This is a genomic window from Pseudomonas fluorescens, from assembly GCF_001648775.1.
GTDB classification, from domain to species: Bacteria; Pseudomonadota; Gammaproteobacteria; order Pseudomonadales; family Pseudomonadaceae; genus Aquipseudomonas; species Aquipseudomonas fluorescens_M.
Map to the genome: position 1 here is coordinate 56,050 of NZ_LVEJ01000004.1, position 55,940 is coordinate 111,989.

Genomic DNA, 55,940 nt, shown 5'->3' on the forward strand with positions numbered 1-55,940 from the left:
CCGCCATGAATCGCCGGCAATAAAGGGTTACCAATGTTGTCTTTGTTCGCCGGCAGCTTGAACAGCAGTTCATCGCCGACTCGCGAACACTCGATGCCAATCAGCCCGGCGTAGGGGATCAACTGCAGCAGCGGCGCGTAATCGCCCTGCGCGTGCGCCTTGAGCAATTGCTGTTTGAGGTCATCGCTCATTGCCCTTCTCCCTTGATTGCGCCGCCGAAACCTTTGGTGCCTTTAAGGCCTTTGCCCATGCGCATGAACGTACCGACCACATGGGCGATCGGCTGCTCGGGATCATCCTGATAAGCAAAACCGCGGGCGAAGATCACGTCCGTGGTCACTCGGTAGCACTGAGCGAAGCCGTAGACGTCTTTGTCAGGTTCGGCGGCGTGCATGTAGTCGATGCGCAGATCGAGGGTCGGACACACTTCGAATTCCGGCAAAACGCACAGGGTCGACATCCCGCAGGCCGTGTCCATCAGCGAAGTAATTGCACCACCGTGGATGACGCCGGTCTGCGGGTTACCAACGATTTTCTGGCTATACGGAAGGATCACGGTGAGCCCTTCGCTGGAGGCGCTGTGCACCGTTAAACCAAGGACCTGACAGTGGCGCAACGCTGATAGAAAGCGCGTCGCGCGCTCAAAAACGGGGTTTTCGGCCATTTGATAATTACTCTCGTTAGAGCCCTTTGCCAGTAGTAAGGAATACAGCAAAAGTTCCGCTTAAAAACAAACTTATATATCTGAAAGAAATGAGGAACTTAACCCTCAGCGCCAAGCTCTTAAGGCCAGTAGTTATTTTCCATAAGGAGAAACACCCCATGCGTAAGACTTTAGCTATTGCCTTGATGTTGACCGCTTCCCTCGGTCTCGCTGCCTGCGATAAAAAATCCGAGGACAAAGCTCAAGATGCCAACCAACATGCTGAACAAGCTCAGCAAGACATGAACAAAGCTCAGGATAAAGTGAACGACGCTGCGAAAGAAAACGCCGAAGCTGCCAAAGCTCAGGCTGAATCGAACGCCGCCGCGCAAGAAGAAGCTGCCAAGAAGCAATAATTCGCTTTTTGCTGCAGAAAAAAGAAAACCCGCCAAGTGCGGGTTTTCTTTTGCCTGTCATTTAGCGTCACGCCTGAATTAGAGCAAGACAGTTCTAAAAGTCGGACTAATCATCAGCAACAGCGAACACACTAAGCCAACTAGCCAGACCAGACTGCGCAGCTTGGGCAAATCGGCCAGGTAGAACCATAAGTAGAGGATCCGCGCGATCACAAAAATGATCGCCAATGTATCGATCAACCAGCCTGCTGTTTGGGTGGTGTGCGCCATCAACACGCCCACGGCAAATAATATGAACGCTTCGATGCTGTTCTGATGCGCTGCCAGCGCCCGTGCGCCGTAGCCGGTCAGTTGCGCCTGTTGCTGGCGCGGCAGGTGATTGTTGTAACCACCCTGCTCTTTCATCGCCTTGCCGACCGGCATACGCGCGATGTAGATCAACAATGCACTGATAAACACACACCAGAACGGAATACTCATCAAGCAGCCTCTTTGTTCGCCTCAGGGATCGGCGCCTCTGTAGGGGTATAGACCATTACATCGAGAACGTCGGAATGAAACTCGCGTCGATACAGAACCAATACCACGCCGGCGCTCATCAACATGAACAGCCACGGGCTGACGAACCACGCCAGCATGGTCATGCCGAAGTAATAGGAGCGCAAACCGAAGTTGAACTGGTTGGCCGCCATCGATATCACCCGCGCCGCCCGTGCAGCGAACGCCTTGCGCTCCTGTTCGGAGACATGGCGCTCACCGATCATCGGCGCCGAACCGACCAGCACCGCCGCGAAGTTGTACTGGCGCATGCACCAACTGAAAGTGAAGAACGCGTAGACGAACACCATCGCCAGGCAAAGCAGCTTGATCTCCGACATGCCCTGCGAGGCTTGTTGCACCATCGGAATGTCTGCCAGCAACGACACCGCCCGCTCCGATGCGCCGAGCACAGTGAGAATGCCAGCAAGGATGATCAGCGTGCTGGAGGCGAAGAACGAAGCGTTGCGCTCCAGGTTGCCGATCACACTGGCGTCGGCGATGCGGTTATCACGCAGCAGCATGCGGCGCATCCAGTCTTCGCGGTACAGGTGCAGCACGCTGGCCAGGCACGCGGTATCGCGGCCCTTCCAGGAGGCATAACGGGTATAACCGCCCCAGCAGATGACAAACCAGATGGCGGCGAGCAGGTGGATCAGATTGGCTTGGATGAACGACATGCAATTCCTTGTGGAGTATGGATGCTACCTGTGGGAGCGAGCCTGCTCGCGAAAGCGGCGTATCACGCAACATTGATGGCGGCTGACACAACGCTTTCGCGAGCAGGCTCGCTCCCACATTAGGACTTCGGCAACCCTTCGACGTTAGCGTAAGGAAAAAGACACTGCCTGACGCGCATAAAAAATGCCCCGTATCGATTGATACGGGGCATTTCTGTTTAAGCGTTGAAGACCCGCTTTTGGCGGATCAGGCAACGTCAGGCAACGGCTTCGCTGCGTTTGCCCAGCAAGCGATCGCAAACCACTGCAACCACCAGGGTCATCACACATGGCACCAGCCACGCCAGGCCCTGCTCGCTCAGCGGCAGGTGCGACAGCTGTGTCGGCATCCAGTCAGCCAGACCAGCGCCTTTCAGCGCGTCGATGCTGCCGAACACGAAAGACACCAGCATCACCGGGCCGAGGATGCGCCCATGTTCATGCCAGAAGTCTTTGCAGAAGCTCAGCGCCACCAGCACGATGCATGGCGGGTAAATCGCTGTCAGCACCGGAATCGAGAACGCGATCAGCTTGGTCAGGCCCAGGTTGGACACCAGCAGCGAGAACGCCGCCAGGATGATCACCAGCGTCTTGTACGACAGCGGCAGAACACGACTGAAATACTCGGCGCAGGCACAAGTCAGACCCACCGCCGTTACCAGGCAGGCCAGCGAGATCAGCACGGCGAGGAAGCCGCTGCCCAGCGAACCGAAGGTATGCTGTACGTAAGCGTGCAGTACCGCCGCGCCATTGGTCGCGCCCACTGCCACTTCGTGGCTGCCGGAACCGAGACGGAACAGGCTGATATACACCAGCGCCAGACCGACGCCGGCGATCAAGCCAGCGATGATCGCGTAACGGGTGATCAGCTTCGGCGACTCGACGCCACGGGAGCGGATCGCGTTAACGATGACGATGCCGAACACCAGTGCACCCAGGGTATCCATGGTCAGGTAACCATTGATGAAGCCTTGGGAGAATGGCGCGGCGACGTACTCTGGCGTGCCGTGGCCGATGTCACCCGCCGGCAAGGCGAATGCAGCGATACCCAGCACCGCCAGCGCGATGATCTTCAACGGCGCGAGAAAACGGCCAACCGTGTCCAGCAAACGCCCAGGGTAGAGCGAGATGAAGAACACCAGCAGGAAGTACACCGAGCTGTAGAGGAACAGCGCCAGCGGGCTTTCGCCGGTCAGCGGCGCCAAGCCTACTTCAAAGGATACGGTCGCGGTACGCGGGGTGGCGAACAACGGGCCGACTGCCAGGTAGCAAGCAGCCGCGAGAATGCCGCCAGCGATCTTGCCGATCGGGCTGCTCAGCGCATCCATCGCCCCACCGACCTTGGCCAGTGCAACGACAGTGATCACCGGCAAACCGACTGCGGTGATCAGGAAGCCCAGCGCGGCCATCCAGACGTGAGGTCCGGCCTGCAAGCCAACGATAGGCGGGAAGATAATGTTGCCAGCCCCAACGAACAGGGCAAATGTCATAAAGCCAAGTGCCAGGATGTCCTGACCTTTCAAAACTTTCATTAAGGTAATACCACACTACTGAATCGGAATTTAGAGGGGGATTGCCCTGTGTAATTAGGGAAATGCTGTCGATCCGTATGGGACTGACCCTTAAAGCGCGTTGCATGCCTTGTGGGCGGCAGACGCAAAAATGGCTGCTAGCCTAACGAATTTGCTTTGCAAACGCACTGTTAGAGGGCGAACTATCCGATACGCGACGTTTCTGTGTCGCGTTTTTGCATGTAATTGGGGGCAAGTCTATAAATAAGCGAATGCCAGAAACGACAAAGGCCACCCGAAGGTGGCCTTTGTTTGGTGAAGCGTCAGCTAAGCGCGAGGCTTACTTGACAGCCCAACCCGTCAGCTCGGCCAGGGCCTTGCCGATGTCTGCCAGCGAACGCACGGTTTTAACGCCTGCGTCTTGCAGCGCAGCGAATTTCTCGTCTGCAGTGCCTTTGCCGCCAGAGATGATTGCGCCAGCATGGCCCATGCGCTTGCCCGGAGGAGCAGTTACACCAGCGATGTAGGAAACAACCGGCTTGGTCACGTGTGCCTTGATGTAGGCAGCCGCTTCTTCTTCAGCCGAACCGCCGATCTCGCCGATCATGACGATCGCTTCGGTCTTCGGGTCTTCCTGGAACAGCTTCAGGATGTCGATGAAGTTCGAACCCGGGATCGGGTCACCACCGATGCCGACGCAAGTCGACTGACCGAAACCGGCGTCAGTAGTCTGCTTGACAGCTTCGTAGGTCAGGGTGCCGGAACGCGAAACGATACCGACCTTGCCTGGCAAGTGAATGTGACCTGGCATGATGCCGATCTTGCACTCGCCCGGAGTGATAACGCCTGGGCAGTTAGGGCCGATCAGGACTACACCCAGCTCGTCGCACTTAACTTTAGCGTCCAGCATGTCCAGGGTAGGAATGCCTTCGGTGATGCAAACGATCAGCTTGATGCCGCCGAATGCCGCTTCCAGGATCGAATCTTTGCAGAAAGGAGCCGGAACGTAGATCACGGAAGCGGTAGCGCCAGTGGCTTCTACTGCGTCTTTAACGGTGTTGAACACTGGCAGACCCAGGTGCTCGGTGCCGCCTTTGCCAGGAGTAACGCCACCAACCATTTTGGTGCCGTATTCGATGGCTTGCTGGGTGTGGAAACTACCTTGCGAACCGGTAATACCCTGGCAGATAACTTTGGTGTCTTTATTGATCAGGACGCTCATTATTTGCCCTCCGCAGCTTTGACAACTTGTTGAGCAGCGTCGGTCAGGCTGGTAGCAGCGATGATGTTCAAACCGCTTTCTGCCAGTACTTTAGCGCCCAGCTCAGCGTTGTTGCCTTCAAGGCGAACAACAACCGGGATTTTCACGCCGACTTCTTTCACCGCGCCGATGATGCCTTCGGCAATCATGTCGCAGCGAACGATGCCGCCGAAGATGTTGACCAGTACTGCAGCGACGTTGGTGTCGGACAGGATGATCTTGAACGCTTCAGTTACGCGTTCTTTGGTAGCGCCACCACCTACGTCGAGGAAGTTGGCTGGCTTGCCGCCATGCAGGTTGACGATGTCCATGGTGCCCATGGCCAGGCCAGCACCGTTGACCATGCAGCCGATGTTGCCTTCCAGTGCCACGTAGTTCAGTTCGAACTTGGCAGCGTGCGCTTCGCGCGGATCGTCTTGCGACGGATCGTGGAAAGTCTTCAGCTTAGGCTGACGGTACATGGCGTTGGCGTCGATGTTGATCTTGGCGTCCAGGCAGTGCAGATCGCCGTCAGCCTTGATCACCAGCGGGTTCACTTCCAGCAGAGCCAGGTCGTGATCCTTGAACAGCTTGGCCAGACCTACGAAGATCTTGGCGAACTGAGCAACCTGCTTGCCTTCCAGACCCAGCTGGAATGCCAGCTCGCGACCCTGGAATGGCTGAGCGCCAACCAGTGGATCGATAGTGGCCTTGAGAATTTTTTCAGGAGTGTCGTGAGCGATTTTCTCGATGTCCACGCCACCTTCGGTGGAAGCCATGAACACGATGCGACGGCTCGAACGGTCAACGACAGCGCCCAGGTACAGCTCTTTAGCGATATCAGTGCACGATTCAACCAGGATCTTGGTGACTGGCTGGCCATTGGCGTCAGTCTGGTAAGTCACCAGACGCTTGCCCAGCCACTGCTGTGCGAAGGCTTTGGCGTCTTCTTTGCTGCGAACCAGCTTTACGCCGCCCGCTTTACCGCGACCACCGGCGTGGACCTGGGCTTTGACAACCCACTCACTGCCGCCGATTTTGTCGCAAGCTTCTGCTGCTGCTTCCGGGGTGTCTACTGCGTAACCAGTGGAAACTGGCAGGCCGTATTCAGCGAACAGCTGCTTACCCTGATACTCGTGAAGATTCATGCTTTTTACCGTCTTCGTTAGGTACTGCGCATTCGGCGCTGCGCTCGTTTGAGTGCCGCGCCACCTGTGACTGCTGCTTGCGTAGCCTTTCCGGATACCCGGTGCAGCTACGCAAGACTGCGTCCAGCGGACATTCCGCGGTGAGACTTGCTCGCAAGGCTCACGACGGGCCGTTACCGCCGTGGTTTCTTATTGTCTGTTAACGCTTTTTGCGGTTGGCAATGTGGATGGCGCCGCCATTCACAGCCAAAGCAGCTTCGTGCAAGGCTTCAGACAGGGTCGGATGGGAGAAAACCATCATGCCCAGGTCTTCAGCGCTGGTGCCGAATTCCATACCGATCGCGCCCTGCTGAACCAGTTCTGCAGCGCTCGGGCCAATCACGTGCACGCCCAATACGCGGTCAGTCTTAGCATCAGCGATGACCTTGACGAAACCACCGGTATCGTTGGCGGCCATGGCACGGCCGGAAGCGGCGAACGGGAAGGTGCCGACGTTAACTTCAACGCCTTCAGCTTTCAAGGCCTGCTCGGTTTTGCCAACCCACGCGATTTCCGGGTGAGTATAAATAACCGAAGGGATCAGGTCATAGTTCATCTGGGCTTTGTGGCCCTTGATGCGCTCGACAACCATGATGCCTTCTTCCGAAGCCTTGTGAGCCAGCATCATGCCGCGAACCACGTCACCGATGGCGAAAACGCCCGGTACGGTGGTCGCGCAGTGATCGTCAACGTGCACGAAACCGCGCTCGTCGAGGGTCACGCCGCTGTCGGCAGCCAGCAGATCAGTGGTCACCGGACGGCGACCAACGGCTACGATCAGCTTGTCGAAAGTGATGGTCTGTTCGCCGTTGGCGTCGGTGTAGTTCACAACGACTTCGTCGCCGTTCACTTTCGAGCCGGTTACGCGAGCACCCAGTTTGATGTCCAGACCTTGTTTGGTCAGGGTTTTCAGCGCTTCCTTGGAAACAGCGGTGTCCGCTGCCATCAGGAAAGTGTCCAGAGCTTCCAGAACAACAACTTCGGAACCCAGACGCGACCACACCGAACCCAGTTCCAGACCGATCACGCCAGCGCCGATCACGCCCAGACGCTTAGGTACGCTTTGGAATTCCAGTGCGCCAGTCGAATCGACGATGACTTTCTGATCAACCGGAGCCGGTGGAATGTCGATCGGACGCGAACCTGGCGCCAGGATGACGTTTTCAGCTTCGATGACTTCAACCGAGCCGTCTGGCTTGGTGACTTCGACTTTTTTGCCAGCCAGCAGTTTGCCGTGGCCCTGAATCGAAGTAACGCCGTTGGCCTTGAACAGGGTGGCAACGCCGCCGGTCAGGTTCTTGACGATGCCAGCCTTGCGGCCAACCATCGCAGCGACGTCCATTTTGACTTCGCCGGTCGAGATACCGTGAACGTTGAAGCTTTCTTTCGCTTCCTTGTATTTCCAGGAGCTGTCGAGCAGCGCCTTGGAAGGAATGCAGCCCACGTTCAGGCAGGTACCGCCCAGGGCTTGCTTGCCTTCTGCGTCGGTGTACTTCTCGATGCAGGCAGTGGTCAGACCCAGCTGCGCGGCCTTGATGGCAGCCACGTAGCCGCCAGGGCCAGCACCGATCACTACTACGTCAAATTTCTGCGACATTCAAAAAATCCTCTTTAGCAATAAAGCTACAAGCCGCAAGCCACAAGCTCCAAGCCCACCCCGCTCGCTTTGAGCTTGTGGCTTGAAACTTGAAGCTTGCCGCTGTTTTTTAGATATCCAGCAACAGACGCGCCGGATCTTCCAGCAGGTTCTTGATGGTCACCAGGAAGGTCACAGCTTCTTTGCCATCGATCAGACGGTGATCGTAGGACAGTGCCAGGTACATCATCGGACGGATAACGACCTGACCGTTAATGGCCATAGGACGCTGGATGATGTTGTGCATGCCCAGAATCGCTGCCTGCGGCGGGTTGACGATCGGGGTCGACATCATCGAACCGAAGGTACCACCGTTGGTGATGGTGAAGGTACCACCGGTCATCTCGTCCATCGACAGTTTGCCGTCACGGGCTTTTTTGCCGAATGTTGCGATGCCGCCTTCGATTTCAGCCAGGCTCATCAGTTCGGCGTTACGCAGAACCGGAACAACCAGGCCACGGTCGCTGGAAACGGCAACGCCGATGTCCGCGTAGCCGTGGTAAACGATGTCAGCGCCGTCGATCGAAGCGTTAACAGCCGGGAAGCGTTTCAGCGCTTCGGTGGCTGCTTTAACGAAGAACGACATGAAGCCCAGGCGTACGCCGTTGTGGGACTTCTCGAACAGATCCTTGTACTTCGAACGCAGGGCCATGACTTCAGTCATGTCGACTTCGTTGAAAGTGGTCAGCATCGCCATGTTCGACTGAGCTTCAACCAGACGCTTGGCTACGGTGGCACGAACGCGGGTCATCGGTACGCGCTTCTCGATGCGGTCGCCAGCGGCGAACACAGGAGCGGCAGCCGAAGGAGCAGCAGCCTTGGCAGGTGCGGCAGCCGGAGCGGCTTTCTTGGCAGCAACCGCTGCAACCACGTCTTCCTTGGTCACACGACCACCTTTGCCGGTGCCGGCAACGGAAGCGATGTTGATGCCGTTCTCTTCAGCCAGCTTGCGCGCAGCAGGAGCAGCAACAGGATCGTCTTCGCCTTCAGCAGCAGCCGGTGCAGCGGCAGCAGCGGCCGGAGCAGCAGCGGCGGCTGGAGCAGCGGCAGCAGCGCCGCCCGCTTCGATGGAGCCCAGCACTTCGTCGGACAGAACGGTGTCGCCTTCGTTCTTGACGATTGCGCCCAGCACGCCGTCGGCGGTAGCCAGAACTTCCAGTACGACTTTGTCGGTTTCGATGTCGACGATCAGGTCGTCACGCTTGACGGCATCGCCCGGTTGTTTGTGCCAGGTGGCAACGGTGCCATCGGCAACCGATTCCGGGAAAGTGGGGGCTTTGATCTCGATAGCCATTATCTGTGGTTCCTTAAATTCGGTTTCAGGTGCGCGAAGGCGTTAAATGGTAAACGCGTCTTGCAGGAGTTTTTCCTGCTGCTCGGCGTGCATCGATGCGTAACCACAAGCTGGGGCAGCAGAAGCCTCACGGCCCGCGTACTCAAGTACGAGAGACTTGTCGAGGTTCCCGATGCTGCGACGCAAGTGGTGCTGGCTGCAGTACCAGGCGCCCTGGTTCATCGGCTCTTCCTGACACCAAACGGCATTTTTGACGTTGGTGTACGGAGCCAGGACTTCTTTCAAGTCGTCCTCAGGGAATGGGTACAGCTGCTCGATACGCACGATGGCGATATCTTCACGGCCTTCGGCACGGCGTTTTTCCAGCAGGTCGTAGTAGACCTTGCCGCTACACAGAACAACACGCTCGACCTTTTTCGGGTCCAGGGTATCGATTTCCGGGATCACGGTCTGGAACGAACCTTCGGCCAGATCTTCCAGCGTCGAGATGGCCAGCTTGTGGCGCAGCAACGACTTCGGCGTCAGCACGATCAGTGGCTTGCGCAGCGGACGAATCACCTGACGACGCAGCAAGTGGTAGATCTGTGCTGGCGTGGTTGGGACGGCAACCTGAATATTGTGCTCGGCGCACAGTTGCAGGTAACGCTCAAGACGTGCCGAGCTGTGCTCAGGGCCCTGACCTTCGTAACCGTGTGGCAGCAACATGGTCAGACCGCAGAGACGGCCCCACTTGTGCTCGCCGCTGGTGATGAACTGGTCGATCACAACCTGTGCACCGTTGGCGAAGTCGCCGAACTGGGCTTCCCAGATCACCAGCGCATCCGGCGTGGTGGTCGAGTAACCGTATTCGAACGCCAGTACCGCTTCTTCCGACAGGAACGAGTCGTACAGGTCAAAGCGTGGCTGACCGTCGTACAGGTGCTGCAGCGGAATGTAGGTGCCCGCGTCTTTCTGGTTGTGCAACACAGCGTGACGGTGCGAGAACGTACCGCGGCCGATGTCCTGACCGGTCATGCGGATCGGGTGACCTTCGAACGCCAGGGTCGCGTACGCCATGGTTTCGGCGTAACCCCAGTTGATCGGCAGGCCGCCGGCTTGCATCTTCTGACGGTCTTCGTAGATCTTCGCGACCTGACGCTGAACCACGAAGCCTTCCGGAATTTCCAGCAGCTTGGCGGACAGTTCTTGCAGGGTCTTCAGATCAAAGCGAGTGTCGTGACGCGCAGTCCAGGCGTGGCCCAGATACGGACGCCAGTCCACGAACAGTTCTTTATTAGGCTCTTTGACCAGCGATTTCACCACGTGCAGACCGTTGTCCAGCGCGTTGCGGTATTCGTCGACTTTCGCCTGAACACGCTCTGCGTCGAGTACACCGCCCTGGGTCAGACGATCAGCGTACAGCTCACGGGTGGTGCGCTGTTTGGTGATCTGCTGATACATCAGAGGCTGAGTACCGCTTGGCTCGTCGGCCTCGTTGTGGCCGCGACGACGGTAGCAGACCAGGTCGATCACCACGTCACGCTTGAACTGCATGCGGTAGTCGATGGCCAGCTGGGTCACGAACAACACGGCTTCCGGATCATCACCATTCACATGGAGGATCGGCGCCTGGATCATCTTCGCAACGTCAGTGGCGTACTCGGTGGAACGCGAGTCCAGCGGGTTACTGATGGTGAAACCCACCTGGTTGTTGATCACGATGTGCACGGTACCGCCGGTCTTGAAACCGCGGGTCTGCGACATCTGGAAGGTTTCCATGACCACGCCCTGACCTGCGAATGCAGCGTCACCGTGGATGGAGATCGGCAGAACCTTCTCACCGGTCGGGTCGTTACGACGATCCTGACGGGCGCGAACCGAACCTTCTACCACCGGGGAAACGATCTCCAGGTGGGACGGGTTGAACGCCATGGCGAGGTGAACTTCACCGCCGGCAGTCATCACGTTGGACGAGAAGCCCTGGTGGTATTTAACGTCACCGGAACCCAGCTCGACCTTCTTCTTGCCTTCGAACTCGTCGAACAGCTCGCGCGGGTTCTTGCCGAAGGTGTTGACCAGTACGTTCAGACGGCCACGGTGGGCCATGCCGATGACGACTTCCTTGGTGCCGTAGGAACCGGAACGCTGGATCAGTTCGTCGAGCATTGGAATCAGGCTTTCGCCGCCTTCCAGACCGAAACGCTTGGTGCCCGGGTATTTGGTGCCCAGGTATTTTTCCAGGCCTTCACCGGCAGTCACGCGCTCAAGCAGGTGGCTCTTGATGTCGGCGGAGTACGTCGGACGACCGCGCACGCTTTCCAGACGCTGCTGGAACCACTGGCGCTGCTCGGAATCGGTGATGTGCGTAAATTCAGCGCCGATGGTGCGGCAATATGTCTGCTGCAACGCTTCGTGAATTTCGCGTAGGCTCGCTTCCTCTTTGCCGATGAACAGGTCGCCGGCACGGAAGGTCGTATCAAGATCGGCATTGGTCAAGCCGTAATGATTGATCGACAGGTCTGCAGGTGCAGGACGCTGCCACAGCCCCAGCGGGTCAAGCTGGGCTGCCTGGTGGCCACGCATACGGTAGGCCTGGATCAATCGCAGCACTTCAACTTGCTTCTTCTCGTGCTCACTGCTCACGCTGCCGGCGGAAACCGGTTGGGCGCGGCGCTGGTTCTTTGCCAGCAGCACGAAATGATCGCGAATTGTGGAGTGCGAAACATCAGTGGCAGAGTTGCCGTCGGCAGGCAACTTCTGAAAGTAGGTGCGCCACTCTTCTGGCACAGCGTTAGGGTCGTGCAGGTAGAGCTCATAAAGCTCTTCCACATAGGCAGCGTTTCCACCTGAAAGGTAGGCGCTGTTCCACATGCGCTGCATCACGCTTTCTTGCATGCTTGGTCACCCTCGGTTAGGGGAACACCATCGATGTCGACACCGAGCAAACTTGCAGAAGTCCGAATGCAGCGACTAAAACAAGCCACTTAGGATCACACTGATAGTCCGGGTACCAGCCCGGATGCCCCTGCTTGTCTCATTTCTTCAAAATAAGAGCGGCAGCTTATGGCTACTGCTCTGGTTATAGCCATGACGCGGGTTGAAGCCCGCGCCACAGCCTCTACGGTGCAGCGGTTACAGCAGCTGAATCACACGCCGCTCGAAAGCAGCATGTTACGGATGTGACCGATGGCCTTAGTCGGGTTCAGGCCTTTCGGACATACGTTGACGCAGTTCATGATGCCCCGGCAGCGGAAAACGCTGAACGGGTCATCGAGCGAAGCCAGACGCTCGGATGTCTTGGTGTCACGACTGTCTGCCAGGAAGCGATAAGCTTGCAGCAGTGCAGCTGGACCCAGGAACTTGTCCGGGTTCCACCAGAAGGACGGGCACGAAGTCGAGCAGCAGGCGCACAGAATGCACTCGTACAGACCGTCGAGCTTTTCACGCTCTTCTGGCGACTGCAGACGCTCGATGGCCGGAGCCGGCGTGTCGTTCTGCAGGTAAGGCTTCACCTTCTCGTATTGCTTGTAGAAGATGCTCATATCGACGACCAGGTCACGGATAACCGGCAAACCTGGCAGCGGACGAACGATCAACTTATTACCTTTTACAACGGCAGACAGCGGCGTGATGCACGCCAGACCGTTTTTGCCGTTGATGTTCATGCCGTCGGAACCGCAAACGCCTTCACGGCAAGAGCGACGATAGGAGAAGCCTTCGTCCTGCTCTTTGATCAGGGCCAGTACGTCCAGCACCATCAGGTCTTTACCACCGGTATCGACCTGGAATTCCTGCATGAACGGCGCAGCGTCCTGATCAGGGTTGTAACGATATACGCTGACTTGCAACATGGCGGCCACCCTTAATAAGTCCGAATCTTAGGTTCAAAAGTCGGAACAGTCTTCGGCGAGAAGTTCACGGCACGCTTGGTGACGCGCTTGTCACCCGGGAAGTACAGGGTGTGGCACAGCCAGTTTTCGTCGTCACGGTCTTCGAAGTCTTCACGGGCGTGAGCACCGCGCGACTCTTTGCGGACTTCAGCGGCGATGGCGGTAGCTTCAGCCACTTCCAGCAGGTTTTGCAGTTCCAGCGCTTCGATACGGGCAGTGTTGAACGCCTGCGACTTATCGTTGATCTTCACGTTGGCGATGCGGGTACGCAGGTCAGCAAGCTGAGCGATACCTTTCTGCATGTACTCGCCGGTACGGAATACACCGAAGTAGTTCTGCATGCAGTTCTGCAGCTCGCGACGCAGGGTTGCCACGTCTTCGCCATCAGTACGGCTGTTCAGCGCGTTCAGACGCGACAGGGCAGCTTCGATGTCGGCTTCGGTAGCGTCGTCGTATTCGATGCCGTCGGTCAGCGCTTTTTCCAGGTGCAGGCCCGCAGCGCGGCCGAATACCACCAGGTCGAGCAGCGAGTTGCCGCCCAGACGGTTGGCACCGTGAACCGATACGCAAGCCACTTCGCCTACCGCGAACAGACCAGGGATGATCTTGTCGACGCCTTCCGCGTCCTGGGTGATCGCCTGGCCATGAATGTTGGTGGCAACGCCGCCCATCATATAGTGGCAAGTCGGAACAACCGGAACCGGCGCAACAACCGGGTCAACGTGTGCGAAAGTCTTCGACAGTTCGCAGATGCCTGGCAGACGGCTGTGCAGTACTTCCTCGCCCAGGTGGTCGAGTTTGAGCAGTACGTGGTCGCCATTCGGACCGCAACCGTTGCCAGCGATGATTTCTTTAACCATCGAACGGGCAACCACGTCACGACCGGCAAGGTCTTTGGCGTTCGGAGCATAACGCTCCATGAAACGCTCGCCGTGCTTGTTGATCAGGTATCCACCTTCACCACGGCAACCTTCGGTAACCAGTACACCGGCGCCGGCGATGCCGGTCGGGTGGAACTGCCACATTTCGATGTCTTGTACCGGCACGCCAGCACGCAGAGCCATGCCGACGCCGTCACCGGTGTTGATCAGGGCGTTGGTGGTGGAGGCGTAGATACGACCTGCACCGCCGGTAGCCAGTACGGTGGCTTTAGCGCGGATGTAGGTGGTTTCGCCGGTTTCGATGCAGATCGCGATCACACCGACGAAGTCGCCTTCCTGGTTTTTCACCAGGTCGACAGCGTAGTACTCGTTCAGGAACGTGGTACCGGCTTTCAGGTTGCCCTGATAAAGGGTGTGCAGCAGCGCGTGACCGGTACGGTCGGAAGCGGCGCACGTACGGGCAGCCTGCCCGCCTTTGCCGTAGTCCTTGGACTGACCACCGAACGGACGCTGGTAGATACGACCCTGTTCGGTACGCGAGAACGGCATGCCCATGTGGTCCAGCTCATAAACAGCAGCCGGGCCTTCCTGACACATGTATTCGATAGCGTCCTGGTCACCGATGTAGTCGGAACCCTTGACGGTATCGTACATGTGCCAGCGCCAGTCATCGTTCGGGTCAGCGGACGCGATTGCGCAAGTGATGCCGCCCTGGGCGGACACAGTGTGCGAACGGGTCGGGAAAACCTTGGTGATCACGGCAGTCTTGTGACCGCCCTGTGCCAGTTGCAGCGCAGCGCGCATGCCGGCACCGCCACCACCAATAATGATGGCGTCGAAAGAAATCGTTGGAATGTTAGCCATGACTCAGATACCCCAGAGAATCTGCACACCCCAGACGAAGTAAGCGAACATCGCAACGCCGCATACTGCCTGGAAAAGGAAACGTATCGCCGTTGCGGACTTGCCGAACGCCATTGGCGTCAGGTAGTCAGTCGCGATGGTCCACATGCCGACCCAGGCGTGAGCGCCGAGAGCAACAAGGGCCAGGAGGCTGAAAATACGCATCCCGTTGTGGGCGAACAGTTCATGCCACTGGGCATACTCGAGGCCAGGGTGGGCCACGACGTATCCGATCAGAAAGATGAAGTAAGCCGCGAGAACGACCGCAGACACACGTTGCGCCATCCAGTCATAGAGGCCCGAACGCGACAGGTTCGTGACGTTAGTTACCATATCCAAACTCCTGCCAGAACGATTACCATCACGGAAACGGCGATAACGATTTTCGAGCCCAGCTTGCCGCCTTCCAGCGTCTCACCGATGCCCATGTCCATGATCAAATGGCGCACACCGGCTACCAGGTGATACAGCAGAGCGGACAGGATGCCCCAAATCACTAGCTTGGCTAGCGGACTGGTCAGACACGCTTTCACCTGACCGAAGCCTTCCTCGGAGCTCAGCGACTTGTCCAATGCATAAAGCATGATGGCAAGGCACACGAAGAGGATGACACCGGAGATACGGTGAAGAATGGACGTGTAAGCAGTGACTGGGAGTTTGATGGTCCTTAGGTCTAGGTTTACAGGTCGTTGGCTTTTCACGGCTTTTTTTTCACACTGAAGAGCCCCTAACAATCAGGGCAAAGTTGTTGGGGAGTGCACTGGTCAGGTAACCACCACCCAGGGATGCGACCCCCAATGAAAGCAAGCCCAAAAGCCCTTGGCGGTCGGTGGCCGAGTATAGACAGTTAGGCTACTAATGACAACGCAATCACCTACCCCCAATAGCTGATTGCACAAGTTGCATAAAAGGCGTAAATGGCAGTCAATTTCGAGGAAAAAGTGCGCTTAAAGCCTTCTGGAGCAAGACTTTAGGCAAATTGACATTCGAATTTATCTCACTATAGTGGTGCGGGCCCTGCGTGGGGGGTCTGTCTGATGGTTCAAGCATAAATAGGAGGCCACATGGCTGACAAAAAAGCGCAGTTGATCATCGAGGGCGCAGCCCCCGTCGAGCTGCCCATTTTAACCGGCACCGTTGGTCCCGATGTAATTGATGTTCGGGGCCTGACGGCCACGGGCCGCTTCACTTTCGACCCTGGTTTCATGTCGACCGCCTCGTGCGAATCGAAGATCACCTATATCGACGGCGACAACGGCATTCTGTTGCACCGCGGCTACCCGATCGAACAACTGGCTGAAAAATCGGACTACCTGGAAACCTGCTACCTGCTGCTCAACGGCGAACTGCCGACCGCAGAACAGAAGGCCCAGTTCGTCAGCACCGTGAAAAACCACACGATGGTTCACGAGCAGCTGAAAACCTTCTTTAACGGTTTCCGTCGCGACGCCCACCCGATGGCCGTCATGTGCGGTGTAGTCGGCGCCCTCTCGGCCTTCTACCACGACTCCCTCGACATCAATAACCCGCAGCATCGCGAAATCTCCGCGATCCGTCTGGTTGCCAAGATGCCGACCCTGGCAGCGATGGTTTACAAGTACTCCATGGGCCAACCCATGATGTACCCGCGCAACGACCTGACGTACGCGGAAAACTTCCTGCACATGATGTTCAACACCCCGTGCGAGATCAAACCGATCAGCCCGGTACTCGCCAAAGCCATGGACCGGATCTTCATCCTCCACGCCGACCACGAGCAGAACGCATCGACCTCCACCGTGCGTCTGGCCGGTTCTTCGGGTGCCAACCCGTTCGCCTGTATTGCCGCCGGTATCGCCGCACTGTGGGGCCCTGCCCACGGCGGTGCGAACGAAGCCGTTCTGACCATGCTTGACGAGATTGGCGATGTGTCGAACATCGACAAGTTTATCGCCAAGGCCAAGGACAAGAACGATCCGTTCAAGCTGATGGGCTTCGGTCACCGCGTTTACAAGAACCGCGACCCTCGCGCGACTGTAATGAAGCAGACCTGCGACGAAGTGCTGAAGGAACTGGGCATCAACAACGATCCGCAACTCGAACTGGCCATGCGCCTGGAAGAGATCGCGCTGACCGACCCGTACTTCATCGAGCGCTCGCTGTACCCGAACGTCGACTTCTACTCGGGGATCATCCTCAAGGCGATCGGCATTCCGACCAGCATGTTCACGGTGATTTTCGCGCTGGCACGTACTGTTGGCTGGATTTCGCACTGGAAAGAAATGCTCTCCAGCCCGTACAAGATTGGCCGTCCGCGCCAGTTGTACACTGGCTGCGAGTCGCGTGATATTTCCAAGCTGGAAGACCGCAAATAAGATTTGTCTTGCGATAAAATCTTGAAGTTGTACCGGGAACGGCCTCTATTTATATAGGGGCCGTTTTTGTTTGTGCTTTCGCGGTTTTTTTGGTGATTGGGGACATATCCGTTGCTGCGGGTGGTGCCGCTGGCGGTTTCGCTCTTACAGCGAGTCCCTTTTTCAAACGCCAAAAAGGAACCAAAAGGCTTGGCCCCTGGCGTACGGCACTTCGCTGAGGCTCAGTGTTCCCTCGCTACGGTGTCCATCCGGGGGCATCGCCTACGGTTGGCTTCGCTGCACCTCCTCTCGATGTGTGCGGCTGCGCCGCACGGCGCTGCGCGCCTACCCCCCGGATGAACACCTTCGCTCGGCCTGCCGATAGGGGCTGAAGATCAAAAGCCAAAGCCAAAGCCAAAGCAAGATCACAAGCCAGAACAAGAGCCCCTCACCCTAGCCCTCTCCCGGAGGGAGAGGGAACTGACCGAGGTGTTTGGGGGAGATACGCCGACGTGAAATGCCGAGTCGAACTCAGGCTTTGAAAAGCACACAAATCTGCTCCCTCTCCCTCCGGGAGAGGGCTGGGGTGAGGGGCAAATCCACCACAAAAACAAAAGCCATGCGCGCCCCGCTTTTCACCACTCAATAGGCCGAGTGTCAGCTCGCCTGCTCTTGATCTTGATCCACGGGCGACGTCGGAAGGCTTCGTTCCGGGATTGATCCGGGCGTGGGAGCGCAGCGACCGTTTGGCGCAGCCAAATACAGCGAGAGGAGGTGCAGCGCAGCAAACCGGAGGCGATGCCCCCGGATCGATCCCGCAGCGAAGGAACCCCGAGCCCCAGCGAGCGGGCCGAACGCAGGAGCAAAGCCTTTTCGGCGTTTGGAAAAGGTGACTCGCCGTAAGGGCGAAACCCTAAGAAGCCGTTACCGCAGCAACGGATATGCACACCAAACAACCGATAACCGCCCAATAAAAAATGCCCCGATCTCTCAACCGGGGCATTCAGCACAACATTAAAAAACCATCAAACCATCAATGCGAAACCGCCCCGCTCGCCCCCAACCCAGTCTGCGAACGCACAAACTGCGGGAAGAACAGCGCCCGCTCTTTATCCGCAGCCGCCGACTTATCAGTAATCGAGAAGAACCAGATCCCCACAAACGCGATGATCATCGAAAACAGCGCCGGATACTCGTAAGGGAAGATCGCCTTCTCATGATGCAGAATCTGCACCCAGATGGTCGGGCCAAGGATCATCAAGCCCACCGCACTCACCAGACCCAACCAGCCACCAATCATCGCGCCACGAGTGGTCAGCTTCTTCCAGTACATCGAAAGCAACAACACCGGGAAGTTACAGCTCGCCGCAATCGAGAACGCCAAGCCCACCATGAACGCAATGTTCTGGCTTTCGAACAAGATACCCAAGCCAATAGCCAGAATACCCAGCGCAACCGTGGTGATCTTCGAAACGCGAATCTCATCCTTGTCGTTAGCCTTGCCCTTTTTGATCACGCTGGCATACAGGTCATGCGACACCGCCGAAGCACCGGCCAGGGTCAGACCCGCCACAACTGCCAGAATCGTCGCGAACGCCACCGCCGAGATAAAGCCGAGGAAGATACTGCCGCCCACCGCGTCAGCCAGGTGCACCGCCGCCATGTTGTTGCCGCCAAGCAGAGCGCCCGCCGCATCTTTAAAGGCCGGATTAGTGCTGACCAACAGGATCGCGCCGAAGCCGATGATGAACGTCAGGATGTAGAAGTAACCAATGAAACCCGTCGCGTACAGCACGCTCTTACGCGCTTCTTTGGCATCGCTCACAGTGAAGAAGCGCATCAGGATGTGCGGCAGGCCCGCAGTACCGAACATCAGCGCCAGACCGAGGGAGAACGCCGAAATCGGATCTTTCACCAGACCACCCGGGCTCATGATCGCCTCACCTTTCGGGTGAACCTTGATCGCTTCCGAGAACAGCATGTTGAAGTCGAAGTTGACGTGTTTCATCACCATCAGCGCCATGAACGAGGCACCGGACAGCAACAGCACGGCCTTGATGATCTGCACCCAAGTGGTCGCCAGCATGCCGCCGAACAGCACGTACATGCACATCAGGATACCGACCAGAATTACCGCGACGTAGTAGTCGAGACCGAACAGCAGCTGAATCAGCTTGCCGGCACCGACCATTTGCGCGATCAGGTAGAACGCCACCACCACCAGCGAGCCGCAGGCCGACAGCGTGCGAATCTGGGTTTGCCCGAGGCGGTAGGACGCGACGTCGGCAAACGTGTATTTACCCAGGTTGCGCAGGCGCTCGGCGATCAGGAACAGAATGATCGGCCAGCCCACCAGGAAGCCGATCGAATAGATCAGGCCATCGTAGCCGGAGGTGAACACCAGCGCGGAAATCCCCAGAAAGGACGCCGCCGACATGTAGTCACCGGCAATCGCCAGACCGTTCTGGAAACCGGTGATCTTGCCGCCCGCCGCATAGTAGTCGGCAGCCGACTTGTTACGCTTGGACGCCCAATAAGTGATGCACAGGGTCGCACCGACAAACACCACGAACATGGCGATCGCAGCGACATTGAGCGGTTGTTTGTGGACTTCGCCGGTCAGGGCGTCAGCGGCCCAGACGGCAGGCGCGAACGCCGAGATGCTCAGAAGAGCCAGTAGACGCCGGATCATTGCTGAGCCTCCTTGAGAATCGCATTGTTCAGGTCGTCAAACTCGCCATTGGCGCGGCGCACGTAGATACCGGTCAGGATGAAAGCCGAAATAATCAGGCCGACACCGATCGGGATACCCCAGGTAATTGAGGATTCAGGACTGAGTTTCGCCCCGAGCACTTGCGGCCCATACGCGATCAGCAGAATGAATGCGGAGTACAGCCCAAGCATGATTGCCGAGAGAATCCAGGCGAATCGTTCCCTTTTCTTCACCAGCTCCTTGAATCGGGGACTGTTTTGAATCGAGAGGTAAATGCTGTCGTTCATTGTTTTTATCCTCGCAGCACAGATTATTGTTGGAACATAGCTAATGTATGCGGCTGCGAGCGCGGTAACAGACGACCTTAGTAGTAGAACGCCATGACACTTTTGCCAATTTCCGGTACACGCAAAACGACTGTGGGAGCGAGCTTGCTCGCGAAGGCGTCGTATCAGTCAACACATCAGTCGACTGATAGACCGCTTTCGCGAGCAAGCTCGCTCCCACAGGGTTAGGCGGTGAGGCTTTTATTTAGTCCAGTCAGCCACGCGATCCGGGTGCTTGGCGACCCAATCCTTGGCCGCTGCTTCAGGTTTGGCACCGTCCTGAATTGCCAGCATCACTTCGCCGATCTCGTCTTTCGACGCCCACTGGAAGTTCTTCAGGAACTTGGCCACTTCCGGTGCTTTGGTCGCGAGTTCTTTGCTGCCGATGCTGTTCACGGTTTCAGCCGCGCCGTACACGCCTTTCGGGTCGTCGAGGAAGCGCAGTTTCCACTTGGCGAACATCCAGTGCGGCACCCAGCCGGTGACGGCGATGGATTCGTTTTTCTTCTCGGCACGGGTCAGCTCGGCGATCATGCCGGCGCCGGAACTGGCTTTGAGGCTGTATTTGTCCAGACCGTAATCCTTGATCGCCTGATCAGTCTTGAGCATCACGCCTGAACCGGCATCGATGCCGACGATACGATTCTTGAAGGTGTCATCCGTTTTCAGGTCTTCGATCGACTTGGCTTTCACATACTCCGGCACGATCAGGCCGATTTTTGCATCCTTGAAGTTCGGGCCGTAATCGACGACCAGATCCTTGTTTTTCGTCCAGTATTCGCCGTGGGTCACGGGCAGCCAGGCCGAGAGCATGGCGTCGAGTTTGCCGGTGGCCACGCCCTGCCACATGATCCCGGTGGCGACGGCTTGCAGTTTCACGTCGTAGCCGAGTTTCTGCTTGATCACTTCGGCCGCCACGTGGGTGGTCGCCACGCTGTCGGACCAGCCGTCAACGTAACCGATGTTCAGGGTCTGTTTTTCTGCGCTGGCGAAAGTGGAACTCATCGCAAGCACCAGAGCAGCACTTGCGCCTAAAAGTCGTCGCATCTTCATCGTTACTTCCCCGAAATGCTGCGCCCGACGGATGACGGGCGGCGTCAACGTATTGTTATGGTGCACGGCGCCCCCATCACGCCTGACCGCAAACTCGTTAGAACATCAGCGGAGCACTGATGGCTTGATCATCAACCTCACGCGGTCGTCGACCTGCTCTACCAGCGACCTCAAGACAACGAGAAACGACATCACAAGGCCATTAATGGCGTCTGGATATTTGACGCCAGACAATCCGCCCGAACTTTGCATGTCAAAATCATGCGGGCCACCAACCCCTCTATAAATGCAGGTAACATGCGTCGCTTTGCAGCCACTCGGCCTGACCATGTCCGCGACGTCCCGCTTCCCCTTTCTGCCTTATCTCTTTGCCTGCCTGCTCGGGCTGTTTGCCCTCGCTGGTTTCTGGTACGGCCTCGGCCAACCGGTGATTCTGCCGGATGCAGCGACGCCGACACACAAGCTGCAGTGCGCCTCGTACACGCCGTTCGATAAAGACCAATCGCCGTTCGACGTGCCATTCAAGCTGCGCCCGGAGCGCATGGACGCCGACCTCGCGTTGCTGGCGACACGCTTTGAATGCATTCGCACCTATTCAATGACTGGCCTGGAAGCGCTGCCGGATCTGGCGCGTAAACACGGCTTGAAATTGATGATCGGCGCGTGGGTCAACAGCAACCCGGTGGACACCGAGAAAGAAGTCGATCTGCTGATCAAATCGGCCAATGCCAACCCGGATGTGGTCAGTGCAGTGATCGTCGGCAACGAAGCGCTGTTGCGCAAAGAAGTCACCGGCGCGCAACTGGCCAAGCTGATCAACAAGGTCAAAAGTCAGGTCAAGCAACCGGTCACCTATGCCGATGTCTGGGAGTTCTGGCTCAAGCATCCGGAAGTCGCGCCGGCGGTGGACTTTTTGACCATCCACTTGCTGCCGTACTGGGAAGATGATCCGTCAAACATCGACGTCGCCCTGCAGCATGTCGCCGATGTGCGTCAGGTGTTCGGCAATAAATTCGCACCGAAAGACGTGATGATCGGCGAAACCGGCTGGCCGAGCGAAGGCCGCCAACGCGAGACCGCCCTGCCGAGCCGGGTCAACGAGGCCAAGTTCATTCGTGGTTTTGTCGCGATGGCCGAGAAGGAAGGCTGGCATTACAACCTGATCGAAGCGTTTGACCAGCCGTGGAAGCGCGGCAGCGAAGGCGCGGTCGGCGGTTACTGGGGGCTGTTCGATGCTGATCGTCAGGACAAAGGCGTACTCGCGGGACCGGTGACGAATGTGCCGCTCTGGAAAGAGTGGCTGGCGGTCGGCGGGTTGATTTTCCTTGGCACGCTGATCCTTGGCGGGCGGGTTCGCAGCACGCGCTCGGCTCTGCTGTTGCCGCTGCTGGGCGCCCTCGCCGCTTGCTCCATCGGTGCCTGGGGTGATCTGGCGCGGGTAACCACGCGATTTACCAGTGAATGGTTGTGGGTTGGCTTACTGACGCTGTTGAATCTGTTGGTATTGGCACACGCTGCGCTGACGCTGAGCACGCGGACTGGCTGGCGTGAGCGGGCGTTCAATCTACTGGAGCGCCGCGCTGGCTGGCTGGTCGCGGCGGCAGGTTTTGCCGCAGCGGTGATGATGCTGGAGATGGTGTTTGATCCGCGTTATCGCAGCTTTGCAAGCATGGCGTTTGTGCTGCCGGCGCTGGTGTATCTGTGCCGCCCCGTCAGCGTGCCGCGTCGGGAGATTGCGTTGCTGACGTTTATTGTCGGCGCGGGGATTGCGCCGCAGTTGTATCAGGAAGGTTTGCAGAATCAGCAGGCGTGGGGCTGGGCGTTGGTGAGTGGTTTGATGGTGGCTGCGTTGTGGCGCTGCCTGCGCGTTCGCAAGGGCTGATTTTCAGCGAGGCTAAAGACCTCTTCGCGAGCAAGCTCGCTCCCACAGGAGAATGCATTCCAAATGTGGGAGCGAGCTTGCTCGCGAAGACTGACTGTCAGGCGCTACGAGTCTCGCGGACCAGACGCAACCCGGCAATCACCAACGCAAACACCGCCAACGTGGTGTTGTACAACGCCAGCGCCGGCACCCCAAACACCAGTGCCAGCACCGCCAGCCACCACCCTGCCCGCCCTGGCAAGACAAAACCGATCAGCGCCGCACCCAGCGCCGTCCAGCCCAACACCTTGAAGTGAATCATCAAGCCAAGATTGGAGCGCAACAGGCATTCCCAACGACCGGCTTCATCCACGCAGATGCCCACCCACTTGCCGTCCTCCATAAAGCCATAACGTGCGCCATAGCTGGCGGCCAGCCACAACGGCAACAAAACAAGCAGCAGAATCACGGGCAAACGGCGGGACATGAAGCACTCCAAACGAGAGAAATCGGCGGCCAGCTTAATCTGCCGCCAGCGGTGTGCAAGCGCTAACAACTGTTAACTGTTCATTGAGGCGGTGCAAAGTGTATCGTCCAGCTACTATTACTCCGAATTCTGCCTGTTTGGTGCCGCAGCATGGCACTTTGGCGCAAACCCGGTGGTCATAGCCTGCGAACTTCATTCGGCACCTTCCTCTAAGGGATCTAGTCATGCTCCGTTCCTTGCGCTTCGCCGCGCTGTTCAGCGGCCTTATTTTGAGTGCGTCCGCACTGGCGGTGGATATCGACGCCGCCAGTTATGGCTACCCCCTGACCAACCCGTTCGAGGCGACCATCGCCACGACGCCGCCGGACCTGCGCCCGGAATTGCCGCTGGACGACGACATCAATCAATCGGACCGCAGCCTGACGTTGCGCCCGGAGCGCGAGTTCATCCTGCCGGACAACTTCTGGGCGGTGAAAAAGCTCACCTACCGCATCGCCACTCAGGACAAACCGGCTCCGCTGATTTTCCTGATCGCCGGCACCGGCGCACGCTACGACAGCACGCTCAACGAATACCTGAAAAAGCTCTACTACAAGGCCGGCTACCACGTCGTGCAATTGTCCTCGCCGACCAGTTTTGACTTCATCAGCGCCGCCTCACGTTTCGCCACCCCCGGCGTGACCAAGGAAGATGCCGAAGACATGTACCGGGTGATGCAGGCCGTGCGTGCGCAGAATCCAAAGCTGCCGGTCACCGAGTATTACCTGACCGGCTACAGCCTTGGCGCTCTGGATGCTGCATTCGTCGCACATCTGGACGAAACGCGCCGCAGCTTCAACTTCAAGAAAGTCCTGCTGCTCAACCCGCCGGTCAACCTCTATACCTCGGTGACCAACCTCGACAAGTTGGTACAGACTGAGGTGAAAGGCATCAACAACAGCACCACATTCTATGAACTGGTGCTGTCCAAGCTGACTCGCTACTTCCAGCAAAAAGGCTACATCGACCTCAACGATGCGCTGCTCTATGACTTCCAGCAGTCCAAGCAGCACCTGACCAACGAACAGATGGCGATGCTGATCGGCACCTCGTTCCGCTTCTCGGCGGCCGACATCGCCTTCACCTCCGACCTGATCAACCGTCGCGGCCTGATCACCCCGCCGAAATTCCCGATCACCGAAGGCACCAGCCTCACGCCGTTCCTCAAGCGTGCGCTGCAGTGCGACTTCGACTGCTACCTGACCGATCAGGTGATCCCGATGTGGCGCGCGCGCACCGACGGCGGCAGCCTGCTGCAACTGATCGATCAGGTCAGCCTGTATGCGCTCAAGGATTACCTGCACGACAGCCCGAAAATCGCCGTGATGCACAACGCCGACGACGTCATTCTCGGCCCGGGCGACCTCGGTTTCCTGCGCAAGACCTTCGGTGATCGCCTGACCGTTTATCCACTGGGCGGCCATTGCGGCAACCTTAACTACCGCGTCAACAGCGACGCCATGCTGGAGTTCTTCCGTGGCTAAATATCTCCTGCTGATGGCAGCGCTCCTCTGCGCAGGCGTGGCCCAGGCCGACAACAGCAAAGCCAACGCGCCAGTCGTCGTCGACAGCGACGGCTTTAAAGAGCCGCTGTCCAAACTCAAATTCAACCCTGGGCTGGATCAGCGCGAGTTCGAGCGCTCGACGCTCAACGCGCTGAACGTCTACGATCCGCTGGAATCGTGGAACCGTCGGGTTTACCACTTCAACTACCGCTTCGACCAATGGGTGTTCCTGCCGGTGGTCGATGGCTACCGTTACATCACGCCAAGCTTCGTGCGTACTGGCGTGAGTAACTTCTTCAACAACCTCGGTGACGTGCCGAACCTGGTCAACAGCCTGTTGCAGTTCAAAGGCCAGCGCTCAATGGAAACCACCGCGCGTCTGCTGCTCAACACCACCATCGGCATCGCCGGTCTGTGGGACCCGGCCACCGCCATGGGCCTGCCGCGCCAGAGCGAAGACTTCGGTCAGACCCTGGGTTTCTACGGTGTACCGGGCGGCGCCTACTTCGTGCTGCCGATTCTCGGCCCGTCGAACATCCGCGACACCGCCGGCCTCGCTGTGGACTACACCGCCGAGTCGGCGATCAACTTCCTCAATGTCTCGGAAGTCAGCTCCAACCACCCGGAAATCTGGGCCCTGCGTGCGGTCGACAAGCGTTATCAGACCAGCTTCCGCTACGGTCAGATGAACTCGCCGTTCGAGTACGAGAAAGTGCGTTACGTGTACACCGAGGCGCGCAAGTTGCAGATCGCCGAATAAAAACGGCTGCCACAAAACACTGTGGGAGCGAGCTTGCTCGCGAATGCGGTAGTCCAGTCAACATTTAAGTCGACTGATACTCCGCTTTCGCGAGCAAGCTCGCTCCCACATTTGTTTTGTGTCGCGGGTTAGCCCTTCACGGTTTTCCAGATTTTGCCGACGACGGAAACCACCGCCAGCACCACCGCGCCAGCAATGATCCCCGCGACACCATTGAGCAACATCGGCACCGCAAACCCGACACTGCCGGCTGCCGCACCAACGCCTTCAATCCAGTGATGCAGCACCGGCACGCCATGGGTCAGGATGCCGCCGCCGACCAGGAACATCGCCGCCGTACCGACCACCGACAAGGTTTTCATCATGTACGGTGCTGCGCTGAGAATGCCGCTGCCGATTTTTTTCGCAAACTGCCCTGGTTTCTGGGTGAGCCACAAGCCGAGGTCGTCGAGTTTGACGATGCCCGCCACCAGACCGTACACACCGACCGTCATGACAATGGCGATCCCGGACATCACGATCACTTGCTGAGTCAGCGAAGCGTCCGCCACGGTGCCGAGCGTAATCGCGATGATTTCCGCCGAAAGAATGAAGTCCGTGCGGATCGCGCCTTTGATCTTGTCCTTCTCGTACGCCACCAGATCAGTCGCCGGATCGGCCACGGCCTCTGTCAGTTGCGCATGCCCGGCTTCATCTTCAGCTGCGCTGTGCAGAAACTTGTGCGCGAGCTTCTCGAAACCCTCAAAACACAAATACGCACCACCGACCATCAACAACGGCGTCACCAGCCACGGCACGAACGCACTGATCGCCAGCGCCGATGGCACCAGAATCAGTTTGTTGACGAACGAGCCTTTGGCCACGGCCCAGACCACGGGAATTTCCCGCTCGGCACGCACCCCGGAGACCTGCTGGGCATTGAGCGCCAGATCATCACCGAGCACGCCGGCGGTCTTCTTGGCGGCCATTTTGCTCATCAACGCCACGTCGTCCAGCACGGTGGCAATATCGTCGACCAGCACCAGCAAACTGCTTCCTGCCATGAATCCTGTTTCCTTTTATGTATGAATGTTGCGAAGCATAACGCGACCACAGACCACACGGGGCATTCTTGAGCGCTGCGCGAGGCCGGTGCTACCATGCGCAACCGCCAGAACAGGCAAGGAACCACCGGGTTTATGAGCACAATCCGCGAGCGCAACAAAGAACTGATCCTGCGTGCCGCCAGTGAGGAGTTTGCCGACAAGGGCTTCGCTGCGACCAAAACCAGCGACATCGCCGCCAAGGCGGGATTGCCCAAGCCCAACGTCTACTACTACTTCAAGTCCAAGGAAAACCTCTACCGCGAGGTTCTGGAAAGCATCATCGTGCCGATTTTGCAGGCCTCGACGCCGTTCAACCCGGACGGTGTACCGAGCGAAGTGCTGAGCGGCTACATCCGCTCGAAGATCCGCATCTCCCGCGACCTGCCCTTCGCCTCGAAAGTGTTCGCCAGCGAAATCATGCACGGCGCCCCGCACCTGAGCGCCGACCTGGTCGAGCAGCTCAACGGCCAGGCCAAGCACAACATCGACTGCATCCAGAGCTGGATCGACCGCGGGCAAATTGCCCCGATCGACCCTAATCACCTGATGTTCAGCATCTGGGCCGCGACCCAGACCTACGCCGACTTCGACTGGCAGATTTCTGCGGTGACCGGCAAGGACAAGCTGGACGAGGCGGATTATGAAGCGGCGGCACAGACGATTATCCGGTTGGTGTTGAAAGGCTGTGAGCCGGACTGATAGACCGCGGTGAGGCCATCGCGAGCAGGCTCGCTCCCACATTGGACCCGTGGCGTTCACAAATCCCCTGTGGGAGCGAGCCTGCTCGCGAATGGCGGCAACACAAAAATTTCGCTCAAACCCAAATCGCATCCCACAACGGATAGTCGCCAAGCTTCTTAACCAAACCAGCCCGCAACGGGTTAGCCACGACATACCGAGCCAACGTCACCAGATCTTCTTCTCTGCGCAATGCACGATCATGAAAGCCTGATTGCCAAAGACTGGCCTGTCGACCCGTCGAGAGATTCACGGCTTTGGTGCTGAGGGATTTTGTACGCTGCATCAACTCGCCGAGCGAACCGCGCCTCAATTCAATCAACCAATGAAAATGGTCTGGCATGACTACCCAGGCCAACGTACTGGCAATGCCCATTTCCTCTGCGACGTGAAATTGGCTGGCGACCAATCGACCCAGTGCAAAGTCGCTGAAAACAGGTTGCCTTCCCGCCGTATTGGTTGTTAGCAGGTAAATGCGGTTCTGTTCGGAGTAACGACCAATGCGCAAACGATTTGAAGCAGATGGATTCAGCATTCCTTCGCCTTTTCATGTCCTGATCATGAAAAGGCTAGCTAGATGATTGTCGGACCAAGCGTCAGACTTTTAGCAAGATGTGTACGGAAGATCGCCTTCGCGAGCAGGCTCGCTCCCACAGGTGACTTGGGGTATTCAGACATTTTGTGTCTGAGCACAAATCCAATGTGGGAGCGAGCCTGCTCGCGAAGATGGTTAATCAGCCGCTAATGATCAAGCAGCCACCCCCGCATCCGCCCGCAAATCCAGCGCCTCCACTGCCTTAATCGCAACCTGCTCATCAATATCCGACAGATCGCCGCTAATCCCGATCGCGCCCAGCACGCTTCCCGCCTGATCTCGAATCAACACACCGCCCGGTGCCGGCACGACGCTGCCCTGGCCCATGCTGTTGAGCGCGGCAATAAACGCCGGGCGTTGTTGTGCATCCAGTGCCAGCAGGCGTGAGCCTTTGCCCAGGGCGATCGCGCCCCAGGCTTTGCCGATGGCGATGTTCGGGCGCAGCAGGCTGGCGCCGTCTTCGCGTTGCAGGGTGATCAGGTGGCCGCCGGTATCGAGTACCGCGATGGTCAGCGGCGCGGCGTTGATGCCGCGCCCTGCGTTGATGGCCTCGTTGACCAGGTTGACTGCGACTTTCAAGGTTAAAGCGCTCATGGTGCCGTCCTCATTTTGTTATAGGGAAAGTCGTGGGCCTGCGGTTTTGTGCCGCAGGCCGATGCAACAAATAGAACACAATGAATTATTTTTTTGTATACAATAATTCTCGAAAAACGCCACATGCGACGAAAAGCCACAGTCAGACGGGCTTCCGACGAATGAAACAGACGCTTGAGAAAATGGATTGACCTGCGCCGTCCGCCGTGAATACACTCTGCGCAAAGCCACTTGTATACAATTACAAAACGTAAAGAGGCACAAAACCATGAGCAAAATGAGAGCAATCGAAGCCGCCGTTCTGGTGATGCGCCGTGAAGGGGTTGATACCGCTTTTGGCATCCCGGGCGCTGCCATCAACCCGCTGTACTCCGCCTTGCAAAAGGTCGGTGGCATCGATCACGTCCTTGCTCGCCACGTTGAAGGCGCCTCGCACATGGCCGAGGGCTACACCCGCACCAAGGCCGGCAACATCGGCGTGTGCATCGGCACTTCCGGCCCTGCCGGTACCGACATGGTCACCGGGCTCTACAGCGCCTCGGCCGACTCGATTCCAATCCTCTGCATCACAGGGCAAGCACCCCGCGCCCGTATGCACAAGGAAGACTTCCAGGCTGTCGACATCACCAGCATCGTCAAGCCAGTCACCAAGTGGGCGACCACTGTTCTGGAACCGGGCCAAGTGCCTTACGCGTTCCAGAAAGCCTTCTTTGAAATGCGCTCCGGCCGTCCAGGCCCGGTGCTGATCGACCTGCCGTTCGACGTACAGATGGCCGAAATCGAATTCGATATCGATGCTTACCAGCCGCTGCCATTGGCCAAGCCGACTGCGACCCGCGTTCAGGTTGAAAAGGCTCTGGCTTTGCTCGATCAGGCTGAGCGTCCACTGCTGGTGGCCGGCGGCGGCATCATCAATGCCGACGCCAGCGATCTGCTGGTTGAGTTCGCTGAGCTGACCGGTATTCCGGTGATCCCGACCCTGATGGGCTGGGGCACCATCCCGGACGATCACCCGCTGATGGTCGGCATGGTCGGTCTGCAGACATCGCACCGTTACGGCAACGCGACGATGCTGAAATCCGACGTGGTGTTGGGGATCGGTAACCGTTGGGCTAACCGTCACACCGGTTCGGTAGACGTCTACACCGAAGGCCGCAAGTTCATTCACGTCGACATCGAAGGCACGCAGATCGGTCGTGTGTTCACGCCGGATCTGGGCATCGTTTCCGACGCCGCTGCTGCGCTGACCGTGTTCATCGAAGTGGCGCGTGAATGGCAAGCCGCCGGCAAGCTGAAAAACCGCAGTGCCTGGCTGCAAGATTGCCAGCAGCGCAAAGCCAGCCTGCACCGCAAAACCCACTTCGACAACGTGCCGGTCAAACCACAGCGCGTTTACGAAGAAATGAACCAGGTGTTCGGCAAGGACACCTGCTACGTCAGCACCATTGGTCTGTCGCAGATTGCCGGCGCGCAGTTCCTGCACGTCTACAAGCCGCGTCACTGGATCAACTGTGGCCAGGCCGGCCCGTTGGGCTGGACCATTCCGGCAGCGCTGGGCGTGGTGAAGGCCGATCCGAACCGTAAAGTCGTGGCCCTGTCGGGGGACTATGACTTCCAGTTCATGATCGAAGAACTGGCGGTCGGCGCTCAGTTCAAACTGCCGTACATCCATGTCGTGGTGAACAACTCGTACCTGGGTCTGATCCGTCAGGCACAGCGCGGGTTCGAAATGGACTACTGCGTGCAGCTGTCCTTCGATAACCTGAACGCGCCGGAACTCAACGGTTACGGTGTTGACCACGTCGCAGTGGCTGAAGGCCTCGGCTGTAAGGCACTGCGTGTGTTCGAACCATCGGAAATCGCCCCTGCCCTGCGCAAGGCCGAACAGATGATCGAAGAGTTCAAGGTGCCGGTGATCGTCGAGATCATTCTGGAGCGTGTGACCAACATCTCCATGGGTACCGAGATCAACGCCGTCAACGAATTCGAAGACCTGGCGCTGGTCGGCAACGATGCGCCAACGGCGATTTCGCTGCTTGATTAAACGTAATTAGCCCCCTCTCCCTCCGGGAGAGGGCTGGGGTGAGGGAAAGGTTTTGCGGTGCTCGCAAAATTCGGATCAGACTCAGGATCCCCCTCACCCTAACCCTCTCCCCCAGGAGAGGGGACTTGATCGCGTTCAGTCTGACCAACCGTGTCACATCCGTTTTTAGGAGACCACCATGCCGCGTTTCGCAGCCAACCTGTCCATGCTGTTCACCGAACAGGATTTCCTTGCCCGTTTCGACGCCGCCGCCAAGGCTGGTTTCAGCGGTGTCGAGTACCTGTTCCCGTACGACTTCAGCTCCGCTGAAATCAAGGCCAAGCTCGACGCCAATGGTCTGACCCAAGTGCTGTTCAACCTGCCGGCCGGTGACTGGGCCAAGGGCGAACGCGGTATCGCGTGCCTGCCGGATCGGGTCGAAGAATTCCGCGCCGGTGTCGATCTGGCCATCGCTTACGCACAAGTGCTGGGCAACACCCAGGTCAACTGTCTGGCCGGTATCCGTCCGCAAGGCGTTGATGATGCAACCGTGGAAAAGACCTTCGTCGCCAACCTGAAATACGCCGCCGACAAGCTGCAGGCAGCGGGCATCAAACTGGTGATGGAAGCGATCAACACCCGCGACATCCCGGGTTTCTACCTGAACAACACGGCGCAAGCCCTGTCGATTCGCGAACAGGTCGGCAGCGCCAATCTGTATCTGCAATACGACATCTATCACATGCAAATCATGGAAGGCGATCTGGCCCGCACCCTGCAATCGCACCTGGGCGAGATCAACCATGTGCAGCTCGCGGACAACCCGGGGCGCAACGAACCAGGCACCGGTGAAATCAACTATCGGTTCCTGTTCGAACACCTCGACCGCATCGGTTACCAGGGTTGGGTTGGCTGTGAATACAAGCCGCTGACCACCACTGAAGCAGGCCTGGGTTGGCTGAAAACCCACAACGCAATTTAAGAACACTGCAAAAACCCTGTGGGAGCGAGCTTGCTCGCGAATGCGGTGGTTCAGTCAACACGGATATTGAATGTTCCACCGCATTCGTGAGCAAGCTCACTCCCACACAGAGCAGCTCCCCTATTTGCTTGAGCAAGACAAAAACAAGAGGATTTTCTCATGGCTAAAATCGGATTTATCGGCACCGGCATCATGGGCCACCCAATGGCTTCGAACCTGCAGAAAGCCGGTCACAGCCTGTTCCTGTCGGCGCACCACGACGCCGCCCCGGCCGACCTGGTTGCCGCTGGCGCCGTTGCTCTGGCCAACCCGCGCGAAGTCGCGCAGGAAGCTGAATTCATCATCGTCATGGTCCCGGATACCCCGCAGGTAGACGACGTGCTGTTCCGCGCTGACGGCGTTGCCGCTGGCCTGAGCAAAGGCAAAATCGTTATCGACATGAGCTCGATCTCGCCGACCGCCACCAAGGCCTTCGCGGCGAAGATCAACGAGAAAGGCGCGCAATACCTCGACGCACCGGTATCCGGTGGTGAAGTCGGCGCCAAAGCGGCGACCCTGAGCATCATGATCGGTGGCGACGCCGATGCCTTCGAACGCGCGCTGCCGCTGTTCCAGGCCATGGGCAAGAACATCACTCTGGTCGGTGGCAATGGCGACGGTCAAACCGCTAAAGTCGCGAACCAGATCATCGTTGCCCTGAACATTCAGGCCGTCGCTGAAGCCCTGCTGTTCGCTTCGAAAAACGGCGCTGATCCGGCCAAGGTGCGTGAAGCACTGATGGGCGGTTTCGCTTCCTCGAAGATCCTTGAAGTGCACGGCGAGCGCATGATCAAAGGCACTTTCGATCCAGGCTTCCGCATCAGCCTGCACCAGAAAGACCTGAACCTGGCCCTGCAAGGCGCCAAGGAGCTGAACATCAACCTGCCGAACACCGCCAATGCCCAGCAAGTGTTCAGCACCTGCGCCGCGATCGGTGGCAGCAACTGGGACCACTCGGCGCTGATCAAGGGTCTGGAACACATGGCCAACTTCTCGATTCGCGACAACAAATAAAGCCTGCGCAAACCCTGTGGGAGCGAGCCTGCTCGCGAAAGCGGTTGCACATTCAACATCCATGTTGGCTGACACACCGCCTTCGCGAGCAGGCTCGCTCCCACAAGGGATCTGAGTTGCCCTTTCGAATAACAAGAATTCCGGGAGCCCGCCATGTCGGTCGATCCGCAACAACTGCTGCGCGAGCTGTTTGCCACAGCCATCGACGCGGCCCATCCGAACCAGGTTCTCGAAGCCCATTTGCCCGCCGATCGCAGCGGTCGGGTAATCGTCATCGGTGCCGGCAAAGCCGCTGCCGCGATGGCGCAAGTGGTCGAGCGTTGCTGGGAGGGTGAAGTCTCAGGCCTGGTTGTGACCCGTTACGGTCATGGCGCCCCGTGCGAAAAAATCGAAGTGGTCGAAGCCGCGCATCCGGTGCCGGACGCTGCCGGCCTGGCCGTGGCCAAGCGTGTGCTCGAACTGGTCAGCAACCTGAGCGAAGACGACCGCGTGATCTTCCTGCTCTCCGGTGGCGGCTCGGCCCTGCTGGCGTTGCCGGCCGAAGGCATTACCCTCGCCGACAAGCAATCGATCAACAAAGCCCTGCTCAAATCCGGCGCGACCATCGGCGAGATGAACTGCGTGCGCAAGCACCTCTCGGCGATCAAGGGCGGCCGTCTCGGCAAGGCCTGCTGGCCTGCCACTGTTTACACCTACGCGATTTCCGATGTACCGGGCGACCTCGCCACGGTCATCGCTTCCGGCCCGACCGTGGCCGACCCCAGCACTTGCGCTGAAGCGCTGGCGATCATCAAACGCTACGGCATCGAGATTCCCGCATCCGTGCGCAACTGGCTGCAAAGCCCTGAGTCGGAAACCGTCAAACCCGGCGACCCAAGCCTGGCGCGCAGCCACTTCCAATTGATCGCCCGCCCTCAGCAATCGCTGGATGCGGCGGCGGTGAAATGCCGTCAGGCCGGGTTCAGCACGCTGATCCTCGGCGACCTCGAAGGTGAGTCGCGCGAAGTGGCGAAAGTCCACGCCGGCATCGCTCGTCAGATCATCAATCACGGCCAGCCACTCGCAGCGCCGTGCGTGATTCTCTCCGGCGGCGAAACCACCGTGACCGTGCGCGGCAATGGCCGTGGCGGACGCAATGCCGAGTTCCTCCTCAGCCTCACCGAAAACCTCAAAGGTCAGCCTGGCGTCTACGCGCTGGCCGGTGACACCGACGGCATCGACGGCTCGGAAGACAACGCCGGGGCGATCATGACCCCGGACAGCTACGCCCGCGCCGCCGCCCTCGGTTTGAGCGCCAGCGACGAGCTGGATAACAACAACGGCTACGGCTATTTCGAGGCGCTCGATGCGCTGATCGTCACCGAGCCGACCCGCACCAACGTCAACGACTTCCGCGCCATTCTGATCCTTGAGAGCTGCAAATCATGACGCCTGATAAAAAGGTCAAAATCCTCGCCACCCTCGGGCCTGCTGTCGATGGCATCGAAGACATCCGTGAACTGGTCGAGGCCGGGGTGAATATCTTCCGCCTGAACTTCAGCCACGGCGATCACGCCGACCACGCCAAGCGCTATCAGTGGATCCGCGAAGTCGAGCGTCAGCTCAACTATCCGCTGGGCATTCTGATGGACTTGCAGGGGCCGAAACTGCGCGTCGGCAAGTTCGCTGACGGCAAGGTGCAGTTGCATCGCGGTCAGGCATTCCGGCTGGATCTGGATGCGACGGCGGGCGATGAACGCCGAGTGAACCTGCCGCATCCGGAGATCATTGCCGCGCTGGAAGCGGGCATGGATCTGCTGCTCGACGACGGCAAACTGCGTCTGCGCGTGGTCACCAAATACGCTGATGCGATCGACACCACCGTGCTCAATGGCGGCGAACTGTCGGACCGCAAAGGCGTCAACGTGCCGCAAGCGGTGCTCGACCTCAGCCCGCTGACCGCCAAGGATCGCCGTGACCTGAGCTTCGGCCTGGAACTGGGTGTGGACTGGGTCGCGCTGTCGTTTGTGCAGCGCCCACAGGACATCATCGAAGCCCGCGCATTGATCGGCGACAAAGCCTTTCTGATGGCGAAAATCGAGAAGCCGTCAGCCGTTGAACAACTGCGCGAAATCGCTGAACTGAGCGACGCGATCATGGTTGCTCGCGGTGACCTCGGCGTCGAAGTGCCGGCCGAAAGCGTGCCGCAGATTCAGAAAAACATCATCACCACCTGCCGCGAACTCGGCAAACCGGTGGTGGTGGCGACGCAAATGCTCGAGTCGATGCGCTTCTCCCCTGCCCCGACCCGCGCCGAGGTGACCGACGTTGCCAACGCCGTGGCCGAAGGCGCCGATGCGGTGATGCTGTCAGCAGAAACCGCCTCCGGTGAGTACCCGCTGGAAGCGGTGCAGATGATGAGCAAGATCATTCGTCAGGTGGAGAACGGCCCGGACTATCAGACTCAGCTTGATGTCAGTCGGCCGAAAGCTGAAGCGACCGTTTCCGATGCAATCAGCTGCGCGATCCGGCGCATCAGCAACGTGCTGCCGGTGGCGGTGCTGGTCAACTACAGCGAGTCGGGCGCATCGAGCCTGCGTGCCGCGCGGGAACGGCCGAAAGCGCCGATCCTCAACCTGACGCCGAACCTGCAGACTGCGCGGCGTTTGAGCGTGGCGTGGGGCATTCACTCGGTCGTCAACGATCGCCTGCGTCAGGTCGACGAAGTCTGCTCGACCGCGCTGGAAATCGCCCAGGCTCAAGGCATGGCCGAGCGTGGCGACACGCTGCTGATTACTGCCGGTGTGCCGTTCGGCCAGCCGGGGTCGACTAACTCGCTGCGGATCGAAACATTGATTTAGCGCCTGTACCGGCCTCTTCGCGAGCAGGCTCGCTCCCACAGTTGATTTGTGTGCATCACAAACTCAATGACTGAACAGAGATTCAGTGTGGGAGCCAGCCTGCTGGCGAAACAGGCGCCTCGGTTTCCCTGACTTTCAGAACTGCCATGCCTGCCAATCATTTCAACACCCACTGCCCCGACTGGGCCGAGGCTTTGCTCAACGGTTTCAGTCAAATATTCCTCCAGCGCCATCCGCTGTGCGGCCTGCTGTGCCTGTTGGCGATTCTGCTGACCGCGCCGGTGCTGTTCGCCGGTGCGCTGCTCGGTGCCGTCGCCGGATTGCTCACCGCGCAACGGCGCAACTACGCCAAGGCTGATCGCCAGGCCGGGCTGTTCAGCTACAACGGCATCTTGCTCGGCCTATTGCTGAGCTTGTACTTCCCGTGGTCGCCGATGCTGCCGCCGCTGATTCTTGCCGCGGGCGGCTTGAGCGCAATGGTCACGCAGCAATGGCTCAAACATGTCTACAGCAGCCGCTCGATTCCGGCCTACACCTCGCCGTTCGTGGCGATGAGCTGGGTTCTGCTGCTGTTCGCCGAACCGTCGGCGCCGATGGCGCACATCGAGATGACCACGCTGAACCTGCTCGCCGCCGAACTGCGCGGTTTGGGCCAAGTGATGTTCCTCGGTCATCCACTGGCCGGCGCGCTGATCGCCGCTGGTTTGCTGATCGCTGATCGCCGGGCGTTTTGCTGGGCAATGCTGGCTTCTGCCATCGGCCTCGGTTCCAGCCTGCTGCACCACGAAACCAGCGTCGCGCTGCTCGGCATCGGCAGCTACAACGCCGTGCTCGCCGCCCTCGCCTTCTCTTCGCAACGCCAACAACCTTGGCTGCCGCTGCTCGGCATCGTCCTTGCGCTGTTGGTCACGCCGTTGTTTGCGGCTATCGGTCTGGCCACCCTGACCGCGCCATTCATCCTCGCCGGCTGGCTGATCCGCGCCGGCATCCAGATGCTCGGCAAAACGCCGGTCGAGCGTGCGCCTTGCGCTCATGGGGAGAATCAACCTAGGCTGCGCTGATCTTCGATTCAGGCGTTATCCATGGACAGCAGCAACAGTTGGCGCGAACGGCTCTACGTCATGATTTTCCAGAGCGACACCCTCGCCGGGCGTCGCTTCGACGGCATCTTGCTGTTGATCATCCTCGCCAGCCTGGTGATCGTGATGCTCGACAGTATCGACAGCATTCACCAGAACTACGCCGACGTGCTGGCCTACATCGAGTGGGGCTTCACGATCATCTTTCTCGGCGAGTACATCCTGCGTCTGTATTGCTCACCGAAACCCTTGCGCTACGCCTTCAGCTTTTACGGGTTGGTGGATTTGCTGGCGATCGTGCCCGGCATCCTCGCCCTGTATTACAGCGATGCGCAGTACCTGCTGATCATCCGGATCATCCGCATGCTGCGGATCTTCCGTGTCCTCAAGCTGAGTCCGTATCTCAAGCAAGCCAATTACCTGATGTCGGCGCTGCGTGGCAGCAAGCAGAAAATCGTCGTGTTTCTGGTCAGCGTCTGCACGCTGGTGACGGTGTTCGGCACTTTGATGTACGTGATCGAAGGCCCGGAGCATGGCTTCACCAGCATTCCCAAAGGCATCTATTGGGCGATCGTCACGCTGACCACCGTGGGCTTCGGCGACATCGTGCCGAAGACCCCGCTGGGCCAGGTGATTTCGTCGCTGGTGATGATCACCGGTTACTCGATCATCGCCGTGCCGACGGGGATTTTCACCGCCGAACTGGCCAACGCCATGCGCGGCGAACAGCTGCAACACGACTGCCCGGTGTGCAAGAAAAACAGCCATGAACACGGCGCCGCGTTCTGCTCGCGCTGCGGCAATGCACTGTTCAAGAAACTGGAATAAGCAAAGAGCTTTTTAATCTTTAAACGACTATGCCAGCCCCGTTATAGTCAGTGGCAATTGAATATCACCCCCAGCTCCTACACAGATAAAACAAGGAATGCGCAGTGAAAAAACTCTTTGGCGCCTCACTTCTCGCCGCCGGCCTGGCTTTGGCCAACATCGCTCAGGCAGCCCCGACGCTGCTCAACGTTTCCTACGACGTGATGCGCGATTTCTACAAGGACTACAACACTGCGTTCCAGAAACACTGGCAAGCCGAGCACAACGAAAACATCACGGTGCAGATGTCCTTCGGCGGTTCGAGCAAGCAAGCGCGTTCGGTGATCGATGGCCTGCCGGCTGACGTCATCACCATGAACATGGCCACCGACATCAACGCCCTCGCCGACAACGGCAAACTGGTGCCGGAGAACTGGGTCACGCGTCTGCCAAACAACAGCGCGCCGTTCACCTCGGCCACCGTGTTCATCGTGCGCAAAGGCAACCCGAAAGCCCTGAAAGACTGGCCGGACCTGCTCAAGGACGGCGTGCAAGTGATCGTGCCAAACCCGAAAACCTCGGGTAACGGCCGCTACACCTATCTGTCGGCCTGGGGTTATGTGCTGAAGAACGGTGGTGACGAAAACAAGGCCAAGGATTTCGTCGGCAAACTGTTCAAGCAAGCGCCGGTACTCGATACCGGTGGCCGCGCGGCGACTACCACGTTCATGACCAACCAGATCGGCGACGTGCTGGTGACGTTCGAAAACGAAGCGGAAATGATCGCCCGCGAGTTTGGTCGTGATCAGTTTGAAGTGATCTACCCGAGTGTTTCGGCTGAGGCTGAGCCACCGGTGTCGGTGGTCGACAAAGTGGTCGACAAGAAGGGTTCGCGGGCAGCGGCGGACGAGTACTTGAAGTACCTGTGGTCGCCGGAAGGTCAGGAGATTGCGGCGGCGAACTACCTGCGTCCGCGTGATCCGGCGGTGCTGGCGAAGTACACCGATCGTTTCCCGAAAGTTGATTTCTTGTCGGTTGAGAAGACCTTTGGTGACTGGCGCACGGTGCAAAAAACTCACTTCAATGACGGCGGTGTTTTCGATCAGATCTATACCGGCCAGTAACAGTTAAGCTGACATGAAAAAGGCGACCCTCAACGGTCGCCTTTTTTTGTGGCCGCTTTACCCTCACCCCAGCCCTCCCGAAACGTCGGACCGCCCAGAGGGAGAGGGGGCCGACCGAGGTGTCTCGGGTCAAACATCGACCTGAAAGATTGCGTCGATTATGGATTCACTAAAGCACGTTCAAGTCGGCGTACCTCTGAAGCACCCCGCAATCAGTCCCCTCTCCCTCCGGGAGAGGGCTAGGGTGAGGGGCTTTTACATCGGCGGCGTCACCCCATCCTTACCCGCAGAAATCGCCTGCGCTGTCAGCGTGCCGTCCGCACTTTGCGTGACGAAGGTGACGATCTTCACTCCAACCTTCAGCAAGCTTCTATCGCCCGGTGTCAAATTAACGATCGGCACATCCTCCGGCACCAGAATCTTCTGCTGCCCGCCCTTGTAGTTCACCGTCAGCACCCGCCCGTTGCTCACCACCAAATCGCCGACGCTGCCATTGGTCATGCTGCTGCCCTTGGCCAGGTCGAACGGTCGATGGCCATCGCCACTGCCCGCCAGCTCCGGCGAGAACACATGCACCTCAAGCGCCTTGAGCGTGCCATCTTCCTGTGGCATCGCCGCCGAACCAATGTAGCTGCCGGGCTTGATGTCTTCGATATTGGCGAGGGTGACGGCGCGAACCTTGGTCTCACCGGTCAGCTGAATCACCACGTTCTCACCGCTGTTGACGTGGACTTTCAAGGCGTCGGCGCTGACCCCGGTGATCTCGCCGCGCACACCCATGCGCATCCCCGGTGCATCGGCGGCCTGTGCGCTCATCGCGCCGAGCAGGCTGGTCAGGACAATCGTGGCGATAAGACGAAGCTTCATTGCAATCCTCCGGTCATGAATGTTGAACAAGCCAATGCGAACATAAGCACGCTATCGAACAGGATGTAAGTGAATGTATCATCGACCCGCAACGGTCGGACGCAAGGTCCGTCGATGGATGACACGCCGCTAGCACCCGGTCATTCCGCAACGGAATAACTGATATCAACCGCCGGTGCCTTCTGCCCTTGCGGATTAATCCTTAGCCTCACCGCACTCCCTTTCGCTGGATCGAGAAACCTTATGACCACCACCACTCACGCAATGACCCGAGGCATGGTGCTGCTGTTCGCCTTCTGCTGCGGCGCCATCGTTGCCAACATCTACTACGCACAGCCGATCATCGGCCTGATCGCGCCGGACATCGGTCTCTCCGACACCATGGCCAGCTTCATCGTCTCGCTGACGCAGATCGGTTATGCGCTGGGCCTGTTCTTCCTCGTGCCGCTGGGCGATCTGCTGGAAAACCGCCGTTTGATGATCATCACCACCGTGGTGGCGATTGCCAGCCTGCTGGCGGCGGCGTTTACCGATCAGCCGAATGTGTTCCTGCTGATCTCGTTGCTGGTGGGTTTCAGTTCGGTGTCGGTGCAGATCCTGATTCCATTGGCTGCGCATCTTGCGCCGGAAGAATCCCGAGGCCGCGTAGTCGGCGGGATCATGGGCGGCCTGCTGCTGGGCATTCTGCTGGCGCGGCCGGTGTCGAGCGTAGTGGCCGACCACTTCGGCTGGCGGGCGATGTTCATGATTGCCGCAGCGTTGATGGCGGCGATCAGCGTGGTTCTGGCGTTGACCGTGCCCAAGCGTCAGCCCGATCACAGCGCCACGTATGGCCAATTGATCGGCTCATTGTGGACGCTGCTGCGCCAGCAACCGGTACTGCGCCAGCGCGCGTTTTATCAGGGCTGCATGTTCGCCACGTTCAGCCTGTTCTGGACTGCGGTGCCGCTGGAACTGGCGCGTAGCCATGGTCTGTCGCAAAGCGAAATCGCGATCTTTGCTCTGGTCGGCGCCATCGGTGCCATCGCCGCGCCAATCAGCGGCCGCCTGGCCGACGCCGGTCACACCCGTATCGCCTCGCTGCTGGCCATGCTGTTCGCCAGCCTGAGCTTCCTGCCCGCCTTCATTCATCCGGTCTACAGCGTCATCGGCCTGGCCGTGACCGGCGTGGTGCTCGACTTCTGCGTGCAGATGAACATGGTGCTTGGCCAACGCGCGGTGTATTCGCTGGACGCCAAAAGCCGTGGCCGTCTGAACGCGCTGTACATGACCAGCATCTTTATCGGCGGTGCCTTCGGCTCGTCGGTGGCCAGTGCGGTATATGAGCATGGTGGCTGGTTGTGGATCGTGATTGTGGGGAGTGCGTTTCCGTTGTTGGCGTTGTTGCGGTTTTTGAGTGCTTCGCAGCGTGGTTCATTGGCAACGGCATAAGGCCGTAAAAGCTTCGCGAGCAGGCTCGCTCCCACAGGTTATTCACTCCGCCCGCGGGAGCGTCACGTTGACCTTCTCGTTCTTGTCGAGATACGGCGAGATATCCAGCTCCAGCATGCCCCAGCCCATCTCGGCGAACTGCGGATTACTGCGATGAGCGGATGCCGATGTCGGCATAGAAATCGACTCTCCGTCCGCCGCAATCTCTTGCAGCCTGATGTGGGCGATTTCAACCGCCGCATTGCAGGCATCTTCAAAGCTGTCCCCTGCCGTAACTGCGCCGGGGATGTCGGGGATCTGAATACCGATGGCAGTGTTCTCGTCTCCCCACTCGATACAAATTGGATATTGCATTACGGATCTCCTTTAACGGCCTGGCTGGATAAGCAACTGGCTACTGGCGCGCCGAATAGCCTGAACAACAAGATCTCTGTACTCAACTTCGTGCATAACAGCACAGAAAAATGTAAAGAACGAAGGACGGTTTTTTTACAGAATGTAATGAGCCCTACCCATTCCCCTCAAGCATGAATGCTATGCCATGCACCTGCATTCCCCTGCCCACGCCTGACGGTCACTCTTGAACCCAGCCACTACCGGCGCTTCTTCAGGACTTTCGACCATGACCCTGCAAGCAAAACTCGATGCCTTCAAAGCTGACTTCAAGGCCGGCAAACCGCCTTACAACGCCCCGGCCGACATCCACCCGGTGATGGAACGCGCCACCGCCGAACTGATTGCCTCCGGCGCCGTCAGTCATGCGTTGAAGGTCGGCGACACGGCGCCGCTGTTCACCCTCAAAGACCCTGAGGGGCAGCCGGTCTCGTCCGCCGATCAGCTGGCACAAGGGCCGTTGGTGCTGACGTTTTATCGGGGCGTCTGGTGCCCGTACTGCAACATGGAGTTGCAGGCATTGCAGGCGTTTCTCCCGGTGATTCAAGACGCCGGGGCGAGCCTGCTGGCGATTTCACCGCAGATCGCTGCCAACAGCCGCAAATCGCAGCGCATCAACGAACTGCAATTCCCGATCCTCAGCGACTCGCGCAATGACGTCGCGGCAGCCTTCGGCTTGCGCTTCGAACTGCCGCCCTACCTGATCGAGCTGTACAAGAATCTGCGCAACGACCTTCCGACCTTCAACGACGATCCGGCCTGGACCTTGCCGATGCCGGCGCGTTATGTGATCGGTCAGAATGGTGTGATTCGTTACGCCGAGGTCAACCCGGATTACACTCAGCGTCCCGAGCCTGAAGCGATGCTGGATGCATTGCGTGGCTGAACCGATGAGCTGCCCTGGAGTTGCCATGACCCGACGTACCTTCCTCATCACCGGCGCCAGCAAAGGCATCGGCCGGGCGCTGGCCGAACATCTCGACCGCGCCGGGCATCGCGTGGTGGGGATTGCTCGCCAGCCGGATTTGAGCTTTCCGGGGATTCTGTTTCCGCTGGACCTGAGCGATCGCAAGCTGACCGGTGAGGTGCTCGCAGAGCTGGCACGAACCTACGAGTTCGATGGGCTGGTGAACAACGTCGGGCTGGTTCGACCGCAGGCGCTGGGCGATATCGACCTGGACGCCTTCGACGAGGTGATGCGGCTGAATCTGCACTCAGCGTTGCAGGCGACCCAGGCGCTGCTCCCGGGCATGCGCACGCGCGGTTGGGGTCGGGTGGTGAACATTTCCAGTCTGACGGTGCTGGGCATCACCCAACGCACGGCGTATGCAGCGGCGAAAGCGGCGCTGGTCAGCTTCACCCGTTCATGGGCGCTGGAACTGGCGCAGACCGGCATCACCGTGAACGCGGTGGCACCGGGGCCGACTGAGACGGAGTTGTTCCGCGCCAACAATCCGCCGGGCAGCGAGGGTGAAGCGCGCTATCTGGCGGGGATGCCGATGGGGCGGCTGGGGCAGCCGGAAGAGATTGCTTCGGCGATTGCGTTTTTGCTCTCGGAGCAAAGCGGCTTTATCACCGGACAAACCCTGTTTGTCGATGGCGGCGCCTCGGTCGGCAAATCCGCCTTCTAATCAACACCGCAAATCCCCTGTGGGAGCGAGCCTGCCCGCGAATACGGTCTGTCAGACACATTGATGTTGCTGATACGCCGCTTTCGCGAGCAGGCTCGCTCCCACAGGAATCGACGATATATCCAGATTTGTACAGGAGCATTGATGGACCGCCTCGCCGCCATGGAAACCTTCGTCTGCGTCGTCGAAACCGGCTCGTTTTCCGCCGCCGCCCGGCGCCTGAACATCGGCCAGCCCGCCGTATCGAAAACCATCGCGCACCTGGAAAAACGCCTGGCGGTCAGCCTGCTCCTGCGCTCGACCCGAGGCCTGACCCCGACCGAGGCGGGACTTGCCTTTTTCGAACGGGCCAAACGCGCCCTCGAAGAAGCCGATGAGGCCGACAACGCTGCGCGAGGCATCGCCAGCGGCCTGAGCGGCAACCTGCGCATCAGTGCCGCCGTGACCTTCGGCCGCCTGCACATCGTGCCGCAACTGGGGCCGTTTCTCGATCAACACCCACAACTGAACATCGACTTGATGCTCGACGACCGCAACATCAACCTGGTCGAAGAAGGCATCGACGTCGCCTTGCGCATGGGCGCACTCACCGATTCGGGCCTGACCGCGCGCAAGATCGCCGCTTGCCGCCGCGTGGTCCTCGGCACACCGGCCTACTTCGCCAGGCACGGCGAACCGAGCTGCCCCGCCGAATTGAGCAAACACCAGGCGGTTGTCTACAACCTCGGCGGCGGTACCACCTGGGAGTTCGCCAAAGGCACGGAGAAACAATCAGTGATCATCAGCGGACGCCTGCGCGTCAGCGCGGCCGAAGGGGTGCGCGAAGCCGTACTGGCCGATCAGGGCCTGACCCTCGCGTCCGAGTGGATGTTCGCCCCCGAATTAGCCAGCGGCGCGGTGAAAACCGTCATGCACGACTGGACATTGCCTGATCTGGATTTATGGGCAGTGTTTCCGACGGGGAGAATGGCCAGTGCCAAGGCACGGGCGTTTGTTGAGTATGTGCAGGGGGTGCTGGCCTAGCCAATGCCCGTGAACGTAGTCAAACAACAGACAAAAAAACGGCGATCCGAAGATCGCCGTTTTCATTCACTGCCCGAACTGCTTGCCCAACCCCGGTGGCACGCCGTGGATGTTGGTGTCTTCCCACGGGCCGTTGGGGCTGATCGAGCGGCTCCAGCCGTTGTTCCAGCGGTAGTAGGTGCGTTGGCGGTAGAAGGTGTTGGTCTGGTCGTCGAGGACGTAGACGCCAAGTTTCTGATCCCAGTGGCTGTTACCGCCCGGTGGTGGGGCGAAGCTGGCCGAGGTGCGCGGCACTGGTTTGGTTGGTTTTGCCGGGATGCTTTTGCCTGGGGTCGGCGAGGTCGACGGGGTCGGGCTTGGTTGCGACGGCGGGATCGGCGGCAGGTTGGTGGTCGGTTCCGGGCGTTGCACCGCACATGCACTCAAGCCCAGGGCCAGTGTGAGGACTGTGATTCGGGCGATGGTGTGCATGGCGGTGCTTTCCTGTTGTGCCGGTTATTGGTCCGGGCTGTCGATGGTCAGTTTTTGTAGCGCGGTGGTGCTGCTGGCCAGAGGGCCGCTGCGCCCGACCCACTCGCCGGCCGTCGGTTGGCCGGCGCGGGAGATGCGCGCAACCAGTTGGACTTCAGGGAAGTTCGACAGTTTCAACTGCGGCATCATTGCGTCGGCATCGCCCAGTTCGACGGTCACCGGCAGATCGGCCACGGTCAGGCGCTTGGCCGCCAACGGCGCTGGAGGACCAGAAGTGGCGCGGGCGAAGATGAACACGCTGTCGCCCGGCTGCACTTTGCTTCGCAGTTCGCTGGCCAGATTGACGCTGACTTTCAACACCGCGGCTTTCGCGGCGACCGGTGCCTCAGCGACCTTGCCGCCGCCGGCTTCGAGACGTTCGGCGGCGCGTTTGATCCCGCCTTGCAGCGCGGCGCGGGAATTGTCGTCCGGTGGCAATTGTGCGAGCAGACGATTCCAGTAATCGATGGCTTGCTGATAACGCTCGCCTTCAAACGCGGCGATGCCGAGCAGGCCGAGGCTGGTGACTTCTTTCGGATCAGCCTTCAACGCCTCGTCGGTCAGCGCCTGAATCTTCGCCGACCACTTCTTGCCGTCAGCAAAGTATTGCGCCTGCGCCCACTGGCCGAGCAATTCCGGTTGGCGACCGGCCAGGTTGGCCGCGCGTTCGAACATCTTCGCCGCATCCGCCGGACGCTCTTGCGCCATGTAGGTACGGCCGAGGAAATACAGGCCTTCGGCAGAGTCCGGTTGCGCGGCGACGGCACGTTCCAGACGCTGGGTCATCTCTTCCATCGACTGCGGTGCCTGGGCAAATTCGCGGGTCAGTTCGACTTTGTCGGCAGCGCCGAAGTGCATGTACAAACCCAGGCCCAACACCGGCACAAGTACAGCCGCCAGCAATGGTAGCGGCTTGCCCAGTCGCGAAACCCGAGGAGCAGCAGCGCCTTCGGTATCGGCCAGCAACTCACGCGCAGCCTCAGCACGACCGCTGTCCATTTGCGCCGCGTCGAGCACACCTTCAGCCTGTTGCGATTGCAACTCGGCGACGCGCTCCTGATACAGCGCAACGTTCAGGGCAGTACGATCCTCTTCACGCTGGGCGCGACGTTCACGCAACACCGGGATCAGCAGAAAACTCAGGGCGACCAGAAGCAACAGCCCTGCGGCAAGCCAGAAATCAATCATTCTTGGTTTTTATCCAACAGTTGGTCGAGGCGCTGACGCTCATCGGCGCTAAGCGATTGCGGGGTTTCAGTGCGCTGGCCGCGACGACGGCGAACGATCACCGCAATCACCACCAAACCACCGAGCAGCAGCCCGGCCGGGCCGAACCACAGCAACGCCGTTTTGGCATTGAGCGCCGGTTTGTAGCGGACGAAGTCACCGTAGCGATCAACCATGAAGTCGATGATCTGCTGGTTGTCCTTGCCTTCACCGAGCATGCGGAAAATCTCTTTGCGCAAGTCCGCGGCAATCGGCGCGTTGGAGTCGGCGATGTCCTGGTTCTGGCACTTGGGGCAGCGCAGTTCCTTGGTCAGTTCGCGAAAACGCTCGCGATCAGCTTCTTTGGCGAACTCATACGTATCGATGGCGGCATGGGCGACACCGGCCAGACTCAAGCCCAACACCACAGCCGCTAAAAAACGCTTCATGGCTTGGCCTCATCGACCAGCGCCTGATATTTGGCCGCGAGTTTTTCGCGCCAGACTTGCTCATCAATCACGCCGACGTATTTGTCGCGGATGATGCCCTTGGCGTCGATGAAGAAGGTTTCCGGCGCGCCGTAGACACCAAGATTGAGGCCCAGCGAGCCCTCGTCGTCACGGATATCCAGCGCATACGGATTGTGGAACTCGGCCAGCCACTTCAAGGCATCGGCGTTGGTGTCCTTGTAGTTGATGCCGTAGATCACCACGCCGCGCTCGGCGAGTTTGTTCAGCACTGGATGCTCGACCCGGCAGGAAATGCACCAGGTGCCCCAGACGTTGACCAGCGCCGGTTTGCCGAGAATGTCAGCCTTGGTCAGGCTCTTGTCGCCCTGCACGTTTGGCAGGGAAAATTCCGGGAACGGCTTGTTGATCATCGCCGACGGCAGTTCCGCCGGATCGAGGTACAAACCGCGATAAAGAAACACCGCCACCAACAGGAAAATCGCCAGTGGCACCAGCATCAACCAACGTCTCATGCAGCCGCTCCCGTCATGCCCAGCGCTTCACGCACCTTGGCTTTCACCTTGACCCGATAACGTCGATCCAGCGCCGCCAGCAAACCACCAAAACCGGTGAGCAAGCCGCCGAACCAGATCCAGCGCACGAATGGTTTGACGTGCACGCGCACCGCCCACGCGCCGTTGTCCAACGGTTCACCGAGGGCAACGTAGAGGTCACGGGTAAAGCCAGCGTCGATGCCGGCTTCGGTCATCATCGAGCTTTGCACGGTGTACAAACGTTTTTCCGGGTGCAGCACGCTGATTTCCTTGCCGTCACGAATAACCCGAATCGTGCCTTTATCAGACGTGAAGTTCGGCCCTTCGAAGTGCTTGGCGCCTTCGAAAATGAAGTGATAACCGGCCAGGTCCATCGACTCGCCCGGCGCCAGACGCAGATCGCGTTCGGCACTGTTCTGGCTCGACAACACCACGCCCAAGGCGCACACGGCGATGCCGAGGTGGGCGATCTGCATGCCCCAATAGCTGCGGGTCAGCGTCGGCAGGCCTTTGATCAGGCCTTTGTGGCGAGTCTTGTCGACGATGTCGCGAGCACCGGCCAGCAGCACCCACGCGGCGAGCAGGAAGGTCGCGATCACCGCCCAGTTGAAATCGCCGTAAGCGACACCGGCGACTACGGCCAGCGCGACGCTGCCGAGCAGCACGGGCGTCAGCATGCCGGCCAGCCATTTCACCGGGGTGTCTTTCCAACGGACGATCACACCGACCGCCATGACCAGCATCAGCAGCGCCATCAACGGAATGAACAGTGCGTTGAAGTACGGCGGGCCGACCGACATCTTCGCGCCGCTGATCGCATCGAGAATCAGAGGGTACAGCGTGCCGAGCAGGATCATCGACGCGGCCACGACCAGCACCAGGTTGTTGCCCAGCAGCAGGGTTTCCCGCGACCACAGGTTGAAGCCGACCTGACTCTTGACCACTGGCGCACGCAGGGCGAACAGCGTCAGCGAACCACCCACCACGAACAACAGGAAAATCAGGATGAATACGCCGCGCTCAGGGTCCGAGGCAAACGCGTGCACCGAAGTCAGCACGCCGGAACGTACGAGGAACGTCCCGAGCAAACTCAGCGAGAACGCGGCAATCGCCAGCAACACGGTCCAGCTCTTGAACACGCCACGTTTTTCCGTGACGGCCAGCGAGTGAATCAGCGCGGTGCCGACCAGCCAAGGCATGAAGGAAGCGTTTTCCACCGGGTCCCAGAACCACCAGCCGCCCCAGCCGAGTTCGTAGTACGCCCACCACGAACCGAGGGTGATGCCGATGCCGAGGAAGGCCCAGGCGACGATGGTCCACGGACGCGACCAGCGTGCCCACGCGGCATCGAGGCGACCGCCCATCAACGCGGCGATGGCGAAGGCGAACGCCACCGAAAAGCCGACGTAGCCCATGTACAGCATCGGCGGATGGACGATCAGGCCGATGTCTTGCAACAGTGGATTGAGGTCAGCGCCATTGCTCGGCATCTGCGGCAGGATGCGTTTGAACGGGTTGGACGTGAGGATCAGGAACAGCAGAAAACCGGTGCTGATCATGCCCATCACCGCCAGAACGCGAGCGAGCATGACTTGCGGCAACTGGCGAGAGAACACCGACACCGCGAAAGTCCACCCGCCGAGGATCAGTGCCCACAGCAGCAACGACCCTTCGTGGGCACCCCACACCGCGCTGAATTTGTAGTACCACGGCAACGCGGTGTTGGAGTTGTTGGCCACGTAGGCGACAGAGAAATCATCGGTCATGAATGCGTAGGTCAAAATGCCGAACGCAAACAGCAAAAACGCAAACTGCCCCCACGCGGCCGGCTGGGCCAGACTCATCCAGAACCGGTCGCCGCGCCAGGCTCCGACCAATGGCACCACGGCCTGCACCAGGGCAAAACACAGCGCCAGAATCATCGCCAGATGGCCCAACTCAGGAATAAAAATCGCCGACGTCATCGATCAACCCTCCTTCGCAGGTGTTGGTGCGGATTGGCCACTGTCTTTCAAGGCTTTGGTCACTTCCGGCGGCATGTACTTCTCGTCGTGCTTGGCCAGCACTTCATCGGCCACCACCACGCCGTCGGCGTTGATCTTGCCCAGCGCGACGATGCCCTGCCCTTCGCGGAACAAATCCGGAAGGATGCCGCGGTAGGTGATGGTCACGGATTTATTGAAGTCCGTGACGATGAATTTGACGTCGAGCGAATCCGGCGAACGTTGCAACGAGCCCTTCTCGACCATGCCGCCAGCGCGAATACGCGTGTCTTGCGGTGCTTCGCCGTTGGCGATCTGGGTCGGCGTGTAGAACAGATTGATGTTCTGCTGCAGGGCGCTGAGGGCCAGGCCGACGGCAGCGCCGACCCCGACCAGAATGGCCAGAATGATGATCAGACGTTTCTTGCGCAGCGGATTCACTTGCCGTTCTCCCGGCGCAGACGACGCGCCTCTTGTTGCAGATACCGCTTGCGGGCCAGAACCGGCGCCGCCACGTTGAAGGCCAATACCGCCAGACAGATGCCGTAGGCCGACCAGACATACAGGCCATGATGGCCCATGGCGAGAAAGTCGCCGAATGAAGCAAAACTCATCGAGCGGCCTCCAGACTGTGCTGCACTTCTTCTTTCACCCAACTGGCGCGCGCTTCACGCTTGAGCACTTCAAGGCGCATGCGCAACAGTAAGACGGCGCCGAAGAAACAGTAGAAGCCCAGCACCGTCAGCAACAGTGGCAGCCACATTTCGGCAGGCATCGCCGGTTTTTCCGTGAGGGTAAAGGTCGCGCCCTGGTGCAGGGTGTTCCACCACTCCACCGAGTATTTGATGATCGGGATGTTGATCACGCCGACGATGGCCAGCACCGCGCAGGCCTTCGCGGCGCTGTCGCGGTTGCTGATGGCATTGCCCAGCGCGATCACACCGAAATACAGAAACAGCAGGATCAGCATCGAGGTCAGGCGTGCGTCCCAGACCCACCATGAACCCCAGGTCGGTTTGCCCCAGATCGCCCCGGTGACCAGCGCCACGGCGGTCATCCACGCCCCGATCGGTGCAGCGCATTGCAGGGCGACGTCGGCCAGTTTCATCTTCCACACCAGCCCGACCACACCACACACCGCGAGCATCACGTAGATCGACTGAGCGAGCATCGCGGCAGGCACGTGAATGTAGATGATGCGAAAGCTGTTGCCTTGCTGATAATCCGGCGGCGCGAAAGCCAGGCCCCAGACGACGCCGATACCAATCAGCAGCAACGCTGCGATGCTCAACCACGGCAGCAACTTGCTGCTGATGCCGTAGAACCACTTGGGCGAGCCGAGCTTGTGAAACCAGGTCCAGTTCATACTGTTTCCATCACGGGTGCCGCTCATCGGTGTGAGCAGTCTCAGGGTCTTTGCTGGTTAAATTTTAACCAGACCTCATTATTCGCCGACGCTGATCTTCAGGCCAGCCGCTATTGCAAAAGGTGTCAGGGTGATCGCCAGGGCGGTCAGGCTACCCAGCCACAGCAGATACCCGGTCGCCGGCATGCCTTGGAGGGCTGCCTGCAAGGCGCCACTGCCAAGAATCAACACCGGGATGTACAACGGCAGAATCAGCAGCGCCAGCAACAGGCCGCCACGTTTCAAACCGACCGTCAGCGCCGCGCCCACCGCGCCGAGCAAGCTCAGCACCGGTGTTCCCAACAGCAACGAAAACAGCAAAACCGGCAGGCAGGCGGCAGGCAAACCGAGCATCAACGCCAGCAGCGGTGAGAGCAAAACCAGTGCCAGACCGGAGAAAAGCCAGTGTGCCAGTACCTTGGCCAGTACCAGAAGTGGTAGCGGGTGCGACGAAAGGACCCACTGTTCCAGGGATCCGTCTTCGAAATCACTGCGGAACAGCCCGTCCAGCGAGAGCAGGACCGACAAAAGCGCCGCCACCCAGACTAACCCGGGGGACAGGTTTTGCAACACTTGAGTTTCCGGGCCGACGGCCAGCGGGAACAAAGCGATGACGATGGCGAAGAAAATCAGCGGATTGGCCAGCTCCGCCGGGCGGCGAAACAGCAGTCGGGATTCACGGGCAACCAGCAGGCCAAACACACTCATACTGCCCAGTTCCCCAGATCGATGTCGCGATAACCGGCCGGCATCCGGCTCAGCGTGTGGTGCGTGGTCAACACCACCAGACCGCCGCGCTCGCAGTGCCCGGCCAGGTGCTCTTCGAGTTGCGCCACGCCTTGCTTGTCGAGTGCGGTGAATGGCTCATCGAGAATCCACAATGGCGGACTGTCGAGATACAAGCGCGCCAGCGCCACGCGGCGTTGCTGACCGGCGGACAGGCTGTGGCAGGGAACATCTTCGAAACCGCGCAATCCTACCGCTGCCAGGGCCTGCCAGATGGCGTCGCGTTCGGCGGGATGATGCAGGGCGCAGAGCCACGACAGGTTTTCTTCCGGGGTCAGCAGATCCTTGATTCCGGCGGCGTGGCCGATCCACAGCAGGTTGCGTGCGAGTTCACCGCGCTTTTCGGTCAGCGGCTGACCATTGAGCAAGACCTGACCGTCGGTCGGCTGCATCAGCCCGGCCAACAAACGCAGTAAACTGGTTTTGCCGCTGCCGTTGGGCCCGCTGATCTGCACCATATCGCCACTGGCCAGTCTCAATTCGAGATTTTCGAAGAGCAGCCGCAGATCACGTTCACACGCGAGGGCAACGGTTTGCAGGACAGGACTGGTCAAGGGATCACGGGCCTTATACGGTTCAAGTCGGCTCTGGCGCGGCCGTTAAAGAGATGCAGCATAGATGCATTGCCGGCTCGATCTAGAGAGCTGGGTCAAACAATTGCTATGTTTTTTGAACGAAGCGCAAGACGGGCGGCATTATACATGCCGTGCCTTACTCTCAAGAGTGCATTTTCCTCAGGTTGTGTCCGCGTATGACAGGCGAAATGAACATCCTCCCGCTCCCGCCCACCACCCCGGCGACCGTTCGCCCGCAAGTCGGCGAACTGCTCAAGCTGCTGACCCCGGTCGAGGGCCTGATCGGCGCCGGGCAGAGCGCCAAGGCCGAGGTGTTGTCGCTCAAGCAGGCGGATCAGACTTTTCAACTGTTGCTCAAAGTGACGCTGGACGGCGGCCGTCAGACCACCGTGCAGGCGACCAGCAATTTGCCGTTGCCCCAAGGCACCAACCTGGCGATCACTCAGCCATCGGCGGGCAACCTGGCCATCACTGTGCAACAAGCCATCGCCAGCAGCGTTGCCACGCTGACGCGTATCGATACCGCGCAATTGCCGGTCGGCACCCTGCTGCAAGGCAAAGTGCTGACCTCGCAGGTGCTGCCGCAGACGCCGGGGCAAGCCGCGGTGTTTCGCTCGTTGGTCAGTTTGCTCAACACCGCACAAAGCGGCAGCACACTGACCCTCGACAGCCCGCAACCGCTGCGTATCGGCACCCTGCTCTCGGCGTTGGTCGAGGATGCACAAACCCTGAAATTTTTGCCGATGAGTAGTCGTCAGGAGCAACTCGCGGTCAGCCAGCAACTGCTCGGTCAGCAGAGCCGTCAGGCCTCGCTGACAGGCTTGTTGAACGTGTTGCAAAACCTGCCAGCCGACACCGACCAGACACCCCAGGATCTGCGCGCGGCGGTCGATCGGTTGCTCGCCAGCCTGCCCGACGTGCAGCAGCTGAGCACCGCCAAAGGCGTCGCACTGGCGCTGGCCAACAGCGGCGCTTTTCTCGAAGCCAAATTGCTGACCGGGCAGAACCCGACACTGGCGCCGGACATGAAAGCCGACCTGCTCAAACTGATCGCGCAGCTGACCCCAGGCCTGCCGAGCAGCACCAGTTTCAACGCGATCATCGCCGCCAACACCTTGGCGCAAGCGTTGCCGAACTTCGTCCGCAATGCCCTCGGCACCCTCGGCCAGGTCAGTGCCAAGCCCGTACCGAGCAGTTTCCCGCTGCCCGACCGCTTGCTGCAAAGCCTGGAAGGCGAAGGCGATCTGGAACAGTTGTTGCGCCTCGCCGCTGCCGCTGTTTCGCGCCTGCAAAGCCATCAATTGTCGAGCCTGGAACAAACCGGCGTCACTGACGACGGGCGCCTGCTCAGCACCTGGCAGTTGGAAATCCCCATGCGCAACCTGCAAGACATCGTGCCGTTGCAGGTCAAGTTCCAGCGTGAAGAAGCCCCAGAGCGCGAACCGCAGCCGAACGAACGCCGTGACGAGCGCGAGCCCAAACAGCAACTGTGGCGCGTCGATCTGGCGTTCGACATGGAACCGCTCGGGCCAATGCAGATTCAGGCGCAACTGATCGCCGGCAGCCTGTCCAGCCAACTGTGGGCCGAACGGCCGTACACCGCGGACCTGATCGAAAACAACCTGTTCGCCTTGCGCCAGCGCCTGCTTGATCGCGGGCTCAACGTCGGCGACATCGACTGCCACCTCGGCACGCCGCCGCAAGGCAACCAAACCCGCCTCGAACACCGCTGGGTCGACGAAACCGCATGAACGATTCCACTGCCCCACGCCAGGCTATCGCCCTCAAATACGACGGCAACCACGCGCCGACCCTCACCGCCAAAGGTGATGACGAACTGGCCGAAGAAATCCTGCGCATTGCCCGCGATTGCGAAGTGCCGATCTACGAGAACGCCGAATTGGTGCGCTTGTTGGCGCGGATGGAACTGGGCGACAGCATTCCTGAAGAGCTCTACCGCACCATCGCCGAGATCATCGCGTTTGCGTGGAATCTGAAGGGCAAATTCCCCGAAGGGCAGGACCCGAATGCGCCGATGGTCGAGAAAGACGTCACCGATCGCGGGGATGATTATTAGCCCTTGAAGGCTGCCATCTTTTATTGCTCACCCATTGAAATTTCAGGTCAGTTGCTCGCCCCCCCCCACTGACTGCTTACGCCCCTCCAATGTTTACCGTTCATCGCAACTGTCAGATCTGACAGTTGCGCTAAAAGTCGCCGCTGTCGCCAGATGAAGTGACAGCTCCGATGGAATAGTTCTCGGCGCTGCCCTGACAGGAGCACTCCGATGACTTTGCCCCCCGAGACCGATGAGAACTCCACGGACAGCAACGCGCTGGCCCTCGGAGCCCCGTATATTCCAGCATGGATTTCACCGATTGGTGGTGACGAGGGTTACCACGGTGGCATTGGCGCCGCCGCCCTGACTGCCGATCTGCTCGTCAGAGTGGATCCATGGCTCAATATCGCATTTGGCGACATATGCCAGCTCTTCTGGCGTGACGGCGTAACCCCCGTACTGACGGAAATCATCGACACCGCCGAAAAACTTACTGCCCCGCTTCTTTTCCATGTACCGGCAGGCCAGATACTGGATGGAAGTGCGTCTCCGGTTTTTTATCGTGTTATCCGTTCCAGCGGCAACGAATCCGACTCGTTCAAGCTCAACATTCTGATCAAGCGAACACTTCCGGGTGGTGTGCTCGATAAACCCGAACCACAAGGTCATCCCCGCCTGCTCTATAGCTTCACGCCGGATATCAAAAATGGCGTCGACAGCGAGATGGCCAGGCAGGGCATTGTCATGCGTATCGATTATCTGAACGCCAGCGCCTTTGACCGCATCGACGCGCAATGGGGTGATGAAGAACAGGTGATGTTCTATCCCGTGACTCCAGAACAAATAAGCGACCCGCAAAACCATCCGATTTTGATCAGGTTCGACGAACAACTGATCAAGCGTGCGGGGGATGGCAAACACTTGATTACCTTCCAAGTGATCGATCGCTGTGGGAACCGTCCTCACGCTTATGCCCCTTGGGCAATTCCTACTGAAGTCAACGTAAACCTGAATCGCATACCTGCCCCAATGGTGACAGGCGAACAAGGGGGGGTGCTGGATCCTGCTTACCTTTCCAGCATTGAGGTTATCGCCTCAGGTGTCGGGCTGTTGGCCGGCGATAGCGTACGCGTTGGTTGGCAAGGGCGGACGGCGCGCGAGACGACGCCCAAGACCTATTCAGGAAGCGGAACACTAGCGTTTCCCATACCGTTGGCTTGGGCCAACGAAAGCGACCAAAGCGCAGTCAGTGTCACCTTGCGCGTGATTCGTGGAGAGGCAACGCCCGAGTCCGAGGCTAAATCCTTCACCGTCAAAACCACGATCATCTTGAAGCCCCCCAAAATCCTCGAAGCCTATGGGGCCCAAGATGATCGCCTGAAAATGTCCGATATTTACACCGCCACGCACATAACCGCGCGGATTGAACACTATGTAGGAATGGCGATAGGGCAAACCCTCCGCCTCCGTTACGCGTCCGTGCGGCATGTCTACGACAGCGCAATCACCACGGTGACGAACGTCGGCGCGATGGACCTGAACGTTCCACGTATGGAAGTCGTGGATTCCATAGGCAGTACCGTTCCCGTCAGTTTCACGGTACGTACCTACCCGAACGGTCCATTGCACCGATCTGCTCCGCTTAGCCTGGCGGTAGACGCTCAGGAGTTCGTGCTGCCCCCGCCAAGGCTGCCCCCCGATCAAACCACAGTGACTGTGCGGTATCCGGCAATGACCACCGGATATCAGGCGCGCGTCCGTTTCGGTGGAGTCATCACCCGCAGGACGCAATGGCAGGATATGAAAACAGGGATCACTGCAGAGTTTTCCATTCCCGCGAGTTGGGTATCAGAAAACAAAGGGAAAACCGTATTGATCAATTACAGCGTCAATCGGCCCGGTATCGATGAGCAAAGCCAATTTTCTCAAGTATTAAGAGTCGAGCTCTAACTTGCACAAACAACCCGGCTGTCTTTTCAGAAGGAGTCAAAAATGAGTACTCAATTGAACGCATTAAACCTTACTGCCCCCAAAGTGTTGGAAGCCTATGGCGCTGAGGGTAAGCGTCTGAACTTTAACGACGTCTATCACAGCACACATGTCAATGTGCAGGTACCGCACTACGTCGGCATGCTCGGCGGACAAACCGTGAGGGTACGCTGGACAAATGGCCGCTATAAATATGACACCGAGACATTGACCGTCGGCACCCCCGGGCCTCTCAACTTCAGGATCC

At 59.0% G+C, this 55,940-nt stretch carries 54 protein-coding genes and 1 pseudogene (2 of these 55 only partly in view); 22 read left to right on the top strand and 33 right to left on the bottom strand.

Annotation, left to right across the window (positions count from 1 at the left end; genetic code table 11):
* Together A8O26_RS06985 and A8O26_RS06990 are read right to left on the bottom strand one after the other, a co-directional pair.
* A protein-coding gene (locus tag A8O26_RS06985) for a PaaI family thioesterase (protein WP_007919863.1) crosses the window boundary here: on the bottom strand, positions 1-191 show its 5' end (the start). Its footprint begins 262 nt before the window's first position; the window shows 191 of its 453 coding nt (coding positions 1-191); the start codon lies at positions 189-191; the stop codon falls past the left edge of the window.
* The gene (locus A8O26_RS06990) at positions 188-664 is read right to left on the bottom strand and encodes a PaaI family thioesterase (RefSeq protein ID WP_064117357.1); all 477 of its coding nucleotides are present in this window, start codon (positions 662-664) and stop codon (positions 188-190) included. The genes A8O26_RS06985 and A8O26_RS06990 overlap by 4 nt, the downstream gene beginning before the upstream one ends.
* Positions 665-822: 158 nt before the next feature.
* On the opposite strand from A8O26_RS06990, the gene A8O26_RS06995 reads away from it, so the two are divergent.
* A complete protein-coding gene (locus A8O26_RS06995) occupies positions 823-1,059 on the top strand; it encodes a hypothetical protein (protein WP_007959016.1) in 237 nt (78 codons plus the stop codon).
* A 78-nt stretch (positions 1,060-1,137) separates the two neighbouring features.
* Here A8O26_RS06995 and A8O26_RS07000 read toward each other — a convergent pair whose 3' ends face one another.
* The 12 genes from A8O26_RS07000 to sdhC form a co-directional block, all read right to left on the bottom strand.
* Positions 1,138-1,539, bottom strand: a complete 402-nt coding sequence (locus A8O26_RS07000) for an MAPEG family protein (protein ID WP_064117358.1) — start codon at positions 1,537-1,539, stop codon at positions 1,138-1,140.
* Positions 1,539-2,276, bottom strand: coding sequence for a DUF599 domain-containing protein (locus tag A8O26_RS07005; protein ID WP_064117359.1), 738 nt, complete (start codon positions 2,274-2,276; stop codon positions 1,539-1,541). Before A8O26_RS07005 ends, A8O26_RS07000 begins: the two co-directional genes overlap by 1 nt.
* A gap of 257 nt (positions 2,277-2,533) precedes the next feature.
* Complete coding sequence (gene brnQ, locus A8O26_RS07010; RefSeq protein WP_064117360.1) at positions 2,534-3,847, bottom strand: branched-chain amino acid transport system II carrier protein; 1,314 nt, start codon at positions 3,845-3,847, stop codon at positions 2,534-2,536.
* A 319-nt stretch (positions 3,848-4,166) separates the two neighbouring features.
* The gene (sucD, locus tag A8O26_RS07015) at positions 4,167-5,048 is read right to left on the bottom strand and encodes a succinate--CoA ligase subunit alpha (RefSeq protein ID WP_008082972.1); all 882 of its coding nucleotides are present in this window, start codon (positions 5,046-5,048) and stop codon (positions 4,167-4,169) included.
* A complete protein-coding gene (sucC, locus tag A8O26_RS07020) occupies positions 5,048-6,214 on the bottom strand; it encodes an ADP-forming succinate--CoA ligase subunit beta (RefSeq protein WP_007919879.1) in 1,167 nt (388 codons plus the stop codon). Before sucC ends, sucD begins: the two co-directional genes overlap by 1 nt.
* 199 nt (positions 6,215-6,413) lie before the next feature.
* Complete coding sequence (gene lpdA, locus A8O26_RS07025; protein ID WP_007919881.1) at positions 6,414-7,850, bottom strand: dihydrolipoyl dehydrogenase; 1,437 nt, start codon at positions 7,848-7,850, stop codon at positions 6,414-6,416.
* A gap of 109 nt (positions 7,851-7,959) precedes the next feature.
* Positions 7,960-9,183, bottom strand: coding sequence for a 2-oxoglutarate dehydrogenase complex dihydrolipoyllysine-residue succinyltransferase (odhB, locus tag A8O26_RS07030; protein WP_064117361.1), 1,224 nt, complete (start codon positions 9,181-9,183; stop codon positions 7,960-7,962).
* Positions 9,184-9,225: 42 nt separating this feature from the next.
* On the bottom strand, positions 9,226-12,057 hold the full coding sequence (locus tag A8O26_RS07035) for a 2-oxoglutarate dehydrogenase E1 component (protein WP_064117362.1): 2,832 nt from the start codon (positions 12,055-12,057) through the stop codon (positions 9,226-9,228).
* A 251-nt stretch (positions 12,058-12,308) separates the two neighbouring features.
* Positions 12,309-13,013 (bottom strand): succinate dehydrogenase iron-sulfur subunit, encoded by a 705-nt coding sequence (locus A8O26_RS07040; RefSeq protein ID WP_003223007.1) that lies wholly within the window; start codon positions 13,011-13,013, stop codon positions 12,309-12,311.
* Positions 13,014-13,024: 11 nt separating this feature from the next.
* A complete protein-coding gene (gene sdhA, locus A8O26_RS07045; protein WP_008077944.1) occupies positions 13,025-14,797 on the bottom strand; it encodes a succinate dehydrogenase flavoprotein subunit in 1,773 nt (590 codons plus the stop codon).
* A gap of 3 nt (positions 14,798-14,800) precedes the next feature.
* Positions 14,801-15,169: a succinate dehydrogenase, hydrophobic membrane anchor protein gene (gene sdhD / locus A8O26_RS07050; RefSeq protein ID WP_003222999.1), complete on the bottom strand. Its 369-nt coding sequence runs from the start codon at positions 15,167-15,169 to the stop codon at positions 14,801-14,803.
* Positions 15,163-15,537 (bottom strand): succinate dehydrogenase, cytochrome b556 subunit, encoded by a 375-nt coding sequence (gene sdhC / locus A8O26_RS07055; RefSeq protein WP_064117363.1) that lies wholly within the window; start codon positions 15,535-15,537, stop codon positions 15,163-15,165. The genes sdhD and sdhC overlap by 7 nt, the downstream gene beginning before the upstream one ends.
* A 363-nt stretch (positions 15,538-15,900) precedes the next feature.
* On the opposite strand from sdhC, the gene gltA reads away from it, so the two are divergent.
* The gene (gltA, locus tag A8O26_RS07060) at positions 15,901-17,190 is read left to right on the top strand and encodes a citrate synthase (protein ID WP_064117364.1); all 1,290 of its coding nucleotides are present in this window, start codon (positions 15,901-15,903) and stop codon (positions 17,188-17,190) included.
* 1,012 nt (positions 17,191-18,202) lie between these two features.
* Here the strand turns inward: gltA and A8O26_RS07065 are convergent.
* The 3 genes from A8O26_RS07065 to A8O26_RS07075 all read right to left on the bottom strand — a co-directional run bounded on the left by A8O26_RS07065 (position 18,203) and on the right by A8O26_RS07075 (position 21,261).
* The gene (locus tag A8O26_RS07065) at positions 18,203-19,861 is read right to left on the bottom strand and encodes a cation acetate symporter (protein ID WP_064117365.1); all 1,659 of its coding nucleotides are present in this window, start codon (positions 19,859-19,861) and stop codon (positions 18,203-18,205) included.
* The gene (locus A8O26_RS07070) at positions 19,858-20,169 is read right to left on the bottom strand and encodes a DUF485 domain-containing protein (RefSeq protein WP_064117366.1); all 312 of its coding nucleotides are present in this window, start codon (positions 20,167-20,169) and stop codon (positions 19,858-19,860) included. The genes A8O26_RS07065 and A8O26_RS07070 overlap by 4 nt, the downstream gene beginning before the upstream one ends.
* 240 nt (positions 20,170-20,409) lie before the next feature.
* Positions 20,410-21,261 (bottom strand): glycine betaine ABC transporter substrate-binding protein, encoded by an 852-nt coding sequence (locus A8O26_RS07075; protein ID WP_034151546.1) that lies wholly within the window; start codon positions 21,259-21,261, stop codon positions 20,410-20,412.
* Positions 21,262-21,547: 286 nt separating this feature from the next.
* Here A8O26_RS07075 and A8O26_RS07085 point away from each other — a divergent pair, with 286 nt between their 5' ends.
* Positions 21,548-23,143: a hypothetical protein gene (locus tag A8O26_RS07085; RefSeq protein ID WP_064117367.1), complete on the top strand. Its 1,596-nt coding sequence runs from the start codon at positions 21,548-21,550 to the stop codon at positions 23,141-23,143.
* Positions 23,144-23,240: 97 nt separating this feature from the next.
* Here A8O26_RS07085 and A8O26_RS07090 read toward each other — a convergent pair whose 3' ends face one another.
* Positions 23,241-23,609 (bottom strand): hypothetical protein, encoded by a 369-nt coding sequence (locus A8O26_RS07090; protein WP_064117368.1) that lies wholly within the window; start codon positions 23,607-23,609, stop codon positions 23,241-23,243.
* A gap of 224 nt (positions 23,610-23,833) precedes the next feature.
* Between A8O26_RS07090 and A8O26_RS07095 the strand changes: the two genes are divergently transcribed.
* Positions 23,834-25,132 (top strand): hypothetical protein, encoded by a 1,299-nt coding sequence (locus tag A8O26_RS07095; protein WP_064117369.1) that lies wholly within the window; start codon positions 23,834-23,836, stop codon positions 25,130-25,132.
* Positions 25,125-25,913 carry an MlaA family lipoprotein gene (locus A8O26_RS07100; RefSeq protein WP_034151542.1) on the top strand — a complete coding sequence of 263 codons (789 nt, stop codon included), beginning with the start codon at positions 25,125-25,127 and terminating at the stop codon, positions 25,911-25,913. Before A8O26_RS07095 ends, A8O26_RS07100 begins: the two co-directional genes overlap by 8 nt.
* A 128-nt stretch (positions 25,914-26,041) precedes the next feature.
* Here the strand turns inward: A8O26_RS07100 and A8O26_RS07105 are convergent, their stop codons facing one another.
* Entirely contained in the window at positions 26,042-26,956 is a 915-nt protein-coding gene (locus A8O26_RS07105) for a DUF808 domain-containing protein (RefSeq protein ID WP_064117370.1), read from the bottom strand.
* A gap of 135 nt (positions 26,957-27,091) precedes the next feature.
* Between A8O26_RS07105 and A8O26_RS07110 the strand changes: the two genes are divergently transcribed.
* Complete coding sequence (locus A8O26_RS07110; RefSeq protein ID WP_007919931.1) at positions 27,092-27,697, top strand: TetR/AcrR family transcriptional regulator; 606 nt, start codon at positions 27,092-27,094, stop codon at positions 27,695-27,697.
* Positions 27,698-27,812: 115 nt separating this feature from the next.
* Here the strand turns inward: A8O26_RS07110 and A8O26_RS07115 are convergent, their stop codons facing one another.
* The gene (locus A8O26_RS07115; protein WP_064117371.1) at positions 27,813-28,271 is read right to left on the bottom strand and encodes an REP-associated tyrosine transposase; all 459 of its coding nucleotides are present in this window, start codon (positions 28,269-28,271) and stop codon (positions 27,813-27,815) included.
* Between the two features lie 213 nt (positions 28,272-28,484).
* Positions 28,485-28,925, bottom strand: a complete 441-nt coding sequence (locus A8O26_RS07120; protein ID WP_064117372.1) for a GlcG/HbpS family heme-binding protein — start codon at positions 28,923-28,925, stop codon at positions 28,485-28,487.
* Between the two features lie 268 nt (positions 28,926-29,193).
* Between A8O26_RS07120 and gcl the strand changes: the two genes are divergently transcribed.
* The 8 genes from gcl (at position 29,194) to A8O26_RS07160 (ending at position 38,833) form a co-directional block, all read left to right on the top strand.
* Complete coding sequence (gcl, locus tag A8O26_RS07125; RefSeq protein ID WP_008083509.1) at positions 29,194-30,969, top strand: glyoxylate carboligase; 1,776 nt, start codon at positions 29,194-29,196, stop codon at positions 30,967-30,969.
* A gap of 178 nt (positions 30,970-31,147) precedes the next feature.
* Positions 31,148-31,930 carry a hydroxypyruvate isomerase gene (gene hyi / locus A8O26_RS07130; RefSeq protein ID WP_064117373.1) on the top strand — a complete coding sequence of 261 codons (783 nt, stop codon included), beginning with the start codon at positions 31,148-31,150 and terminating at the stop codon, positions 31,928-31,930.
* Between the two features lie 159 nt (positions 31,931-32,089).
* Positions 32,090-32,983: a 2-hydroxy-3-oxopropionate reductase gene (locus tag A8O26_RS07135; protein ID WP_007919937.1), complete on the top strand. Its 894-nt coding sequence runs from the start codon at positions 32,090-32,092 to the stop codon at positions 32,981-32,983.
* 153 nt (positions 32,984-33,136) lie between these two features.
* On the top strand, positions 33,137-34,411 hold the full coding sequence (locus tag A8O26_RS07140; protein WP_064117374.1) for a glycerate kinase type-2 family protein: 1,275 nt from the start codon (positions 33,137-33,139) through the stop codon (positions 34,409-34,411).
* A complete protein-coding gene (gene pyk / locus A8O26_RS07145; RefSeq protein WP_064117375.1) occupies positions 34,408-35,823 on the top strand; it encodes a pyruvate kinase in 1,416 nt (471 codons plus the stop codon). The genes A8O26_RS07140 and pyk overlap by 4 nt, the downstream gene beginning before the upstream one ends.
* A gap of 146 nt (positions 35,824-35,969) precedes the next feature.
* Complete coding sequence (locus tag A8O26_RS07150) at positions 35,970-36,884, top strand: urea transporter (RefSeq protein WP_064117376.1); 915 nt, start codon at positions 35,970-35,972, stop codon at positions 36,882-36,884.
* Positions 36,885-36,905: 21 nt separating this feature from the next.
* Positions 36,906-37,730 carry an ion transporter gene (locus A8O26_RS07155; protein WP_016987501.1) on the top strand — a complete coding sequence of 275 codons (825 nt, stop codon included), beginning with the start codon at positions 36,906-36,908 and terminating at the stop codon, positions 37,728-37,730.
* A 104-nt stretch (positions 37,731-37,834) separates the two neighbouring features.
* Positions 37,835-38,833: a sulfate ABC transporter substrate-binding protein gene (locus tag A8O26_RS07160; RefSeq protein ID WP_064117377.1), complete on the top strand. Its 999-nt coding sequence runs from the start codon at positions 37,835-37,837 to the stop codon at positions 38,831-38,833.
* A 255-nt stretch (positions 38,834-39,088) separates the two neighbouring features.
* Here the strand turns inward: A8O26_RS07160 and A8O26_RS07165 are convergent, their stop codons facing one another.
* Positions 39,089-39,700: a hypothetical protein gene (locus A8O26_RS07165; protein ID WP_064117378.1), complete on the bottom strand. Its 612-nt coding sequence runs from the start codon at positions 39,698-39,700 to the stop codon at positions 39,089-39,091.
* Between the two features lie 243 nt (positions 39,701-39,943).
* On the opposite strand from A8O26_RS07165, the gene A8O26_RS07170 reads away from it, so the two are divergent.
* Positions 39,944-41,131: an MFS transporter gene (locus A8O26_RS07170; protein WP_064117379.1), complete on the top strand. Its 1,188-nt coding sequence runs from the start codon at positions 39,944-39,946 to the stop codon at positions 41,129-41,131.
* Between the two features lie 54 nt (positions 41,132-41,185).
* Here the strand turns inward: A8O26_RS07170 and A8O26_RS07175 are convergent.
* A pseudogene (locus A8O26_RS07175) lies at positions 41,186-41,485 on the bottom strand (type II toxin-antitoxin system HicB family antitoxin); the annotation flags it as partial.
* Positions 41,486-41,753: 268 nt separating this feature from the next.
* Here A8O26_RS07175 and A8O26_RS07180 point away from each other — a divergent pair.
* From A8O26_RS07180 to A8O26_RS07190, 3 genes are all read left to right on the top strand, one after another.
* Complete coding sequence (locus A8O26_RS07180) at positions 41,754-42,410, top strand: peroxiredoxin-like family protein (RefSeq protein WP_064117380.1); 657 nt, start codon at positions 41,754-41,756, stop codon at positions 42,408-42,410.
* 25 nt (positions 42,411-42,435) lie between these two features.
* Positions 42,436-43,155, top strand: a complete 720-nt coding sequence (locus A8O26_RS07185; protein ID WP_064117381.1) for an SDR family oxidoreductase — start codon at positions 42,436-42,438, stop codon at positions 43,153-43,155.
* Positions 43,156-43,299: 144 nt separating this feature from the next.
* Entirely contained in the window at positions 43,300-44,178 is an 879-nt protein-coding gene (locus tag A8O26_RS07190) for a LysR family transcriptional regulator (RefSeq protein ID WP_064117382.1), read from the top strand.
* Between the two features lie 66 nt (positions 44,179-44,244).
* Here the strand turns inward: A8O26_RS07190 and A8O26_RS07195 are convergent, their stop codons facing one another.
* From A8O26_RS07195 to ccmA, 10 genes are all read right to left on the bottom strand, one after another.
* A complete protein-coding gene (locus A8O26_RS07195) occupies positions 44,245-44,649 on the bottom strand; it encodes a hypothetical protein (protein WP_064117383.1) in 405 nt (134 codons plus the stop codon).
* A 24-nt stretch (positions 44,650-44,673) separates the two neighbouring features.
* Positions 44,674-45,876 carry a c-type cytochrome biogenesis protein CcmI gene (ccmI, locus tag A8O26_RS07200; RefSeq protein ID WP_064117384.1) on the bottom strand — a complete coding sequence of 401 codons (1,203 nt, stop codon included), beginning with the start codon at positions 45,874-45,876 and terminating at the stop codon, positions 44,674-44,676.
* Complete coding sequence (locus A8O26_RS07205; protein ID WP_064117385.1) at positions 45,873-46,343, bottom strand: cytochrome c-type biogenesis protein; 471 nt, start codon at positions 46,341-46,343, stop codon at positions 45,873-45,875. The genes ccmI and A8O26_RS07205 overlap by 4 nt, the downstream gene beginning before the upstream one ends.
* A complete protein-coding gene (locus tag A8O26_RS07210; protein ID WP_007919961.1) occupies positions 46,340-46,876 on the bottom strand; it encodes a DsbE family thiol:disulfide interchange protein in 537 nt (178 codons plus the stop codon). Before A8O26_RS07210 ends, A8O26_RS07205 begins: the two co-directional genes overlap by 4 nt.
* Positions 46,873-48,861, bottom strand: coding sequence for a heme lyase CcmF/NrfE family subunit (locus A8O26_RS07215; protein WP_064117386.1), 1,989 nt, complete (start codon positions 48,859-48,861; stop codon positions 46,873-46,875). The genes A8O26_RS07210 and A8O26_RS07215 overlap by 4 nt, the downstream gene beginning before the upstream one ends.
* 3 nt (positions 48,862-48,864) lie before the next feature.
* A complete protein-coding gene (gene ccmE / locus A8O26_RS07220; protein WP_064117387.1) occupies positions 48,865-49,320 on the bottom strand; it encodes a cytochrome c maturation protein CcmE in 456 nt (151 codons plus the stop codon).
* Positions 49,317-49,493 carry a heme exporter protein CcmD gene (gene ccmD, locus A8O26_RS07225; protein ID WP_064117388.1) on the bottom strand — a complete coding sequence of 59 codons (177 nt, stop codon included), beginning with the start codon at positions 49,491-49,493 and terminating at the stop codon, positions 49,317-49,319. Before ccmD ends, ccmE begins: the two co-directional genes overlap by 4 nt.
* Positions 49,490-50,245, bottom strand: coding sequence for a heme ABC transporter permease (locus A8O26_RS07230; protein ID WP_064117389.1), 756 nt, complete (start codon positions 50,243-50,245; stop codon positions 49,490-49,492). Before A8O26_RS07230 ends, ccmD begins: the two co-directional genes overlap by 4 nt.
* A gap of 78 nt (positions 50,246-50,323) precedes the next feature.
* Positions 50,324-50,992 carry a heme exporter protein CcmB gene (ccmB, locus tag A8O26_RS07235; RefSeq protein ID WP_008083427.1) on the bottom strand — a complete coding sequence of 223 codons (669 nt, stop codon included), beginning with the start codon at positions 50,990-50,992 and terminating at the stop codon, positions 50,324-50,326.
* On the bottom strand, positions 50,989-51,624 hold the full coding sequence (ccmA, locus tag A8O26_RS07240; RefSeq protein ID WP_064117390.1) for a cytochrome c biogenesis heme-transporting ATPase CcmA: 636 nt from the start codon (positions 51,622-51,624) through the stop codon (positions 50,989-50,991). The genes ccmB and ccmA overlap by 4 nt, the downstream gene beginning before the upstream one ends.
* Before the next feature lie 197 nt (positions 51,625-51,821).
* Here ccmA and A8O26_RS07245 point away from each other — a divergent pair, with 197 nt between their 5' ends.
* From A8O26_RS07245 to A8O26_RS07260, 4 genes are all read left to right on the top strand, one after another.
* Entirely contained in the window at positions 51,822-53,396 is a 1,575-nt protein-coding gene (locus A8O26_RS07245; protein WP_064117391.1) for a flagellar hook-length control protein FliK, read from the top strand.
* Positions 53,393-53,722: an EscU/YscU/HrcU family type III secretion system export apparatus switch protein gene (locus tag A8O26_RS07250; protein WP_016987484.1), complete on the top strand. Its 330-nt coding sequence runs from the start codon at positions 53,393-53,395 to the stop codon at positions 53,720-53,722. The genes A8O26_RS07245 and A8O26_RS07250 overlap by 4 nt, the downstream gene beginning before the upstream one ends.
* 210 nt (positions 53,723-53,932) lie before the next feature.
* Positions 53,933-55,654, top strand: a complete 1,722-nt coding sequence (locus tag A8O26_RS07255) for a hypothetical protein (protein WP_064117392.1) — start codon at positions 53,933-53,935, stop codon at positions 55,652-55,654.
* 42 nt (positions 55,655-55,696) lie between these two features.
* Positions 55,697-55,940, top strand: the beginning of a protein-coding gene (locus A8O26_RS07260) for a hypothetical protein (RefSeq protein ID WP_064117393.1). 404 nt of this gene lie beyond the right edge of the window; 244 of the gene's 648 nt are visible here — the first part of the coding sequence; it begins with the start codon at positions 55,697-55,699; its stop codon lies off the right edge, out of view.

What these genes read in the sequence shown, in the direction of transcription:
- A8O26_RS06990 (WP_064117357.1), bottom strand. Translation starts at nt 664, where the DNA reads ATGGCCGAAAACCCCGTTTTTGAGCGCGCGACGCGCTTTCTATCAGCG.
- A8O26_RS06995 (WP_007959016.1), top strand. Translation starts at nt 823, where the DNA reads ATGCGTAAGACTTTAGCTATTGCCTTGATGTTGACCGCTTCCCTCGGT.
- A8O26_RS07000 (WP_064117358.1), bottom strand. Translation starts at nt 1,539, where the DNA reads ATGAGTATTCCGTTCTGGTGTGTGTTTATCAGTGCATTGTTGATCTAC.
- A8O26_RS07005 (WP_064117359.1), bottom strand. Translation starts at nt 2,276, where the DNA reads ATGTCGTTCATCCAAGCCAATCTGATCCACCTGCTCGCCGCCATCTGG.
- brnQ (WP_064117360.1), bottom strand. Translation starts at nt 3,847, where the DNA reads ATGAAAGTTTTGAAAGGTCAGGACATCCTGGCACTTGGCTTTATGACA.
- sucD (WP_008082972.1), bottom strand. Translation starts at nt 5,048, where the DNA reads ATGAGCGTCCTGATCAATAAAGACACCAAAGTTATCTGCCAGGGTATT.
- sucC (WP_007919879.1), bottom strand. Translation starts at nt 6,214, where the DNA reads ATGAATCTTCACGAGTATCAGGGTAAGCAGCTGTTCGCTGAATACGGC.
- lpdA (WP_007919881.1), bottom strand. Translation starts at nt 7,850, where the DNA reads ATGTCGCAGAAATTTGACGTAGTAGTGATCGGTGCTGGCCCTGGCGGC.
- odhB (WP_064117361.1), bottom strand. Translation starts at nt 9,183, where the DNA reads ATGGCTATCGAGATCAAAGCCCCCACTTTCCCGGAATCGGTTGCCGAT.
- A8O26_RS07035 (WP_064117362.1), bottom strand. Translation starts at nt 12,057, where the DNA reads ATGCAAGAAAGCGTGATGCAGCGCATGTGGAACAGCGCCTACCTTTCA.
- A8O26_RS07040 (WP_003223007.1), bottom strand. Translation starts at nt 13,013, where the DNA reads ATGTTGCAAGTCAGCGTATATCGTTACAACCCTGATCAGGACGCTGCG.
- sdhA (WP_008077944.1), bottom strand. Translation starts at nt 14,797, where the DNA reads ATGGCTAACATTCCAACGATTTCTTTCGACGCCATCATTATTGGTGGT.
- sdhD (WP_003222999.1), bottom strand. Translation starts at nt 15,169, where the DNA reads ATGGTAACTAACGTCACGAACCTGTCGCGTTCGGGCCTCTATGACTGG.
- gltA (WP_064117364.1), top strand. Translation starts at nt 15,901, where the DNA reads ATGGCTGACAAAAAAGCGCAGTTGATCATCGAGGGCGCAGCCCCCGTC.
- A8O26_RS07065 (WP_064117365.1), bottom strand. Translation starts at nt 19,861, where the DNA reads ATGATCCGGCGTCTACTGGCTCTTCTGAGCATCTCGGCGTTCGCGCCT.
- A8O26_RS07070 (WP_064117366.1), bottom strand. Translation starts at nt 20,169, where the DNA reads ATGAACGACAGCATTTACCTCTCGATTCAAAACAGTCCCCGATTCAAG.
- A8O26_RS07075 (WP_034151546.1), bottom strand. Translation starts at nt 21,261, where the DNA reads ATGAAGATGCGACGACTTTTAGGCGCAAGTGCTGCTCTGGTGCTTGCG.
- A8O26_RS07085 (WP_064117367.1), top strand. Translation starts at nt 21,548, where the DNA reads ATGCAGGTAACATGCGTCGCTTTGCAGCCACTCGGCCTGACCATGTCC.
- A8O26_RS07090 (WP_064117368.1), bottom strand. Translation starts at nt 23,609, where the DNA reads ATGTCCCGCCGTTTGCCCGTGATTCTGCTGCTTGTTTTGTTGCCGTTG.
- A8O26_RS07095 (WP_064117369.1), top strand. Translation starts at nt 23,834, where the DNA reads ATGCTCCGTTCCTTGCGCTTCGCCGCGCTGTTCAGCGGCCTTATTTTG.
- A8O26_RS07105 (WP_064117370.1), bottom strand. Translation starts at nt 26,956, where the DNA reads ATGGCAGGAAGCAGTTTGCTGGTGCTGGTCGACGATATTGCCACCGTG.
- A8O26_RS07110 (WP_007919931.1), top strand. Translation starts at nt 27,092, where the DNA reads ATGAGCACAATCCGCGAGCGCAACAAAGAACTGATCCTGCGTGCCGCC.
- A8O26_RS07115 (WP_064117371.1), bottom strand. Translation starts at nt 28,271, where the DNA reads ATGCTGAATCCATCTGCTTCAAATCGTTTGCGCATTGGTCGTTACTCC.
- A8O26_RS07120 (WP_064117372.1), bottom strand. Translation starts at nt 28,925, where the DNA reads ATGAGCGCTTTAACCTTGAAAGTCGCAGTCAACCTGGTCAACGAGGCC.
- gcl (WP_008083509.1), top strand. Translation starts at nt 29,194, where the DNA reads ATGAGCAAAATGAGAGCAATCGAAGCCGCCGTTCTGGTGATGCGCCGT.
- hyi (WP_064117373.1), top strand. Translation starts at nt 31,148, where the DNA reads ATGCCGCGTTTCGCAGCCAACCTGTCCATGCTGTTCACCGAACAGGAT.
- A8O26_RS07135 (WP_007919937.1), top strand. Translation starts at nt 32,090, where the DNA reads ATGGCTAAAATCGGATTTATCGGCACCGGCATCATGGGCCACCCAATG.
- A8O26_RS07140 (WP_064117374.1), top strand. Translation starts at nt 33,137, where the DNA reads ATGTCGGTCGATCCGCAACAACTGCTGCGCGAGCTGTTTGCCACAGCC.
- pyk (WP_064117375.1), top strand. Translation starts at nt 34,408, where the DNA reads ATGACGCCTGATAAAAAGGTCAAAATCCTCGCCACCCTCGGGCCTGCT.
- A8O26_RS07150 (WP_064117376.1), top strand. Translation starts at nt 35,970, where the DNA reads ATGCCTGCCAATCATTTCAACACCCACTGCCCCGACTGGGCCGAGGCT.
- A8O26_RS07155 (WP_016987501.1), top strand. Translation starts at nt 36,906, where the DNA reads ATGGACAGCAGCAACAGTTGGCGCGAACGGCTCTACGTCATGATTTTC.
- A8O26_RS07165 (WP_064117378.1), bottom strand. Translation starts at nt 39,700, where the DNA reads ATGAAGCTTCGTCTTATCGCCACGATTGTCCTGACCAGCCTGCTCGGC.
- A8O26_RS07170 (WP_064117379.1), top strand. Translation starts at nt 39,944, where the DNA reads ATGACCACCACCACTCACGCAATGACCCGAGGCATGGTGCTGCTGTTC.
- A8O26_RS07180 (WP_064117380.1), top strand. Translation starts at nt 41,754, where the DNA reads ATGACCCTGCAAGCAAAACTCGATGCCTTCAAAGCTGACTTCAAGGCC.
- A8O26_RS07185 (WP_064117381.1), top strand. Translation starts at nt 42,436, where the DNA reads ATGACCCGACGTACCTTCCTCATCACCGGCGCCAGCAAAGGCATCGGC.
- A8O26_RS07190 (WP_064117382.1), top strand. Translation starts at nt 43,300, where the DNA reads ATGGACCGCCTCGCCGCCATGGAAACCTTCGTCTGCGTCGTCGAAACC.
- A8O26_RS07195 (WP_064117383.1), bottom strand. Translation starts at nt 44,649, where the DNA reads ATGCACACCATCGCCCGAATCACAGTCCTCACACTGGCCCTGGGCTTG.
- ccmI (WP_064117384.1), bottom strand. Translation starts at nt 45,876, where the DNA reads ATGATTGATTTCTGGCTTGCCGCAGGGCTGTTGCTTCTGGTCGCCCTG.
- A8O26_RS07205 (WP_064117385.1), bottom strand. Translation starts at nt 46,343, where the DNA reads ATGAAGCGTTTTTTAGCGGCTGTGGTGTTGGGCTTGAGTCTGGCCGGT.
- A8O26_RS07210 (WP_007919961.1), bottom strand. Translation starts at nt 46,876, where the DNA reads ATGAGACGTTGGTTGATGCTGGTGCCACTGGCGATTTTCCTGTTGGTG.
- A8O26_RS07215 (WP_064117386.1), bottom strand. Translation starts at nt 48,861, where the DNA reads ATGACGTCGGCGATTTTTATTCCTGAGTTGGGCCATCTGGCGATGATT.
- ccmD (WP_064117388.1), bottom strand. Translation starts at nt 49,493, where the DNA reads ATGAGTTTTGCTTCATTCGGCGACTTTCTCGCCATGGGCCATCATGGC.
- A8O26_RS07230 (WP_064117389.1), bottom strand. Translation starts at nt 50,245, where the DNA reads ATGAACTGGACCTGGTTTCACAAGCTCGGCTCGCCCAAGTGGTTCTAC.
- ccmB (WP_008083427.1), bottom strand. Translation starts at nt 50,992, where the DNA reads ATGAGTGTGTTTGGCCTGCTGGTTGCCCGTGAATCCCGACTGCTGTTT.
- A8O26_RS07245 (WP_064117391.1), top strand. Translation starts at nt 51,822, where the DNA reads ATGACAGGCGAAATGAACATCCTCCCGCTCCCGCCCACCACCCCGGCG.
- A8O26_RS07250 (WP_016987484.1), top strand. Translation starts at nt 53,393, where the DNA reads ATGAACGATTCCACTGCCCCACGCCAGGCTATCGCCCTCAAATACGAC.
- A8O26_RS07255 (WP_064117392.1), top strand. Translation starts at nt 53,933, where the DNA reads ATGACTTTGCCCCCCGAGACCGATGAGAACTCCACGGACAGCAACGCG.